Below are 55,370 nucleotides of genomic sequence, written 5' to 3'. Positions count from 1 at the left end.
AGAGCTTTTGGTTGCCGGCTACGTCCGCCCGCAGGATATCTCGCGCAAGAATGAGATTACGTATGACAAGATCGCCTCGGCGCGGGTGTCTTACGGTGGGCGCGGGCAAATCACCGATGTCCAGCAGCCGCGCCTTGGCCAGCAGATCCTCGACTCGATTCTACCGTATTGAGGTGCGCACATGATGAAGCTGTTGCTGCCAGTCGTTTTCCTGTTGGTTGGTCTGGGTGCCGGTATTGGTGCTGCGAAATTCCTGACCCTTGAAAAACCGCCTGAGGTTGCGTCTGATGCGAAGGACGAAAAGAAGACAGAGGCCAAAGAACAAAAGGCCGATAAGAAATCCGACAAAGGGGACAAGGCGGGTGGTTTTGAGTATCTGAAACTGACCAAGCAATTTGTCGTGCCGGTGGTGAAAGATGATCAGATCTCGGCCATGGTGACGATGTCGCTAAGCCTTGAGGCGAACCCTGCCATCACCGAAACCTTCTATGCCATCGAGCCGAAACTGAGGGACGGGTTTTTGCAGGTTCTGTTCGATCACGCCAATACTGGCGGCTTTGACGGTATCTTCACGGAATCGGACACCCTGACCGTCCTGCGCAAGGCGCTGCTGGAAGTGGCACAGAAGGACCTTGGTGCGGATGTATCTCAAGTTCTGATCATGAGCGTGAACCGGCAAGATACCTGAACCCAAGAACCTCCGGCCCGATCCGATTGGGCCCCGGGGGCTACTGTTGATTTGACTGTTTTCTGGCCTGAGCCAGCCGATGTTCTTGTCGAAGCTGGTCGGAGATTGAACGGATCGCCTGTTGCCGTCCGAACGCCGCCCGAAGTTGTTCGATCGCGGCTAGTTTCTGCGCCCGCAGACGGGCGAGGTCGGTGTTCAACTGGCGACGGGTTGCGGATTCCCACCCGTTCCACAGAATATCCGTCCCGGTGACCTGATACCCTTCGGCCGAGGCACTGTCGCGCCGCACCTCTGCAACCTGTGTGTTCAGCGATGCAAGCTGCTGCTGTACGCGGGCTTCGGCCTCGATCACCGGGCGCAGGGTTTGATAGTTTTTCTGATACACGGCATCAGTGGCGCGTTGCAGGTCGGACATTTTTTTTCGGTTCATCTGATCTGACCTTTTGCACGTTTGCGCATCGCCTCGGCAAATCGAATTGCGGCGGCGACCGGGCGGTAGTGCTCTTCGGCGATTTCCTGACCGATCTCGACGGTCGCGTGCAGCGCGCGTGCAGTTGGCGGATCCGAGTGGATCGGGACCCCGCCCTCGCTGGCGGCGGATCGGATGGCCGCCGCCACCTCATCCACGCCCTTGGCAACGCAGACAGGGGCGGCACCTGCGGCGCGGGACCATTTAAGCGCGACCGCGAAATGGGTAGGGTTGACGATCACCACATCCGCCTTGGGCACATCGGACATCATCTGGTTGGTTGCAATGTCCTGCGCACGTTGGCGGCGCTGTTGTTTGACATGCGGATCGCCCTCGGCATCCTTGGTCTCATCCTGGATTTCCTTGCGCGACATGCGGTTCTTGCGCATGTGCTCGGCATATTGCCAAAGGTAATCGATCACACCGATGGCCAGCGCAATGACGATCACGATGAACAGAAAGCGAAACAGCAGGTTCATCATCAACAGAATCGACGATTTTGCAGGTGCTGCGCTGGCCGAAATGATCTCGGTCAGATTGGCCTTCAGGAACAAGGCCAGGCAAGTGCCATAGATCAGCAGCTTGGCAAAACTCTTGGCAAATTCGAACAGGCCGCCGCGTCCGAATTTGTTTTTTGCATTCGACACAAGCGAGATACGCGAGAGCTTGGGTTTCAGCTTGGTGGGTGCAAAGATCAGCGCGCGCTGGGCAATCAGACTGAGCAAAACCGCCGCGGCGGGCAGTGCAAAAAGCATCGAGACCGGCACTAGTGCGCCCCGAAGCAACCCGGCAACCGGCGCAGAAGCAGGCCCGGTCGCGACCAGTTGAGACAACGCATCCGACTGGTCAATCAGCACAACAAACAGCGTGCCCAGATGTTGGGCTGTGTGCTGCCCCGCCGTCAGCAGCGCGATGACCAGACCGGTATATCCCGCGACCACGGACAGATCGCTGGACTTCGCAACCTCACCCTTTTCGCGCGCTTTCTGCAGCTTTTGCGGGGTGGGTTCAAAGGATTTGTCGCTGTCGTCGTCAGGTCCGCTCATGGCCTTTCCCCGGTCGGGTTGAGAAGGAAGGCGTTCAGGGCGTCTGACCAGACGGACAGGATCAGCGGTGCGCCGGCAAACAGCAGGAACAGCCCGGCAAAGGTGATGGCAGGGGCGCCGACGAAGGCCACCATCAGCTGCGGCATGGCACGGTTGATCACCCCAAGGGCCAGATTGTAGATCAGCGAGGCGATCACAAACGGGGTGGCCAGCGCAAAGGCCAGGCTGAAGCTGTGCGCGATCTGTTGCACCCCCCAGTGGGACAGATCCGATGGTGCCGGAAGCATCCCCATCGGGAACATCGCGTAGCTGTGGATCAGAAATTGCGCGGCCCGGATGTGCAGTCCCATGATCACGGCCAGCGTCAGACCGGCCAGCATCAGAAAATACCCCATTGCTGGCATCGGATCGACTGCGGCCCCGCCCAGAAGCTGCGACAGCGAGGTCGATTGTGCTGCAATGGACCCAGCGGTTTGCAGGGCCAGCACAAACAATCGTAACCCAATGCCGAGGGCCATCCCGATCAACACCTCTGTCCCCACCAGCCGGACCATCTGCGGGAAACCGGCGGCCAGCTCAGCTGCGCCAATTGCGGGCGCGATTATCAGGGTGAAGGCCATCGAAAGACCCAGTTTGACGCGCACCGGGATGCTGCGCTCGCCGAACGCGGGCAGCAGCGACACAAAGGCCGAGACACGCAGAAACACGGCAAATAGATGCCAAACGCTGACGCCGATCTGGTTCAGCAGTTCCGGGGGCAGGGCGATCACGCGGGAACCGTTCCGACCAGTGACGGCCGTGCCTCAAGCCCGATCTCTTCGAACGACAGGACCGGGTTGGCGACGCCCCGCGCCTGCATGATCGTGCGCAGCAACCGGCGGCGGCGGGTCGAGGTGACGATGGCCGGGAACAGCCCGCTATCTGCCGATTTCGCCACGCTGGTCACGACGCCATCTGCCAGTTTGTTGAACAGGTTGGGCGGCAGCGCGACATCCAGCCCGGCATTGGGGGCGTCGATCTGGTAGGTGGCGAACGTATCCTCCCATTCCGGGGCAAGTTGGATCAGCGGGATCGATCCGTCCTCTCGTTTCATCTCGGCGACCAGTTGGAAGCCAAGCCTTTGGCGGACGATCTCGCAAATCCCTTCGGGCTGGGTGGTGGTCATCCGCGCCTCGGCCACGCTTTCCAGGATCAGGGCCATGTTTCTGATCGAGACGCGTTCGTCCAGCAGCAGGCGCAGGACGGCGTGCAGCGTGTCGATAGGAACTTTGTCGGGGATCAATTCGTCCAGCAGCTTGCGGTTGGCCTCGGCCCGGACCGGATCGCTAAGGCGGGTCATCTCGGACAGCAGACGGCGCAGGGATTTCAGCGTCAGCAGGCGCGGGAAGTTCTGTTTTATGATCTCCAGCAGATGGGTCGCCAGAATCTCAGGCGGTGAGACGATGGTGGCCCCGCTCAGCGCTGCATCCTCCTGATCTTTGGGCAGAATCCAGCGGGCAGGCGCGCCGTAGACAGGCTCGGTCACGTCGTTGCCGTCGGGCAGCAGGTCAAAGCCGTCCTGCACCAGCGCCAGAACCAGATCGGGGTTCAGGACCCCGCGCGCCTGTTCTACCCCCTGAACCTTGATCACATATGTGCCGGTTGGCAGGTCGGCGCGGTCGGTCAGGCGAATCTCGGGCAGGATCAGACCAAAGGTCGAGGCGACATAGGTCCGCATATTGGCAATCCGCGCATCCAGCCCGGTGCCCTGGTTCAACACCATGCTGACCAGATCGGGCGCAAACTCCAGATGTACGTCGTCCAGATCCAGGATGTCTCCGATGGCCTGAGACACGGGTGCATCCACCTCGGACGATGGGGTTTCGGGTTCCAGCGCGGCGGCTTTTTGGGTGCGGTGGACGTGATAGGCGGCATAGCCCAGAACGCCGGCCCCCAGAATGAAAGGCAAAAACGGCAGGCCCGGCACCAGAGCAAACAGGACCATCAGAACGGCCACGGTTGCCAGCGCGGCGGGGTGTTTACCCAGTTGCGAGAAGATGGCGTTGTCGGTTGCCCCTTGCGTGCCGCCCCGCGCCAATAGCAACGCCGAGGCAATCGAAATGATCACGGCTGGAATCTGCGAAACCAGACCATCTCCGACAGTCAGGATGGCATAGGTCTCAAACGCCGAGGCGACCGGCATGCCGTGCACGATCACGCCCATCACCAGACCCATAACAAGGTTCAAAAGCGTGATCAGCAACCCGGCAATCGCGTCACCCTTGACGAATTTGGACGCGCCATCCAGCGAGCCGAAAAAGGTGGTTTCCTGCTGTTCCCGCTCGCGCCGTTCCTTGGCCTGCTGGTGGTCGATGGCCCCGGCGGACATGTCGCTGTCGATGGCCAGCTGCTTGCCGGGCATCCCGTCCAGCGCAAAGCGCGCGCCGACCTCGGCCATGCGGGCAGCGCCTTTGGTGATGACCATGAAGTTCACGATCAGCAGCACGCCGAACACCACCAGCCCCAGAAAGATACTGCCGCCCATGACAAAATTGGCGAACCCTTCGATCACATCCCCGGCGGCATTGGGGCCGGTATGGCCCTGACCGATGATCAGCTTGGTCGAGGATACGTTCAGCGACAGGCGCAACATCAGCGACGCAAGCAGGATCGTCGGGAAGGACGAGAAATCCAGCGGACGCTCGATAAACAGGGTCAGGGTAAAGATCAGAATGGCCAGCGCAAAAGACGCGGCCAGCCCCACATCCAGCACCCAGGCGGGCATCGGCAAGATCATCATCACGATGATGGTCATCAGTGCTAGCGCCAGCAATACGGTGGGCGAGAACAGGGATCGGACGTCGATCTTGGGCACGAAACGCTCCTAATTGAAGGCGATAAAGGCGGTGGCGGACCCGCCGGTAGGCACCAGAGAGCCCAGCGACCCCCGAGGGGTCTGGGTCGGTTGCAGCGGGATCAGCGGGGCGGCGGAACCGGTGAACGGGTCACGCGACACAAAGGCTGTTTGTGTTTCAGGCGCGGTGCCAAGTTGCGCCAGGACGGTCTGGAACCGGCCCTGATAGGCGTTTGCCAGCTCGGGCGTGCGGGAATGATAGGCCCCGGCGGCGGCGGACCATGAGCCGAGCTCGGCGTGCAAATCCTTCAGGAACCGGGCCGCATAGGTGGCGTTTTCATCCGGGTCGAACATTGCGTCGATGGATCGGAACGCCTTGCCATGCCAGCGGTAGTTGATCTGAAAACATCCGACATCAAAGCTGCGTTTGCCCGCTTTGAAAATGTCGAACACGTAAGATTTGGCCTCGATTTCCGAGTTGAACCAGAACCCGTGCCCTTCAACATTGATGGTCCACGGCCAGGGGATGAAATGCCCGCCCTGCGTGCGCCCGGTTTCAACGCGCGTTATGGCGCGCAATACGTCCAGCGGCACATCTTCGGACTGCGCGGCGCGGCGGGCGGCCTGATCGCAGACATCGCCGGTGCGGGCGTCCGACATGGCAAACGCCGCCTGTGCCAACCACACCTGCGTCAGGGAAATGAAAAACGCGACTATACGAAAGGGCATTCTGCCGGTCCGGGATTCTGATCTGTCCCGGTCACGCTAGCCGCGCATTGGTTTACAGCGCGTTATCGCCTGTTCATTTTCGGTCGATCCGCCGACCGAACACGACGCTGGTATTGGTGCGCAGCACGCCGGGGATTTTGGCCAGATCATCGACCAGAATATCCAGATCCTCGATCCTTGGGGCCTCGGCTGACAGCAGCAGGTCGAACTCGCCATTGATCGACAGGCAGCGTTTTACCTCGGGGTAGGTTTCCAGCCGTTTGATGATGCGGGTGGTTTCCTTCTGCTGCACTTCGAGCAGCACAACAACCTGCACACGAGGCGCATCCTCGGGCGCGTTCAGAATGACCGAATAGCCCGCGATCACGCCGCGGTCTTCCATGCGTTTGATCCGCTCGTGCACGGTGGTGCGCGCCACGCCCAGCTTGGCGGCGATATTCGTGGTCGACTCACGCGCGTTATGTTGCAGGGCGGCGATGATATGGCGATCAAGCTGATCCATAGGGTCTCCGGCAGGCGGTCGCTCAGGTGTAGAGCAAATCGATGGCGACGCTCAAGGTTTATGCGTCGCGGGCGCGGTGCCGGACCGGGGCCAGATCATCAGTGCAGTCGTCAGGCCCAGCACGGCAGCGCAAGTCATGCCCGTCAAAGCGGTGGTCGCGCCGTACCGGGTCATCAGCCAGCCCGCCAGCGGGTACAATACCAGCCAGCACGCGTGCGACAGGGTGAATTGTGCGGCAAAGAGGGCGGGTCGATCCTCGGGGCCGGCGGACCGGGTCAATAAGCGGCCCGAGGGGGTCAGGGTCATCGAATATCCAAAGCCCGCGATGGCCCAGAGCGTGGTCAGGGCAGCCAAAGACAAAAGGTCCGACATCGAAACAAAGGCTGCCGCTGCCATGGTCGATGTTGCGATGGTCGAGCCGCTTAGCATGACGCGGCGATCCGGAAACCGGTCCAACAGCGGGGGCAAGGCAAACGCGGCCAGCATGGACCCGCCGCCAAAGCCAGCCAGCGCAATGGCCACTGCGCTTTCGGACCGTCCCAGATCGGACCGCACCAGCACCACGGTGTTCACAATAACCATCGAACTGAGCGCGGCGGCGCACCAGCTGATCGCCAGTAGGCCGCGCAAGCGTGTCGTGGACAGGTACAGACGAATGCCCCGCGTGGTTCGGTCGTAGATGCCGGTGCGCCCGGACGGTTTGGGCGAAGGCAATATGACTGACACCACCAGAAGGGCCGAGGCGACAAACCCAAGGCCGGTGCCCAGAAACAGGGTGTCAAAGCTGACGAACAGCAGCAGAAGGGCCGCCAGCATCGGGCTGAGCAGGCTTTCCAGATCGTAAGCCAGCCGCGACAGCGACAAAGCGCGGGTATAGTCCCGCTCATCCGTCAGAACATCCGGGATCGTGGCCTGAAACGTGGGTGTGAACCCGGCAGAGGCCGATTGCAGGACGAAAATCAGAACATAGACCTGCCAGATCTCGGAGACGAAGGGCAGGCAGAGGGCAACGGCGGCGCGGACCAGGTCCAGAACCACCAGCATCTTGCGTCGGTCGATCTGTTCGGCAATGGCGGCGGCCAGCGGGGCCACGACAACATAGGCCACCATCTTGATGGTCAGGGCAGTACCCAAAACCAGCCCGGCGGCGTCTCCGGCCAGATCATAAGCCAGCAACCCCAAGGCAATCGTTGCCAGCCCGGTTCCCGTCAGCGCAACAACTTGCGCCGCCAGAAGGTGGCGATAGGTGCGGTTTTGCAGGATACTGAACATGGATCAGAGACGGTTCGTGGTGACCTTGGAACACAGCCACTTTGTTTGGTTTGCCATAAGGGCAGACTATCCAGCAATTCAGGCGGATAACAAGACGTGCAGACCCAGGAAAACGGACGGCGTTGAGTTTGTGGGCCAAACCGCCTATCTCGGGGTCGAGACCGCACAAAGGACATTTCCGTGGCGAACCATCTGTATAAGAACGACCTGCCGGACGGGCTGGATCTGGGGCCTATTGTGGCCATTGATTGTGAAACCATGGGGCTGAACCCGCATCGGGATCGCCTATGCGTGATTCAGATGTCCGGCGGGGATGGAAACAGCCATATCGTTCAGGTCGAAAAAGGCCAGACCGAGGCCCCGAACCTGTGCGCCATGTTGGAAAATCCGGATGTGCTGAAGCTGTTTCATTTCGGGCGTTTCGACATTGCCGCGATGTATCATGCGTTCGGCGCTTTGGCCGCGCCGGTCTATTGCACCAAGATCGCCAGCCGCCTTGTGCGCACTTATACCGACCGGCATGGGCTGAAAAACCTGTGTCAGGAGTTGATCGGCGTCGATATCTCGAAGCAACAGCAGATGAGCGACTGGGGGGCGGAAACGCTGACCGACGCTCAGCTGGAATATGCTGCATCCGATGTTCTGTATCTGCACCAGTTGCGCGAGGCGCTGGATGGGCGACTTGCCCGCGAAGGCCGCACCGAGATGGCGCAGGCCTGTTTTGATTTTCTGCCGATGCGTGCGAAGCTTGACCTCGCTGGCTGGCCCGAAACGGATATTTTTGCACACTCATGACTGACACTGAATCTTTTCTGAAAACCGCCCGTCAGGTTGTCACCGATGAAGCCCGCGCGCTGGACGTGCTGGCCGACAGTTTTGATGAACATTTCGCTGAAGCCGTACAGATGATCCTGCAGGCCACGGGCCGTCTGATCGTCAGCGGGATCGGGAAATCCGGCCATATCGGGCACAAGATCGCGGCAACTCTGGCCAGCACTGGCACGCCCGCCCATTTCGTCCATCCCGCCGAGGCGAGCCATGGCGATCTGGGCATGGTCTCGAAGGGGGATGTGGTTCTGGCGATCTCGAATTCGGGTGAGGCGCCTGAGCTGGCGAACTTGCTTGTTTACACACGTCGGTTCGGCATCCCTCTGATCGGTCTGTCCAGCAAGCCCCAAAGCACGCTGATGAAACAGGCCGATGTGCATCTTCTGATCCCCTCGCTGGGCGAGGCTTGCGGGTTTGGCATGGTACCCTCGATCTCGACCACGCTGACACTGGCGATGGGCGATGCGCTGGCGATTGCGCTGATGAAATATCGCGATTTCAAACCCGAGAACTTCCGTGATTTCCATCCGGGCGGCAAACTGGGTGCGCAACTCAGCAAGGTGCGCGACCTTATGCACACGGATATGCCGGTGGTCTCAGTCGGGACACCGATGGGCGAGGCATTGTTGGTCATGAGCCAGAAAAGCTTTGGTGTCGTTGGTGTCACGGATGACGCGGGCCGCTTGCTGGGCATCGTCACGGATGGTGACTTGCGTCGTAACATGGACGGCTTGCTGGACAAGACCACCGAAGAGGTCATGACCGCAGACCCGATGACCATCGCGCCGGGCTCTCTGGCGGAAGAAGCCGTGGCGATCATGAATGACCGCAAGATCACCTCGCTTTTTGTGGCAGATCCGGACGCAGGTGGTCAGGCGCAAGGCCTGTTGCACATCCACGACTGTCTGCGCGTCGGGCTTGGGTAAGGGAGAGGCTGAGGTGGACCGCTATTCCCGCATGGTGCAGTTCCTGAAGGTTCTGTTGCCGCTTGCGGCCATTATCATGCTGTCTACCGTCTTCCTTTTGTCCCGCAGTATCGAAACCACGGTCTCAGGCCCGTTCAGCCAGCAGGATATCGATGCGCGCCTTGCCGATCAGGTGGTGACCCAACCGGACTATCGCGGCACCACAACCAAGGGCGAGGACGTGCAGATCATCGCCACGAAAGCGACGCAGGGGACCGAAGGCGCGGTTCCAACTGCGACGGAATTCAGCGGTCGCTATGTATTGTTAAGCGGGCGGGTCATCACGTTGGACTCCAATTCAGGCCTGATCCGACCGGACAAGGGCACGGCCACCTTCGTCGGCGATGTGCTGATCACCACCGCTGACGGGATCGAGGTCACGACCGATCTGCTCAATACTTCACTTGATGAAATCCGGGGCGACAGCCCCGGGCAGGTCAACGGAACCGGCCCCATCGGCGATTTTTCGGCGGGTGGTATGACTTTCGGTACTGAAAAAACGGACGGCCCGGTCCATATTCTTTTTACAGATGGCGTGAAGCTGGTGTATGAGCCTCAAAAAGCAGAAAGATAACCTGTGTTCGATTTTCGTTTTGTCCTTTTGTGTTTTGCTCTGGTAACAGGTGCCGTTTCTGCAACCGCGCAAGAAGCGCAGGTGGCCTTTGGCGCGACGCGCGCGGACCCGTCCCTGCCGGTCGAGGTAACCTCGGAAACGCTGAACGTGAATCAAGAGGATGGCTCGGCCGAGTTCATTGGCAACGTGATCGTCATTCAGGGCGAAATGCGGCTGACGGCTGAACGGGTTCTGGTCATCTACAATGATGAACGCTCGGCGATTGAGCGGATGGAGGCGACCGAGAATGTGGTTCTGGTCAGCCCGCCCGACGCAGCCGAAGGGGATTGGGCCGAATACACGATCGACAGCGGTGTGATCGTGATGCGTGGCAATGTGCTGCTGACCCAAGGGCCCAGCGTGATCAGCGGCGATCAGATGAACGCGAACCTGACCACAGGTACAGCGACCATGACGGGTCGGGTCAAGACGATCCTGCAGCAGGGGAACAACTGATGGTGCGTCCCCAATTGTCCGTGGCAGAGGGCAGCTTGGGCCTGCGGATCGAAAAGCTGCGGAAATCCTACCGGAAAAAGACGGTCATTCGCGACGTTTCGATGACGCTGGACCGGTCCGAGGTTGTGGCGTTGCTGGGTCCGAACGGGTCGGGCAAGACGACGACGTTTTATTCCGTGGCCGGTCTGGTCTTTCCCGAAGCCGGAAAGGTGACGATTGACGGGCAGAATGTGACCACCCTGCCGATGTATCGCCGTGCCCGGATGGGGATCGGCTATCTGCCGCAGGAAATGTCGATCTTCCGCGGCATGAGCGTCGAGGACAACATCGCCTCGGTCCTGGACATTACAGTCAAACATGCCCACCGCCGCAAAGAGCGGCTGGAAGAGCTGTTGTCGGATTTCTCGATCGAACACCTGCGCCGCGCACCCGCGCTGGCCCTGTCGGGCGGTGAACGCCGCCGGGTCGAGATTGCGCGCTGTCTGGCGGCGGATCCGAAATATCTGCTGCTGGATGAACCCTTTGCGGGCGTTGACCCGATCAGCGTGGGGGATATTCGGCATCTGGTCGCGGATCTGAAAAAGCGCGGAATCGGGGTTCTGATCACTGATCACAACGTCCGCGAAACGCTGGAGATTGTGGATCGCGCCTATATCCTGCACGACGGTCAGGTTCTGATGTCCGGCACGCCCGACGAGGTTGTCGAAAACGAAAACGTCCGTCGGGTTTATCTGGGCGAAAACTTCAAAATTTCATAGGGTTGCGCGGTTTTGCGCCGGTTGCATGGCGGAAATCGCGTATATACACATCTGTTTTGATTGACTCTTCCCTCGGCTCTTGTCTCAATTGGGGCATGGCATTTATTCGGTTCCAGGCTGGATCTCGATGTCCCTTCAGTGAAGGGCCGGGTCAGCGGCAACCGATCAGAATGTCGATATCCCCCACCCGATAAAAACAAGCATGTTGCGCGACGCAACGTCAGAATGGGTGTGAATTGTGAAGGAGATCACATGCGTTACCAAATCAGCGGAAAACAGATCGACATCGGCGCGGCCCTGCAGACCCATGTGCAGACCGAGCTGGGCGAGGTCGTTGGCAAATATGCCCAGCGCCCGACAGACGCCAACGTCGTCTTTTCCCGTTCAGCGCATGAATATGTATGCGAAACCACTGTGCATCTTTCGACGGGCCTGACCGCCCAAGCCAGGGCCCACGCCACTGAAATCTACGCAGCGTTCGAGGCATGCTGCGACAAGATGGAAACCCAACTGCGCCGCTACAAGCGCCGCCTGAAGGACCATCACAAGGATCGTGCCGAACCTGTTGAACTCTTCGGGGCGTCCTCTTATATCCTCGCCTCTGACGAATCGGGGACGGCAGATGAACCCGAATCGCTGCAGCCCATGATTGTGGCTGAGATGGAAACAAAGATCCCATCGCTCAGCGTCGGTGAAGCCGTCATGCAAATGGAACTTGCTGGTGCTCCGGTGCTGGTGTTCAGGAACGAAAACAAGGATGGATTGAATGTCGTTTATCGTCGGGATGACGGTAATATCGGCTGGATCGATCCTTAACAGGCAAGATTAGAAAGGCGGGCCTTGGCGCAGGTCAGGGCCGCCGTGGAGCATGATCATGGAGCTTTCGAGCATTCTGAAGCCCGAAGCAGTACGTGTACTTTCCGCCGCCTCAAGCAAGAAGCGGCTGTTTCAGGAAATCGGCGACGTCGCGGCCGCGACGCTGGACCTTGAGGCTCAGTCGATTGTCGATTGTCTTCTGGAACGCGAAAGCCTTGGCCCAACTGGCGTGGGCCATGGTGTTGCTTTGCCACATGCGCGCCTGCCCGACATCGCCGAGGTTTCGGGGGTGTTTGTCATGCTGGAAAAGCCGATTGATTTCGGCTCGGTGGACCGTCAGCCGGTCGATATTGCCTTTTCCCTGTTTGCCCCGGAAGAAGCCGGTGTCGAACACCTGAAAGCGCTGGCGCTTGTGTCCCGGACGCTGCGCGACAGCTCGGTCTGTGCCAAGCTGCGGGCCAATCCGGATCCGGTCAAGCTCTATGCCATTTTGACCGAAGCGCAGTCGATGCAAGCTGCGTAAGGTGTTGTAATCACAAAAAAGCCCCCGAAGTTCGGGGGCTTTTTTTGTTTGAAGATCCCGGCAAATTAGCCGCCGGTTCCCATTTCCAGCGTCCACCAGATCTTACCGCCGCTTTCCTGATGCCAGTTAAAGCCCATCTGCGTCGCTTTAGGGTCCATGATGACCGATCTTGGGCCGGATTCCTGCATCCAGGCTGCCAGGGTTTCGGTCTCGGTCTCGTAGGTCTCGGAAATCGCTTCGCCCAGGAATGTGCCGAAATACCCGACCCGTGCGGCCCGATCGATGGGCGAGGATCCGTCAGAGCCGAAATGCCACGGGCGGTTCTGCCGGGCCATATCCTTGGAATGGGTGGCAGCGGCAGCGTTCAATTGTGCGTTCAGTTGCACGGGCTGCAAGCCTTGCGCCTGCCGCAGGGCATTGACTGAATCCAGCATCCGGAATTGCAGCTTTTCCGGGTTGCCACGGATTTTGTAGACCGTGGGCAAGGGGCGGCCATCCGCACCAAAGCTGGTGGGCTGGGTGCTTGTACATGCCGCCAGCGCGACTAGGCACATCAACAGTAAAGAAACGATACGCGTCATGATCGACCTGATTATTGTGTCGATAACGGGCATAACCTGCCAGACGGTGCGGGGCAAACGCACAATAGTCTCACCCCGCGTGATTTTGCCGGTTTGATTTGCGACTGAAGCATTCTGGCAATAGAATACACCGGATTTCAGAACCCGCCCACGCAAAGGACCGTTTGTCATGGTCAAAAAACGTATTCCCTCGTCGACCCGCCGAGGATTTCTTGTCGGTGCGACCGCCACGCTGGCCAGCCCGGCGCTGGCGCAATACATTCCGGGCGACCCGCTGCGCCCCGCGCCCGAACCCGAAGCCCCTGTCCGCCGAAATGTTTCAGGCTTTCGGGCGCAGGACTGGCAGCCTTATTTCTCGAACACGCGGAATGGCGCCATTCTGGTCGATACGGTTTCACGAGCGCTGCATTATTGGTCAGATGATCAATCTGTATACAAACTCTACCCGTCATCGGTGCCTCTGACCGAAGAAATGACGCGCCGTGGACGGACCAGCGTCATTCGCAAGGTCGAAGGCCCAAGCTGGGCGCCGACCCCATCGATGAAAAAGCGCAACCCCGAATGGCCGGATTACATTCCACCCGGACCGGATAACCCATTGGGAACACACGCTTTGTATCTTGGGTGGAAGTATTACCGCATCCACGGCACCCATGACACGCGCAAAATCGGTCGCAAATCGTCCAATGGCTGCATCGGATTGTTCAACGAAGACATCGCCGAGCTGTTTTCAATGGCGAAGGTCGGCACGCAAGTGTTGCTAATTTGACGACATTTTCGCGCACGAAGCCGCTTAACGCTCAAGTTGCAATTGCATTCCAACCGCATTGCTGATTAGAAAAAACCACGAGGTAAGTCTTAGGTGTGCGGTTCCTGGACAGGAATCGCGCAAATTCTGGAGGTTAATATGAAAAAACTCGTTCTCGCCGCTGCACTGACCGCTGCTGCTTCGACCGCATATGCTGGCAACCTGGAAGAGCCGGTTGTTGAAGCACCTGTTGTTGTTGAAGAAACTCAGGGTTCTTCGCAGGGCATCCTGCTGCCGCTGATCCTGCTGGTCGTTGTTGCCGCAGCTGTCGCAGCCGGCTAAGCCGACGAGCGTTATCCAGAGAAAAGGCGGTGGATTTTCCACCGCCTTTTTTCATGTCTGATTGTCAGCTCAGGTTAGTCTAGCCACCCGCTCAGATTATCCTCGATGATCTTGCCCAGCGCGGCGATATGCGAATCATCGTCGTTGAGGCAGGGGATGTAGGTGAACTGTTCACCGCCTGCGTCCTCGAAACTCTCTTTGATCTCTTCGTTGATCTCTTCCAGCGTCTCGATGCAATCGGCCGAGAAGGCGGGCGCGATGACAGCGATGTTCTTTTTGCCCTGCCGCGCCAGATCGGCGACGTGATCCACGGTGTAGGGCTTCAGCCATTCTTCGGGGCCAAAGCGCGACTGGAAGGTCGACACGATCTGGTCGTCTGACCAGCCAAGCCGCTCTTTCAGCAGTCGGGACGTTTTCACACACTGGCAATGGTAGGGATCCCCCTGCTGCAAATACCGCTCGGGCATACCGTGGTACGAGCAGACCAGAATATCGGGTTTGGTCTCCATGGCGGCATAGGCGCGTTCAACGGACTGGGCCAGGGCCTCGATATAGGTCGGTTTGTCGTAATAGGCGGGCACCGTGCGGCTGGCCGGTTGCCAGGGTTCCTCCATCAGGGCGCGGAAGAACTGGTCATTCGCCGTGGCGGTCGTGGCCCCGGCATAGTGCGGATAAAGCGGGAAAAACAGGATACGGTCGCAACCTTCGGCAACCATCTGCCGGACTTTGGATTTGGTCGATGGGTTGCCATATCGCATACAGAAATCGACCAGAACCTGATCGCCAAAGCGGGCCTGCATGGTGTCGCGCAGCTTGGCGGTTTGGTCCTTGGTGATCGTCATCAGCGGGCTTTCGCCTTTGTCGTGATTCCAGATCGACTTATAGGCCTCGCCCGAACTGAAAGGACGTTTGGTCAGGATGATGGCCTGAAGAATCGGCTGCCATTTCCACGCCGGATAGTCGATCACACGCTGGTCCGACAGAAACTCGTTCAGATAGCGCCGCATCGGCCAATAGGTGTAATGATCCGGCGTGCCCAGATTGGCCAGCAGGATGCCCACGCGGCCCATCTTTACCTTTGGGTGATCGGCAGGTGCGTGCGCGGGTCGGGTTGCGTCAAACATTTGGGTCTTCCTGAGTTTACCGGTTCTGGCCTGAGATAAAGGGAAATGCCGGGTCGTCAATCGGGCAGTTTGCCCTCGTCAGTGCTCAAGGCGTCTGCAAGGCGCATCTTGGCGGACCCCGGGCGCAGGGGTTGGGGTTGGCTGGCATCCGGCGACCAGCCGGTCAGGCAGATCAGATCGAAAGTTGCGGGCAGGCGACCCTCGGGCGTGGCAAAGTGATCGGCATAGATCTGTTGCGCGCGGACAAAGACCTGCCGACGCGTGGGGGATTTCAGCCGGTCGGTCAGAACATTGGTCTCGCCCATGGCGCGCAGGTCTTGCATCAAATGGGTCAGATCGCGATATTCCGCCGTCAGCGGAACCGCATCCGCCACAGGCAAAGCAAGCCCGGCCCGTTGCAGTAAAGCGCCCAGATCCCGCAGTTCTGCCATCGGGGCGATGCGGGGGCTGAGGCCGCCGGTCACCTCAATCTCTGCCTGTCCGAGGGCGGCGCGCAGCTGGTGCAGCGTTTCGCCGCCCAGACAGACGGCCAATAGCAGTCCATCGGGGCGCAGGGCACGGTGGCATTGGATCAACTGCCCCACCGGATCATTGGCCCAGTGCAACGCCATGGCGTGGATGACCAGATCATGCGCGCCGGGGGTCAGGGTAAGCGTTTCCTCGTCTGCCACGATGCGCGCGTCGGGCAGTAAGCCCTGCCAGATCCTAGAGAAAGGGGTCACAATTGCAGGGGCCGTAAAGCTTCTGTTAACCATGCTCAGCCGATGCTGCACTTCGTCCACAGCGGCGTGGTGCAGGAACAAGGCGTCCTCCTGCATCCGCGCGCGGCGGCGCATCAGAGTCTGGCGGTCAAACAGCGAGGGCGTATTGGAAGCTGGCAATTTCATACCCCGCACGTATCGCATTTGGCCGCGAGTTCAAACCGCGTTGCACCTGATCTACCCACCCAGATGCCTTAGCTGCGGGGATCTGACCGAATCCGACTTTGGCCTGTGCGGCACCTGCTGGCGCGAGACGCCCTTTATCGGCGGAACCGTTTGCGACAGTTGCGGCATGCCCGTGCCGGGGGATGGTGACGGGCACCGGATCGAGTGTGATGACTGCCTGAAAACCCCGCGCCCTTGGCAGGATGGACGGGCAGCGCTGCTGTATAAAGGCCGGGCGCGGGCATTGGTGCTGGCGCTGAAGCATGGGGATCGGTCCGAACTGGCCCGGCCTGCTGCGCGCTGGATGGCGCAGGCGGGGCGGGAATTGTTCAAACCGGACATGCTGATCGCGCCGGTTCCCTTGCATTGGTCCCGACTGATCAAGCGGCGGTATAACCAGTCCGCCTTGCTGGCGCAGCATCTGGCGCGCGAGACGGGGCTTGAGGCCTGCCCGGACCTGCTGCTGCGAACTGCGCGCACGCCGGTGTTGGACGGTAAAACCGCCGCCCAAAGGGCCGAGACGCTGGACGACGTGATCGCCCCACATCCAAAGCGGCAGATGAAAGGCCGCGACATCCTGCTGGTCGATGATGTGATGACATCGGGGGCGACCTTGGCGGCCTGTACGCGGGCCTGTCGCGACGCGGGGGCAAATCATATTTTCGTGTTGGTTCTGGCACGCGTTGCCAAGGATGCCTAATTCGCTCAAGATCGTGCGAAACCCGAAGGGACGGAATTATGAAACCAGTTGAGATTTACACCTCTCCGCTATGCGGCTTCTGCCACGCGGCCAAACGCCTGCTGAAACAGAAAGGTGTCGAGTTCAAGGAAATCGACGTGCTGTTGCACCCCAAGCGCAAGCCCGAAATGATCAAGCGCGCGGGCGGCAAGCGCACCGTGCCGCAAATCTTCATCGGCCCCGACCATGTGGGCGGCTGTGACGACCTGTACGAGCTGGACCGTCAGGGCAAGCTGGACCGTCTGCTGGCGGCCTGATGAAAACCGCGCTGCTGCAAATCACCTCGTCGGACGACCCGGCTGCGAACCTGGAGATGGTTCGCGCCATGATGGCCGAGGCCGCAGCACAGGGCGCGCAGTTCATCCTGACCCCCGAGGTCACGAATTGCGTGTCCAACAGCACCACCCGGCAGCGCGAGGTGTTGCAGCATGAGGAAGACGACATCACGCTGGCCGGTCTGCGGGGGCAGGCCGCCGCGCTGGGCGTCTGGCTGCTGATCGGGTCGCTGGGGATCAAGACCCACGATCCGGATGGCCGCTTTGCCAACCGCAGTTTCATGATCGACCCTCAGGGGCAGATCGTGGCGCGATATGACAAGATCCACATGTTCGACGTGCAGGTCACGGAAACCGAGACCTTTCGCGAATCGAAAAACTATCGCCCCGGAGAACAGGCGGTTATTGCCGAGACCGATTTCGGCAAGGTTGGCCTGACCATCTGCTATGACATCCGCTTTCCTTACCTGCATGCCGCGTTGGCGCAGGCCGGGGCGCGTATCCTGACCGTCCCGGCCGCGTTTTCACCGGTCACCGGCGCGGCGCATTGGGAATCGCTGCTGCGCGCGCGGGCGATTGAATCCGGCTGTTGGGTCCTTGCCCCCGCCCAGACCGGCGCGCATCCAAAAACCCGAGGCAAAACCCGCCACACCCATGGCCACAGCATGGTTGTCGCCCCTTGGGGAGAGGTGCTGATCGACGCAGGCACCGATCCGGGCATTCACTTTTTCGATTTGGATGATAGTTCTGTGACAGAGGCGCGCCGGCGCGTGCCCTCATTGACTCACGTGCGGCCCTTCGAGGGGCCCTGACCCAGATCGGACCATGACGGACGAACACAATGCCCTTGCGGTCACGCTGTTCAGCGAAATTCTGACGGCAGACCAACTGTTGCGCAACCGGCTGAGCCGGGTGCTGCCCAAGGGCATGGAAATCTCGCATTTCTCGGTTTTGAACCATCTGGTGTTCGTCGGGGATGAGCGCAGCCCGGCGCAGCTGGCCAACACGTTCCACGTGACCCGAGGGGCGATGACCAACACTTTGGCCAAGCTGGAATGGGCCGGATACATCCACATCCGCCCCGACTGGGACGACGCCCGCCGCAAAATGGTCGCCATCAGCCCCGCAGGTCGCCGCGCGCGCGATCAGGCGATTTCCTCGATTGCCCCGTTAATCAACCGCGTGGTCGGAGAACTGGGGCTGGAGCGCGTCCGCAGCACCCTACCCGTGCTGCGTGATTTGCGGTTGCAGTTGGAGGGGGAGTAGGCGCGAAATCCGTTGCCCTCTGTGAGACCGAAGACTGGTGCGGTCGGGCGCAGGCAAATGTGATGCTTACATATTTTCCGGTCTTCTTGGGACCCAAAGAGTTGCTGTGCAACTTCTACCCTTGGGTTTGGAATCGATCAAATTTTTCGGAGTCTGATCTGCTTTTAGGCACCGGTTTGTATATTCACCTTACTCCTAAGATCAACGCATCTAGAAGCCGCCGCAAATCATTGGCCTCCATTTTTGGGTTGCCTTGCAAGCCAACTCCAGCCGCCGCCGCTGCGAATAGAAGACAGGATTCTATTCCATCCACGCCCTCGAATTCACCGCCATGGATAAGCCATACCAAATACTCACCTTTTACATCTTCATTAGTAGAACTTATTTTTCCAACGTTGCATCCATCGTTAGAAAGTTCGTGTGAAGCAAATGGTTCTGTCGTCTCCTCCGTCAGTTCTAATTCGACTGGTTTCACAAACTTGCCATCCGAAACTATCTCGGGGTCAATAAAGACAAAAAAATACAACGCCCTTACCAGATCATAGTCGTTCGAGTTCGAACCCAAGTACCGATCTGCTATTTCCTGAGTCGCCTCAGAGACTTTGGGATCGCTAATGTAGCCAAAAAGCGGAACGCCTTCATGTTCGTACACGAACACGCCCGCATTCTCTTCTGCTGTGGCTAGCGTGTTATTTAACAAGGTAGCAGCGGAAATTGCCGCACCAAAAAATATCGCGCGCCACGGCGCGTACCTTAAAGATCGAATCAAAAAACCTACCTCACCCCGGTTTCACACTCGCCGTCACATAATTCACGCTCAGATCCCGGTCCGAGATCGACCAGTTCCACAGGATCGGGTTGAAGACGAACCCCTTGCGGTCCACCGGCTCCATCCCGGCCTGACGCAGCAGGTCGAACAGCTCATCGGGGGTGATGAACTTGTTCCACTCATGCGTGCCGCGCGGCAGCCAGCGCATGACGACTTCGGCACCGAAAATGGCCATGGCATAGGCTTTCGGGTTGCGGTTGATGGTCGAGCAGATCAGTAAGCCACCCGGTTTCAAAAGTTGTTGCGATGCGGTCAGGAAACCCAACGGATCGGCCACGTGTTCGACCACCTCCATATTCAGCACCACGTCGAATTGCTCGCCTGCCGCCGCCATATCCTCGGCGGTGGTGTGGCGATAGTCGATGTCCAGCCCCGATTGCTCGGCATGGATGCGGGCGACGGGCAGGTTGCCCTCGGCGGCATCAGCCCCCACGACCTCGGCCCCCAGACGGGCCATCGGCTCGCTCAGCAGCCCGCCGCCGCAACCGATATCCAGCAGGCGCAGGCCCTGAAACGGGTGAGGAGACTTCAAATCTCTGTCAAATTCCCCGGCGATTTGTTGGGTGATATAATCCAGCCGGCAGGGGTTCAGCATATGCAACGGCTTGAATTTTCCGTTCGGATCCCACCATTCCGCCGCCATCGCCTCGAATTTTGCGATCTCGGATGGGTCTACCGTGTTCGGATGCGCTTGCATTCCTGTCTCCGTGTGCTCTTTTACGCTTAAGGACTATATAGGGCCGTAATGGATAAGTACCCGGACCAAAAGCGCGCAGTGCAATATCTTTACCCGCCGATCGACCCGTTCGATCAGCGGTTGGTCAGCGTGGGCGACGGGCATCAGATTTATATGGAGCAAAGCGGCAATCCCGACGGGCTGCCGGTGGTGGTGCTGCATGGTGGGCCGGGCGGCGGCTGTAGCCCGGCGATGCGGCGCTATTTCGATCCGCGTGTGTACCGGGTGATTCTGTTCGATCAGCGGGGATGCGGGAAGTCGCGGCCCCATGCCTCGGTCGAGAACAACACGACCTGGCATCTGGTGGCGGATATCGAACGGCTGCGGTCATTGCTGGATATCGACGAATGGACGGTGTTTGGCGGCAGCTGGGGGGCCACGCTGGCCTTGGTCTATGCGCAGACGCATCCGGATCGGGTCAGTCGGCTGGTGCTGCGCGGGGTGTTTCTGGCCACGCAGGCCGAGCTGGATTGGTTCTATGGCGGCGGTGCGGGCAAGTTCTGGCCCGAGCCATGGGCCAAGTTCACCTCATTGCTGGCCGAAGATGAGCTGTCGGACGCTATCCGGGCCTATAACAAGCGCCTGTTCTCGGGCGACCGCGCGACCGAGATTCTGTATGCGCGGGCGTGGTCGGCGTGGGAGAACGCGCTGGCATCCATTCATTCCAACGGATCAACCGGGGAAAGCCCCGGTGAATATGCGCGCGCCTTTGCGCGGCTTGAGAATCACTATTTCATCAACCACGCCTTTCTTAAGAAGGACGGGCAGATTCTGGATCAGATGGACAGGATCGCCCATATTCCGGGCCATATCGTGCAGGGCCGCTATGACATGATCTGCCCGCCTGAATCGGCCTGGAAACTGTCGCAGCGCTGGCCCAATGCCGAGCTGAAGATGGTGCGCCATGCGGGCCATGCCTTGTCCGAGCCCGGAATCAGCGCCGAGCTGGTGCGCATTATGGATCGCGTGGCGGAGGGTGTGGCATGACCCGGATGGACCGCCGCGCTCTGTTCGCCTCGGGTGCCGCTGCCGCGTTGTTGGCGGCGACGGGGGCGTCGCTGGCGGATACGCCGAAGGCGGGCGGGACATTGCGACTGGCGGTGCCGAGGGATGACAGTCTGGAACAGGTTGCACGCGGTGCCGTGTTCGATACCCTGACCGAGATCGCGCCGGACGGGACCTTGCGCGCCGAACTGGCAACCGGTTGGCAGACGGACGCAAAGGCGCAGGTCTGGACCTTTGATCTGCGTGAGGGCGTAACTTTTCATGACGGAACCGCACTGGATGTTGCGAATATTCTGCCGGTGCTGGCCGAGTTCGGGCAAACCGAGGCTTTGACGCCAACCGTTGTGCGTCTGGAACTTGCCGCCCCTAATGCCGGATTGCCATTCTTGCTGGCCGACAACCGGTTCGTGATCACCCGCAACGGCGCAGGAGTGACACCCCTGAAACAGGCCAACGGCACAGGTTGCTACCGGGTTGACCGGGCCGAGGATGACAGGAACTTCCTTGGGCGTAAGGTTTCAGATCACTACAAGACGGGCACGGCCGGTTGGGCTGACAAGGTCGAGGTCATCGTGATCCCGGATCCTGCCGTGCGCGCCGAAGCCTTGCGCGATGGCTATGTCGATATCGCTGCCATCCCCGCGCGCGATCACCTGCGCGAAAAGCGGGGCCTGCGGTTCTTTCCCAGTGAAACCGACATGTCGCTGGCCGTTGCGGCCCATGTCGGAATGCCGCGCCAGATCGGGCAACGGACGGGAATGGATGACGGGCGAATCGCCGAAAGGTGGTGGATGGCCTAGCCCGGCTACACCTCTTGCATTTTGAATTTGTGCTTAACTGTGCTATAACCTGCACATATTTTATTTTGTTATTTGTTAAGTTGGGAGTTTTCCCATGACCAAAGAGAGTCAGAAAACGATTACCATAATAGCGTTGGCATTGATCCTGGCGGGGGTCGTTGCCTATGCGATTGTGAACGGAAACAACGTCAATGTCCTGATCAGCAAAGACGGGAAGATGGAGTTCACAGCAAATCGCGGTCAGTCACTGATCGAGCTTTTGCATGAAGGTCTGGATCAGGTTGAACCTGCCGAGGGTGATACCGACGAGGAACTGAACCGAAAAGCATCAGAAAAGATGAAGCTGGCGGGCGCGCTCAGAACGCGGGGGTACTATAATATCCATGACCGGTCCCTTGGTGACGCAATCCGCGACCTGAACAAGGAAGACCCTTTATCAGAAGAGCTTCGCAGCGTGCTGTACAACCTCGAAGGTCCGTTTGCCTTGCCGGGAACGCTGCGCGGGGCTGACTCCCGGATGTGGCTGGCGATCTCGGATTTGTATGACGGGCTGACGGCTGAACCCAGCAATGACAGCCAGTTGTTTGCGACGCTCTATACCAACTTTATCCAGCAAGAGACGATTTTCAGCCCGTTCAAACATGTGGTGGCGGCCACGGCCGAGATGCGCGGCGAGGACGAGACCGGCGTGCCCCAGGTCTATTCCTGCCCGGACAGTTTCCTGACGCCGGGCACAATTGTTCTGGTCCGACCGCTGGGCAATACATCCAACATCATGGAACAATTCACCGTCAGAAAAGACCCGCTCCGTCATCCTTGCACGGCAACGTCGCCGTTCGAGGTTCTGTCCGGCTCGAAATTGAAGCTTGGCTTCAACAAGGCGGCCTTTGATCAGCTGTTTCCGCCGCCCCTGGCGCAGCCCGAACAGTTTCTGGGCGGGGGCAATCTGTCGGTGGTGATCTATCCCCGCAATACACAGCCGACACGGTTTGTCGGGGTAACGCAGTAGGAGATGGGAATGAACAGTTTCTTGCGTGTACTTGCGGTTTTCGCCGCCCTTCAGGCGATGGCCGTGACCAATGCGGTCGGCCAGACAACTCAGTGCATCTTTGATGGCGTTGTGCATGAAGAAGGGGATCGCGTTGGACCCTATACCTGTACCAACGGCAACTGGATTCTTTCAGACTAAGCATGGGCGGTGGATAAGAGGGTGCACCGGGGTTGCATTCTCTTATCTTGGCAGCTATATCGCACTCAACAGCGGCGTGTCGGGCTAGGGTCCGGGGCTCCACCGGAAAAGATCGACGGGCCGCGCGCCCGTTTTTTTGTGCCCGATTGAAGGGTAGAGAACCTGATGACAAACGACCTGATAGCCAAAGCTGCCATCGACCGGCGACTGGCCGAGATCATCACCCCCGTGATCGAGGATCTGGGGTATGAACTCGTCCGTATCCGACTGATGAGCGGCAAGACCACCACGATGCAGATCATGGCCGACAAGCCTGAGGGCGGTATCGAAGTGGACGACTGCGCCGAGATTTCGAACGCTGTCAGCGCCACGCTGGATGTCGAGGACCCGATTCTGGACGCCTATACGCTTGAGGTGTCCAGCCCCGGCATCGACCGCCCACTGACCCGTCTCAAGGATTTCGAGACGTTCGAGGGGTACGAGGCCAAGATCGAAACCGCCGAACTGATCGACGGCCGCCGCCGGTTCAAGGGCGAATTGGCCGGGATCGAAGGGGATGAAGTTCTGATCAACATCCCCGAGGGCGATGAGACCATCACCATCGGTCTGCAATTCGACTGGCTCAGCGATGCCAAGCTGGTCCTGACCGATGATCTGATCAAGGAAATGCTGCGCCAGCGCAAGGACGCCGGTGCCCTGAACGAAAACGCTTTCGACGAGATTGAGACCGAAGGGTCCGAAGAGGAGACGAACTGATGGCAATCACCTCAGCCAACCAGCTGGAGCTGCTGCAGACCGCCGAGGCCGTGGCCCGCGAAAAGATGATCGACCCCGGTCTGGTCGTCGAAGCGATGGAGGAATCGCTCGCCCGTGCCGCCAAGAGCCGCTACGGCGCGGAAATGGACATCCGCGTATCCATCGACCGCAAGACCGGCAAGGCGACCTTCACCCGCGTCCGCACCGTGGTCGAGGATGAAGAGCTTGAGAACTATCAGGCCGAGATGACCGTCGAACAGGCCAAGCAATACATGGAAGCGCCCGAAGTTGGTGACGTTTTCGTCGAAGAAGTTCCGCCGGTTGAAATGGGCCGTATCGCTGCCCAGTCCGCCAAGCAGGTGATTCTGCAGAAGGTCCGCGAAGCGGAACGCGACCGTCAGTACGAAGAATTCAAGGATCGTGCAGGCACCATCATCAACGGTGCGGTCAAGCGCGAGGAATTCGGCAATGTCATCGTCGATCTGGGCGGGGCCGAGGCCGTTCTGCGCCGCAATGACAAGATCGGCCGCGAAAGCTATCGCCCGAATGACCGCGTGCGCGCCTACATCAAAGAGGTGCGCCGCGAAGTGCGTGGCCACCAGATCTTCCTGTCGCGCACCGCGCCGGAATTCATGGCCGAACTGTTCAAGATGGAAGTGCCCGAAATCTATGACGGTATCATCGAGGTCAAGGCCGTGGCCCGTGACCCCGGTTCGCGCGCCAAGATTGCCGTGATTTCCTATGATGGGTCCATCGATCCCGTCGGTGCCTGCGTTGGTATGCGCGGCAGCCGTGTGCAAGCCGTTGTGAACGAGCTGCAGGGCGAAAAGATCGACATCATCCCGTGGAACGAAGATCAACCGACCTTCCTGGTGAACGCGCTGCAACCTGCCGAGGTCTCCAAGGTGGTTCTGGATGAAGAAGCCGGTAAGATCGAAGTAGTTGTCCCCGAGGAACAGCTGTCCCTCGCCATCGGTCGCCGCGGTCAGAACGTGCGTCTGGCCAGCCAGCTGACCAATCTGGACATCGACATCATGACCGAGGCCGAGGAATCGGCGCGTCGTCAGAAAGAGTTCGAAGCCCGCACCCAGCTGTTCATGGAAAGCCTGGATCTGGACGAATTCTTCGCGCAACTGCTGGTCTCGGAAGGGTTCACCAACCTTGAAGAGGTTGCCTATGTCGAGATCGACGAGCTGTTGGTGATCGACGGTGTCGACGAAGGCACCGCGCAGGAACTGCAAGCCCGCGCGCGTGACTTCCTTGAGGCGCAGGCCAAGGCCGCTCTGGACGCCGCGCGTGCGCTGGGTGCCGAGGACAGCCTTATTGAATTCGAAGGCCTGACACCCCAGATGGTAGAGGCGCTGGCCAAGGATGATGTGAAGACGCTGGAAGACTTTGCAACCTGCGCCGACTGGGAACTGGCCGGTGGCTGGACCACAGTCGATGGTGAGCGCATCAAGGATGATGGCGTGCTGGAGCCTTTCGGTGTGACACTGGAAGAGGCTCAGGATCTGGTCATGACAGCGCGCATCATGCTGGGCTGGGTTGATCCGGCTGAACTGGAACAGGCCGAAGAAGATGGCGACGTTGCAGAGGAGGAGGCCGAGGCCTGATCTCAGGGCCTCGGGTGGCTGACATGGGTCGCGGTGGCGTCCATAAGGATCGGTCCGAAGGGCCTGAGCGCAAGTGCATTGCCACGGGCGAGGTGCAGCCAAAATTCGGGCTGATCCGCTTTGTCACTGGCCCGGACGGTCAGGTCTATCCGGATGTCGCGGCGAAACTGCCGGGGCGCGGGGTCTATGTGGCGGCGGATCGTGCCGCTTTGGACAAGGCCGTTGGCAAGAAACTGTTTTCCCGCGGGTTCAAGGCGCAGGTCACTGTGCCCGCCGACCTGACCGCCGAGGTGGAAAAGCAGGTTGCGCGCCGGGTGATCGAGCTGTTGAGTATGGCCCGCAAATCCGGTGATGCGGTTGCGGGCTATGAAAAGGTCAAGACGTGGCTGGACCGGGAAGAGGCCCAGGTGCTGATTCAGGCCTCTGATGGATCGGGGCGCGGCAAGTCGAAACTCAGCACGCCGCACTTTGGAAAATACATCGGTTGGCTGACTGCGGATGAATTAGGGCAGGCATTTGGGCGCCAAACCGTGATTCATGCGGCCTTGGCCTCTGGCGGACTCGCCAAACGTGTTGTAGAGGAAGCGCAGCGCCTGCGTGGCTTGCGCGAAACGGATGACGGCGGCAGGGGCCGCACGGAAGGGTAAGAAGCTTTATGAGCGATAATGACGGCAAAAAGACATTGGGTCTTCGTGGCGGGGCACGCCCCGGAAATGTGAAACAGAGTTTCAGCCACGGACGCACCAAGAATGTCGTGGTGGAAACCAAACGCAAACGCGTGGTGGTCCCCAAGCCGGGTGCCAGCAAGCCGAGTGGCGGTGCAACGCCTTCGGGTGATCCGTCGCGTCGTCCGGCAGGAATCTCGGATGCCGAAATGGCGCGCCGGATGAAGGCATTGCAAGCCGCAAAGGCGCGTGAGGTCGAAGAGGCTGCCGCCCGCGAGGCTGCTGAAAAGGCGCGGGAAGAAGAACGCGCCCGCCGCCGTGCCGAGCAAGAGGCCAAGGAGCGCGAACAGCGCGAGGCCGAAGAACGCGCCCGCGCCAAGGCCGAGGAAGAAGACCGCAAGCGCAAAGAGGCCGAAGAGGCCGCCAAACGAGCGGCGGCTGCCCCGGCGCCGGAAGAACCCAAAGCGGCCCGGGCTCCGGCAAGCAAACCGGCCCCCGCAGCGACCCCGCGCAAGCAGGATCGCGAGCGTGAACAGCGCGGTCGCGGCAAGGGCCGTGACGACAACCGCCGTTCGGGCAAGCTGACTCTGGGTCAGGCCACGGGTGGCGAAGGCAACCGCCAGCGTTCGATGGCGGCGATGAAGCGCAAGCAGGAGCGTGCGCGTCAGAAAGCCATGGGTGGCACGGTCGAGCGCGAAAAGGTAATCCGCGACGTGCAGCTGCCCGAGGCGATCATGGTCTCGGAACTGGCCAACCGTATGGCTGAACGTGTGGCTGACGTTGTCAAATCGCTGATGCAGATGGGCATGATGGTCACGCAGAACCAGACCATCGACGCCGACACCGCAGAACTGATCATCGAAGAGTTTGGCCACAAGGTCACCCGCGTCTCGGATTCGGACGTTGAAGACGTCATCAAAGAGGTCGAAGACAGCGACGAAGATCTGAAACCGCGCCCGCCGGTCATTACCATCATGGGTCACGTTGACCACGGCAAAACCTCGCTGCTGGATGCGATCCGCGATGCGCGGGTTGTGGCAGGCGAAGCCGGGGGCATCACCCAGCATATCGGCGCTTATCAGGTGAAAACCGATGGCGGCACCACGCTGACCTTCTTGGATACACCGGGCCACGCGGCGTTTACGTCGATGCGTTCGCGCGGTGCTCAGGTCACGGATATTGTGGTCCTGGTTGTAGCCGCTGACGATGCGGTGATGCCGCAGACGATTGAGGCGATCAACCACGCCAAGGCGGCCGAAGTGCCGATGATCGTAGCGATCAACAAGGTCGACAAGCCAGATGCCAACCCGGACAAGGTGCGCACCGATCTGCTGCAGCACGAAGTCATCGTCGAGAAAATGTCGGGTGAGGTTCAGGACGTCGAGGTTTCTGCCATCACCGGTCAGGGTCTTGACGAGTTGCTGGAAGCCATCGCGCTGCAGGCCGAGATTCTGGAACTGAAAGCCAACCCCGACCGCGCCGCCCAAGGTGCCGTGATCGAGGCGCAGCTGGATGTGGGTCGCGGCCCCGTGGCCACGGTTCTGGTTCAGAACGGCACGCTGCGTCAGGGCGATATCTTCGTTGTGGGTGAGCAATACGGTAAGGTCCGTGCGCTGATCAACGACAAGGGCGACCGCGTCAAAGAAGCTGGCCCCTCGGTTCCGGTCGAGGTTCTGGGTCTGAACGGTACACCCGAAGCGGGCGACGTTCTGAACGTGACCGAGACCGAAGCGCAGGCCCGTGAGATTGCCGCCTATCGTGAGCAAGCCGCCAAGGACAAACGCGCCGCTGCCGGTGCCGCGACCACCCTTGAGCAGCTGATGCAGAAGGCCAAGGAAGACGAAAACGTCACCGAGCTGCCGATTCTGATGAAAGCGGACGTGCAGGGTTCTGCCGAAGCTATCGTTCAGGCGATGGAGAAGATTGGCAACGACGAAGTGCGCGTGCGCGTTCTGCACTCGGGCGTTGGTGCGATCACCGAAACGGATGTCGGTCTTGCCGAAGCCTCGGGCGCTCCGATCTTTGGCTTCAACGTGCGTGCCAATGCTTCGGCCCGCAACACCGCAAACCAGAAGGGTGTCGAGATTCGCTATTACTCGGTAATCTATGACCTCGTGGACGACGTGAAAGCAGCCGCATCCGGCCTGCTGAGCGCCGAGATCCGCGAGAAGTTCATCGGTTACGCCGAGATCCGCGAAGTCTTCAAGGTCACAGGCGTTGGCAAGGTTGCTGGCTGTCTGGTCACCGAAGGTGTTGCGCGTCGTTCCGCAGGCGTTCGCCTGCTGCGCGACAACGTGGTGATCCACGAAGGCACGCTGAAGACCTTGAAACGCTTCAAGGACGAAGTGGCCGAGGTTCAGTCGGGTCAGGAATGCGGTATGGCATTCGAGAACTACGACGACATCCGCGCAGGCGACGTGATCGAAATCTTCGAACGCGAAGAGGTCACCCGCACGCTGGATTGATCCGGTCTTGCATAAAAACCAAAAACAGCGGCCCGTTTGGGCCGCTGTTTTTGTGGAGCGCTGAGACCCTTTAGTGTTGATCTTGCGTGAGGTGCTTGGTCATGGAGACGGTGTTGGTGCTGCGGGACACCTCAACCCATCCCAGATGCTCGTACAGCCCAACGTTTTCGGGCATATCGACATGGGTGTTCAAACGCATCTCATCAAACCCCTGCCGTCTGGCCTCGGCTTCCGCAAGTTCGATCAGCTTCCGTCCCAATCCCTGCCCACCATGGTCGGGATGGACCGCCAGATTTGCCAGCTTGATGAAGCTGTCACTGGCAACAAGAACGATGCCGGCGATGACCTCATCGCCTTGCTCGGCGACCCAGACCTGATTATCCACAATGTCCTCGGCGCAGCCCTCGGAAACTTTGGGCAAGTCGGAGATCCTGTCGGCGTATTTGGCATAGGCCGCGTCAATGCAGGCTGCCAATCCAAGGGCATCCTTCGCTTGTGCGGGCCGTATGGTGGGGGGGTGAAGTTTCAATTCGTTGCGTTGGAGTTGTTTCAGTTGTCTGATGTCATAGCCTGAAAAGCGGGGATTTTGAAGCTGACCGTAGTTGTATCAAAAGATGTTGGAATGGGCTTTCCGCAGAGGATCCGCATTCGCCAATAAGAAACACACGCCAGCTTTGCGAACAAAGCTGCCGATCACACTTTAAATGTCCCAACGCCTTCGAACTGTCTCACTTCTTGGGGCGACCATAGTACAGATTACGTACCTTCATTGTCAGACCATCCTTTGGCCAGGGTCGAAAAGGCGACTTTTTTCCGCTCTGCTTATAGGCAGTCCCGTAACCATTCAGCTTTGGACCCACTTGCCACTGTATCGGAGGACGCAAGTCCATTTTGTCTAAATGGCATTGTTGTTTCGCTTTGGTTCCACAGGCGGGAGGAATTGCATTCTGACCGTTCAGTGCAAAGATGCGTTTCCCTTCACAAAACACTTCCATGAAGCCGTCATTATTTTTTGACCATTTGACACGCATTTTAAATGACACCCATCGTCCGAAGCGGGACGGTGGAAAACACGTTCTGTCTTCGAATTTAGCGCCACCCGAGGAGTCAAGATGCAAGACGTAGATGTGGTTTTTTATCGTGTTAATCCGCTGCCATTCCATCAGCGTAAGTTTGCTTCTGGGAACGTTGCCTTTGCTATATCGAAACCCCGGCTCTATCCAAAAATCTAAACTGTATTCCACCGTTTGGCCGAGTTTTGCATACTTTTTTGCGTTAATTTGCGATCGGATGTTTCCATTTTTGCAATCGCTTTCTCCTCGACCATCGCCGTAGTTCTTTGAGCTACATTGACCTGGCAAAAGCGTGAAAATAACTTCGTTACCATTCAGTTTTGGGCTGCTTCCTTGAAACGTTGCTTCCTTAAATCCCTTTGGCGTGTCAGCTGACACTGGAACCGTGAAATACAGAGGTAGTAACACCAACATGGTCAGCAATTTTTGCATTTGATACCCCCCTTCAACTCACTAAACTCGATCAATGTAGCGACGAGAACAAATGCAGGCAACGGACTACCGCCTGTCACTCGTTCTTGAAACTACAGAGCGAGCCCTTTGTGTTCGAACCGGGAATACCCAGTTTCACAAGTCATGTGGGGTTCAAAGTGGTTGCTTTGGTCTGTGGCGCAAGGACCAAATCCGTCTGCCGTCCAACACCTGTGACTATCGAGACACGGGCAAAAACGTCCCCGGATGCATGATGATATCGAAATGCTGCATCCCCTTCTTCAAATCAAAGCCAACCGAATGCCCGGCCTTGCGCAGTAACTCAGCGTAATTGCGGCTTTGGCGGATGAACTCGGGTGTATCCCGCTCGGCCACGGTCACGTGGTAGCGTGGGCCAGGGCGGGGCAGGTGGCGGATCGGGGACAGGTCGTTGACCTCGACCGGTGTCAGTTGCAGCGGGTCGTTTACCGGGGTCAGGCTGATCGGCTCCAGATCGTAGACCCCGCTGATCAGGATCACATCGCGTACCCGCAGCCCGGCGCGGGCCAGATCGTTGGCGGAACCCGCCATGACCATGCTGACCAGCTGGGCCCCGGCGCTGTGCCCTGACAAGGTGATCCGCGAGGGGTCAAACCCAAGTGTTTCGGCCTGTGCGGCCAGCCACAGCAACGCGTCGCGGCATTCTTCAACCATCTCGCCGATCCGAGCATCCGGGGCGAGCGTGTAATTCAACGTCGCAAAGGAGTGTTCGGCCTCGACCAGTGCCGGGGCCATTATCGCCGACTCGCGCTGGCTGAGTGCCTGCCAATAGCCGCCGTGAATGAACACATGCAGCGGTGCCCCGGCACCCTTTGCTGGAAAGAAATCCAGAACCTGCGTGGGGCTGTCGCCATAGGCGAGGTTTTCCCGCACCTCCATCTGCGCCCGATACTGCGCGCTCAGCGCCGCGTAGCTGTCCAGATAGGGCGTCAGGTCGCCGCCGATCATCGACCGGGGGGAATATTCCTGATCCAACTCGGTCTGAGTGAAACCCCGATACAGCATCTCTTACTCCTGATCCTTGTACATCAATTCGGTGCGCACATCGTAGAGATCATGGAAAAAGCGCAAATCCAAGGCCTTGCGCAGGAAAGAGACACCGCTGGACCCTCCGGTGCCGGGCTGGTTGCCGATCACCCGCTCGACCGCTGTGACGTGATCGAAGCGCCAGCGCTGGAACAGGGATTCCACATCCATCAGCTTTTCGGCCAACGCATACAGGTCCCAATACCGGTCCGTGTCGCGGAACACCTGCACCCAGATTTTCACCACACGGCTGTCGCCCGAATAGGGATGCGCAAAGTCGCGGTCCAGCAGGTCTTGCGGCACGTCGAACCCCTGACGGGCCAGCATGAACAGAACCTCATCGTACAGCGACGGCTTGGACAGGGCGGCATTCAGCACCTGCATGACCTTTTCGTCATGGGCGTGAACCTTCAGGGTCGAGGCATCCTTGTTGCCCAGAATGAACTCGATCTGGCGATAGCCATAGCTTTGAAAGCCTGACGAACTGCCAAGCGCCTGCCGAAAGGTCATGTAATCGGCCGGGGTCATGGTCAGCAGCGTCTCCCACGCGGCGATCAGTTGCCGTTGGATCGCCTTGACACGGTCGAGGTTCTTCATCGCCGGGCCAAACGCGTCCTGTTGCAGAAAGCCGCGCACCTCGACCAGTTGGTGATGCATCAGTTTCAGCCACAACTCGCTGACCTGATGGATGATGATGAACAGCATCTCATCCGGCTGCGCAGGGTCCTGAAAGGTCTTTTGCAGGTTCAGCAGGGTCTTGAGCTGCAGGAAATCACCGTAACTCTTGCGGTGGGTCTGCGCGAAATCGGTGACCAGAGTCTCTTCGATCCCGCGTTCCAGATACCTGTCCTTGTCGCTCATATGCGTCTCCCAACACCTGCGTTTCCCTATGTTTAGGGTCTGAATTGGCATGAGGCCAGAGCGTCAGGTCCAGTCCAGCACCACCTTGCCCGATTGGCCGGATTTCATTGCGGCAAAGCCTTCGGCAAAATCATCGACCTTCATCTGGTGCGTGATGACGCGGCTGACATCCAGACCGTTCTGCAACATGGCGATCATCTTGTACCAGGTCTCGAACATCTCGCGCCCGTAGACGCCCTTGATGGTGATGGCCTTGAACACGATCCGGGACCAGTCCACGGGGGATTTGCCGGGCGGGATGCCCAGCAGGGCGATCTTGCCGCCCATCACCAGCGCCTCGACCATCTGGTCCAGCGCGGCTTGCGAGCCGGACATTTCAAGACCCACGTCAAACCCCTGCGCCATGCCAAGCTCCGTGATGACGTCCTCCAGATCCTCCTTGGAAACATCGACGGGGCGCACGGTTGGCACCACATGCTCGGCCAGTTTCAGGCGGTCGGGGTTGATGTCAGTAATTACCACGTGCCGCGCGCCCGCATGGCGGGCAACGGCGGCGGCCATGATGCCGATGGGGCCTGCGCCAGTAATCAGCACATCCTCGCCCAGCAGATCGAAGCTGAGCGCGGTGTGTACGGCGTTGCCGAGCGGGTCGAGGATCGCCCCGATCTCGTCCGGTACATCGTCGGGCAGGGGGACCACGTTGAAGGCGGGCAGTTTCAGGTACTGCGCAAAGGCCCCCTGTTCGTTCACCCCAATGCCCCGCGTGCCGGGGTCGAGGTGGAACTTGCCCGCGCGGCTTTGGCGGCTGTCGGTGGTGATCAGGTGCCCTTCGCCCGAGCAGCGCTGACCGATCTCAAGCCCGGTCACGTTGCCGCCCATCTCGACGATCTCACCGGCAAATTCGTGGCCGGTGATCATCGGGATCGGCACCGTGGCGGCGGCCCAGTCGTCCCAGTTCCAGATATGGATATCGGTGCCGCAGATGCCGGTCTTGTTGACGCGGATCAGAACCTCGTCGGGGCCAATCTCAGGCACCGGGGCCTGCACCATCCACAACCCTTCCCCGGGTTTGGACTTTTCCAGTGCTTTCATTGTGTTGGGGCGCATCAAATCACCCCCAGTTCTTTGCCGACCTTGCCGAAGGCGGCCAAGGCGCGATCCAGATCGCCCTTGGTTAGAGCCGCATTCATCTGCGTCCTGATCCGCGCCTGCCCACGCGGGACAACGGGGAAAAAGAAGCCCGAGACATAGACGCCCTGGTCAAACAGGCGCGATGCCATCTCTTGCGCCAGCGTTGCCTCACCCAGCATCACCGGGATGATCGGGTGTTCGCCGGGCAGCAGATCGAAACCCAGTTTCTCCAGCCCCGCGCGCCAGTATTTCGCGTTGCCGAACAATTGCTTGCGCAGCATGTCGCCCTGTTCGACCAGACGGATCGCCTCGAGCCCGGCGGCGACGATCGAGGGCGGCAGCGAGTTCGAGAACAGATAGGGCCGCGCCCGCTGCCGCAGCAGGTCGATCACCGGCTGCGGCCCAGCGATGTAACCGCCGATTGCCCCCCCAAGTGCCTTGCCCAAAGTTCCCGTCAGAATATCCACATCAACGCCGAAATGATCAGGCGTGCCTGCGCCGCTTGGCCCCATAAAGCCGGTTGCGTGGCAGTCATCGACCATGACAATGGCGTCGTATTTGTCGGCCAGTTCACGGATCTTCGGCAGGTTGGCCAGATAGCCATCCATCGAAAACACACCGTCGGTGGCGATCATGATATGCCGCGCCCCGTCCGCGCGCGCCTGTTTCAGCCAGGCTTCAAGGTCGTTCATGTCATTGTTCAGGTAGCGATAGCGTTTCGCCTTGCACAGGCGCACCCCGTCGATAATCGAGGCGTGGTTCAGGCTGTCTGAAATAATCGCGTCTTCAGGCCCTAACAAAGGCTCAAACAGCCCTCCGTTCGCGTCAAAGCAGGCCGCGAACAGGATCGCATCGTCCTTGTTGAGGAACTGCGCCAGCTTCTGTTCCAGCTCGCGGTGAATGTCCTGCGTACCGCAGATGAACCGGACCGAGGCCATGCCGAACCCTTTCGGCCCCATCGCGCCCTGGGCGGCCTCGATCAGCGCGGGGTGATCGGCCAGACCCAGATAATTGTTGGCGCACAGGTTGATGACCTGTTTGTCGCCCACAGTAATCTCACCGCCCTGAGGCGAGGTGATCATGCGCTCGCGCTTATACAGGCCTTCCGCTTCGATCTGCGCGAGGGTGTCCGTGATATGGGACAGGAATGCATCTGCCATGGCGGCCTCCGTTCAACCTGAGTCGCATATCTAACATAACGGAGGAATTTCCCAAATAGGGGAATTACAGTATGAAGGAAAAATATCCGTGAAGGCGGAAATTTGCCGGTTTCAAGCGTTCTTTACGATCAGGAAGACCCGGGCCGGTGCGCTGGCCGAGATGGAATGGGCGATATCTGCCGCATAGCGGGCAGTGTCGCCCTGTCTCAGCTCGGTTACGGCGCTGCCCGAGGTGACTTTGACCGCGCCGTCCAGCACGGTCAGTTGTTCACGCGCGCCGCGTGCGTGGGGCTGGCTGTTCAGCGCGCCGCCTGCGTCGAACTGAATGTCATAGACCTCGTGCCCGCCGGCCTCTTCTGGCGGGGACAGGATGCGGATACGGCAGTTCTGGCCCATATTGTCGATGCTGGGCACCTCGGATTTCCTGAGCACTTCGATCTGGTCGGCGGTCTTGGTCCCCTCCAAAAGACCGGCGAAATCCACCTGCAGCGCGCGGGTCAGATTCCACAGGGTCGAGATCGTGGGGCTGCTTTCGCCCCGTTCGATTTGGCTGACCATGGATCGCGAGACGCCGCTGAGATTGGCGACCGCTTCCAGCGACAGGCCCTTGGCCCGGCGCGCCTCTTTCAACCGCGCGGGCAGCAGGTTCAGGATATCGTCTGTGTTTTCCGTCATGACGGAATCCTTGCGGGTTGAGCGGACAGATGTCAATTCCGGCCGTGACGGGACGTCCTGCGCGACAGTATCTTTCTGCATGTGCATACTGCAGCCAAAATTCAGCAGGAGAGATCCATGACCGATATCGTAATCCTTGATGGTGCCCGCACCGCAATTGGCACCTTTGGCGGCGCCCTGGCCTCGACCGCGCCGATCGATCTGGCGACCGTGGCGACCGAGGCCGCGCTGGAGCGTTCGGGCGTCGAGGGTGCCCAGATCGGCAACGTAGTGTTTGGTCATGTGATCAACACCGAGCCGCGGGATATGTACCTGTCGCGCGTCGCAGCGATGCAGGCCGGTATTCCGAATGGCACACCTGCGATGAACGTGAACCGTCTGTGCGGGTCCGGCGCGCAGGCGATTGTTTCGGCGGTTCAGTCGCTGATGCTGGGCGATGCCGAATTTGCCGTCGCGGGCGGGGCCGAAAGCATGTCGCGCAGCCCGTATATCGTGCCGCAGGCGCGCTGGGGCGCGAAGATGGGCGACATTTCCTCGCAAGACATGATGCTGGGCGCGCTGAACTGCCCGTTTGGCACCGGCCATATGGGTGTGACGGCCGAGAACGTGGCTGACGAACATCAGATCAGCCGCGAGCAGATGGATGAGTTCGCCATGGCCAGCCAAACCCGCGCGGCAGCGGCGATTGAGGCCGGTCTGTTCGACAGCCAGATCGCCCCGGTGCAGGTGAAGGTCAAGCGCGACATGGTTGACTTCAAGGTGGACGAGCACCCCAAGGCGACCTCGCTTGAGGTGCTGGCCGGGCTGCGTCCGGTGTTCAAGAAGGATGGACGGGTGACGGCGGGCAACGCCTCGGGCATCAATGACGGTGCGGCGGCGATGGTGCTGGCGACGGCGGATGCGGCTGAAAAGGCCGGTCTGAAGCCCAAAGCCCGCGTGTTGGGTTACGCCCATGCTGGCGTTCGCCCCGAAGTGATGGGCATCGGTCCGGTTCCGGCGGTTCAGAACCTGCTGAAAAAAACCGGTCTGTCGGCAGAGGATTTCGACGTCATCGAAAGCAACGAGGCGTTTGCTTCGCAGGCGCTGGCCGTCAATCAGGAGCTTGGGCTGGACGCGTCGAAGGTGAACCCCAATGGCGGCGCAATTGCGCTGGGTCACCCGGTGGGTGCAACCGGTGCGATTATCACTCTGAAGGCGCTTTATGAGCTGGAGCGCACTGGTGGTTCCAAAGGTCTGATCACCATGTGCATTGGTGGTGGTCAGGGGATCGCCATCGCCATCAAGCGGCTTTGATCTGAAGCCGGGCAGGGGGGGCTGTCTGCCCCCCATCGCGCCCTGGCGCGATTCCCCCCGAGGATATTTCTGGCCAGATGAAGCGGGCGGGTTGGGTTTAGCTGAGCGCGTTGAGCAGTAAGACAAGCGCCACGCCTGCTGCAGCGCCAATGGTGGCGGGCAGGGCGGCGGACCAAAGCGGCGATTTTTGGGGTTCGTCTTTTTGCGTCTGGGCGATCAGGGCGTTTTCGACCAGTGATGGCAGGCGCGGGCCGAACCGGGCCAGCACCATTGCCGTCTTGCCGAAATCGCGCAAGGCGGCGCGGGGGCCGATGGATTGCTTGATGTAATCCTCGACCACGGGACGGGCGGTTTCCCAGATGTTCATATGCGGGTCCAGTGAGCGGGCCACGCCCTCAACGACGACCATGGTGCGCTGCAGCAAGATCAGTTCGGTCCGGGTTTCCATGCCGAAGCGCTCGGTGACTTCGAACAGGTAGTTCAGCAGGCGGCCCATTGATATGTGCGAGGCGTCCATGCCGAAGATCGGTTCACCCACCGCGCGCAGGGCGCGGGCGAATTCATCGACATCCCGGTCGGCGGGGACGTATCCGGCCTCGAAATGGACCTCGGCCACGCGTTTATAGTCGCGGCGGATGAAGCCAAAGAGGATCTCGGCATAGACCCGGCGGGTATATTCGTCGATATGGCCCATGATGCCGTAGTCATAGGCGATGATGTCCCCGTTTGCGGCGACCTTCAGGTTGCCCTGATGCATATCGGCATGGAAAAACCCGTCGCGCAGGGCGTGCAGCAGGAACATGCGCAACACACGTTCCGCCAAATCGCGGCGGTTGTGGCCTGCGGCGTCGAGCGCGTCATTGTCGCCTAGCGGGATGCCATCCGCCCAGCTAAGTGTCATCACCCGCCGCGCCGACAGCGACCATACCACGGGGGGCAGCCAGAAGCCTGCGTCGTCTTTGGTGTTGGCCGCGTATTCCGAGGCGGCGGCGCTTTCCAGACGAAGGTCCAGTTCGCCGCGCACCACGCCGTCGAAATGTTCGATGACCTCCATGGGCCGCAGGCGGCGCGCGCCAGGAGCGAACAATTGCACGATGCGGGCGGCGAAATAGAAGGCGTCCACATCCTTGCGGAAGGCGCGCTCGATCCCTGGGCGCAGGACTTTGACGGCGACGTCTTCGCCGGTGCTGACCAGCTTGGCCTTGTGGACCTGCGCGATGGAGGCGGCAGCGATCGGCTCGCTGAAATCGCTGAAAATCTCGGCCACGGGTTGGCCCAGTTCCTTTTCAACCTCGGCCAAAGCCTCGGATTTGGAAAAGGGCGGCAGCTTGTCCTGAAGAACGCGCAACTGAGCGGCCAATTCATTGCCCACAACATCGGGTCGGGTGGACAAGACCTGCCCGAACTTGATGTAGGCCGGACCCAAGGCGGTAAGCGCGCGGGTTGCGGGCGGCATGTCCGGGTCGCCCTTGTAGCCCAGCCACTGGAAGGGTTTGCCCAAAGCATGGGCGACGAAACGCAGCGATTTGGGCGCCTCGAACGCATCCAGCACCACGTTCATGGCACCTGTACGCTCGAGCGTGGCGCCTGTACGGATCAGGCGGATGATGTTGTGAGGGCCGCGCATCTAGATCTTCCAGCCGGAATGCAGCGCGGCGATGCCCATGCTGAGGTTGCGGTATTTGGCGTTTTCGAACCCTGCGGTGCGGACCATGTTCAGGAAGGTGTCCTGATCGGGGAATTTGCGGATCGATTCCACCAGATACTGATAGCTGTCATAGTCATTGGCGATCAGCTTCCCCATGCGTGGGATGACGTTGAAACTGTAGAGGTCATACAGCTTCTGCAGCCCGTCATTGGGCAACTGGCTGAACTCCAGCACCATCAGGCGGCCACCGGGCTTGAGGACGCGGAACGCCTCGTTCAGGGCCTCTTGCGGGCGGGTGACGTTTCGGATGCCGAATGAGATGGTGTAGACGTCAAAGGTGTTGTCTTCGAACGGCAGGGCCATAGCATCGCCCACCACCCAGTTCAGACTGTCTGACATCTGATCGGCCTCGGCACGTTGGCGGCCTTCGACCAGCATCGGCTCGGTCAGGTCCAGAACGGTCGCGTGGCCGTGGCCCGCGCGTTTCAGGAACCGGAAGGAAATATCGCCGGTGCCGCCCGCCACATCCAGCAGCCGCTGACCGGGGCGCGGGGCCAGCCAATCCATCATCGCGTCTTTCCAGACCCGGTGAATGCCCATCGACATGACATCGTTCATCACGTCATATTTCGAGGCGACCGAGTTGAACACGCCCTGCACGCGCCCGGCCTTGTCAGCCTCGCGCACGGTTTCGAACCCGAAATGAGTGGTCTTGTCGTTGGTGTCGGACATTTGCCTTGCCGTTCGTCGAATTTCGCCTCTGTTATAGGGCCATAAGAAGCGGGCACAATGCGGCCCTTTGGAATAGGAGCCATCTAATGCCCGAATTGCCCGAGGTCGAGACAGTAAGACGCGGCCTAAGCCCGGCAATGGAAGGGGTGGTGATCGAGCGCGCGGATGTGAACCGACCCGATCTGCGCTGGCCTTTCCCGGATCGGATGGCCGAAAGGCTGACCGGGCAGAGGGTAGAGCGGTTGCGGCGGCGGTCGAAATACATTCTGGCCGATCTCAGCAGCGGTGAGACGTTGCTTATTCACTTGGGCATGTCCGGGCGGATGACGGTTTCGGGCGATCCGCTGGGGCAGTTTGTGCATGACCATCCTGCGGCGCAAAAACACGACCATGTTGTATTTCACATGGCCAACGGTGCGCGCGTCACCTTCAACGACCCGCGCCGGTTCGGGGCAATGGACCTGCTGCCGACGGCCACCGCCGAGGCACATAAGCTGTTGGCGGTTCTGGGGCCGGAACCGTTGGGCAATGACTTTCACGAACAGCACCTGATCGACGCGTTCAGGGGCAAGAACACACCTGTGAAATCCGCCCTGCTGGATCAGGGAATCGTTGCCGGGTTGGGGAATATTTACGTCTGCGAGGCTTTGTATCGCGGAAAGGTGTCGCCACGTCGCAAAGCGGGGCAAATTTCTTCGGCACGTGTCTTGGGTCTTGTGCCGATCATCCGGCAGGTGTTGCAGGACGCCATAGACGCAGGCGGATCCTCGCTGCGCGATTTCCGCCAAGCCGATGGAGAACTTGGATATTTCCAGCACAGCTTTGATGTCTACGGGCGCGAAGGCGAACCCTGCCGGACCGAAGGGTGTAGCGCCCGGATCAAGAGAATCACCCAGTCCGGTCGCTCAACTTTCTATTGCGCGCAATGCCAAAGATAACTTGATCCAGCTTTTGCGCGTGATAATGACTCGTATCTGAACGGAACAACCGGAAGCTTTCACCTCATGGCTTTTGAGACGATCATCGTCGAAATCGAAGACCACGTCGCCCTTATCAAGCTCAACCGACCGGACGCGATGAACGCGCTGAACACTCAGTTGCTGGGTGAGTTGTGCGATGCGCTGGAAGACGCTGACTGCAACGACAAGGTGCGCTGCATCGTGATCACCGGCTCGGACAAAGCCTTTGCCGCCGGTGCGGACATCAAGGAAATGTCCGAGATGAGCTTTGTCGATGTGTTCAACACCAATCTGTTTGCTGACGCCAACGACCGCGTCACAGCCATCCGCAAGCCAATCATCGCCGCCGTTGCGGGATATGCGCTGGGCGGGGGCTGCGAACTGGCGATGATGTGTGACTTCATCATTGCCGCCGATACCGCTAAATTCGGACAGCCCGAGATCAATCTGGGTGTCATCGCAGGCTTGGGGGGCACGCAGCGTCTGACACGCTTTGTGGGCAAGTCGAAAGCGATGGACATGAACCTGACCGGCCGCTTCATGGACGCCGAAGAGGCCGAGCGCGCAGGTCTTGTCAGCCGCGTGGTCCAGGCCAAGAAGCTGATTGAAGAGGCGATGGGGGCAGCCCAGAAGATTGCCGAGAAATCCCAGCTGACCGCGATCGCCGCCAAGGAGGCCGTGAACCGCAGCTATGAATTGCCGCTGAACGAAGGGATGCTGTTCGAGCGTCGCGTCTTCCATTCGATGTTTGCGACCGAAGACCAGAAAGAGGGTATGGCCGCCTTCCTGGAAAAACGCGCAGCCCAGTTCCGCGACAAGTAAACCAGCGGAGCATTCGAAACAGGCGGGCCCGACCCGCCTTTTTTCATGGCCGCTATGCGCCGGTAAAGAATCGGCTTGGCAAAGACCGCAAACTTGGATAACTAGCGCCGCTATACATGCGCGTGCGGCCCGCTTGGCCCGACTCACACTCGTGATTTCTGATCCGGTGCGGATATATCCGTGGCGCGCAACCCAAGATAACCGTACCGAACAAAGGTCAAGAAACACATGGCTAACTCGCCCCAGGCAAAGAAGCGCGCACGTCAGAACGAAAAGCGTTTCGCCGTTAACAAAGCGCGTCGTTCGCGCATCCGCACCTACCTGCGCAAAGTTGAAGAAGCGATCGCATCCGGCGACAAGGACGCGGCCACCGCAGCCCTACGCGCCGCTCAGCCCGAGCTGATGCGCGGTGTCACCAAAGGCGTCTTCCACAAGAACACCGCAGCCCGCAAAATGTCGCGCCTGTCGGCCCGCGTCAAAGCACTGGGTTAAGCTTTTTGGGTGACCTAGGGTCATGTCAGAAAGGCTGAACTAAATTGAAAGGCGTCGCGGGCAGCGGCGCCTTTTTCACGTGTTGCCGGAATACCGCGCCCTCACGAAACCGAGAGATTCTTTCGGCCAAAGAGCCGAGTCAATATCAGAGTTTCGTTGCCGCGACCCATTTCATCTTGCTACCACTGTTACAGCGATTCACTCGCTTGGGGGGACAGGCTGTTTCCTCGGTCAGACTGACGGGCATCAGGATGATTGAGGAGCTAGCGTCGTTGACCGGCCTTGGCCGGGCTGCCGATCTGCCATGGATCTCGGGATAACCGCTGATCCGGGCCCTGTCTAAAAAATGTGTTTGCGATGTGCCACCCGGTTTGCCGGACGCTGTTGTTTTGTTTGGCGTCTGAACCTGGCAGTACTGACATTCGGGCGAATAACCCGCCGGACTACTCGGTCCGGCGCACCGTATCCCTGTGCGTGTGTTTTCGTAATCCGGGTTACCGGATCCGTATGAATAAGGCCGACAGGCCAATAAAGAATGGGATGCGTGAGGCGCTTGATGACACAAGAGAAATGGGGACTACTGCGTAATAAATTGCTTAAGGTGATTGGCCGGAACAACTACACGACCTGGATCGAACCGCTGGAGTTCGAAGAGCTGCAGGACGGTGTGGCGGTGTTTTCCGTGCCGACAAACTTTATGGGCAATTACGTAAGCCAAAACTTTGCCGACCTCATTTTGTATGAACTGAACACGTCGGGCGAATCCGTGCAGCGCCTGGATTTCCGTGTTGCCGCAAATACGCCGGCGCGCCCCAATCCCGTTGCGCGCCCTCAGGCCGATCCCGAGCCTGTGGCAGAAGCGCCTGCTGCCAGATCAGATGTTGCGCAGGAGGCCTTGGATTCCCTTCAGGCCGCACCGCTGGATGCGCGCTTTACTTTTGACAGCTTTGTCGTCGGCAAGCCGAACGAATTGGCCCATGCCGCTGCGCGCCGCGTCTCGGAGGGCGGGCCGGTGACGTTCAACCCGCTGGTCCTGTATGGGGGTGTCGGTCTGGGTAAGACGCACCTGATGCACGCCATTGCGTGGGAGTTGAAAACCAAGCATCCCGAACTGAATGTGCTGTACCTGTCGGCGGAACAGTTCATGTACCGCTTTGTTCAGGCCCTGCGCGAGCGTCGGATGATGGATTTCAAACATCTGTTCCGTTCGGTCGATGTGCTGATGGTCGATGACGTGCAGTTCATCGCCGGGAAGGATTCGACGCAGGAGGAATTCTTCCACACATTCAACGCGCTGGTCGATCAGAACAAGCAGATCATCATCTCGGCCGACCGCGCCCCCGGTGAAATCAAGGATCTGGAAGAGCGCGTGAAGTCGCGCCTGCAATGTGGTCTGGTCGTTGATCTGCACCCGACCGATTATGAACTGCGTCTGGGCATCCTGCAGAACAAGGTGCAGCAGCATATCAGCACCTATCCGGATCTGGTTATCGCGGATGGCGTGCTTGAATTCCTCGCCCATCGCATCTCGACCAATGTTCGGGTGCTGGAAGGCGCGTTGACGCGTCTCTTTGCCTTCGCCTCGCTGGTCGGGCGTGAGATCGATATGGAATTGACGCAGGATTGTCTGGCCGATGTGCTGCGCGCATCGGAGCGCAAGATCACCGTCGAAGAGATTCAGCGCAAAGTCTCGGATTATTACAACATTCGTCTGTCCGACATCATCGGTCCGAAACGCCTGCGGTCTTACGCGCGTCCGCGTCAGGTGGCGATGTATCTGTGCAAGCAGCTGACCAGCCGGTCCCTGCCCGAGATCGGGCGCCGCTTTGGCGGGCGCGACCACACCACGGTCATGCATGGTGTCAAACGCATCGAAGAGCTGAAAGTGACGGATGGCCAGATCGCGGAAGACGTGGAAATGCTGCGTCGCGCGCTGGAAGCCTGAGGTTTACCCCTAAAACCACTCAGAGACGCCTCGGGACTTGGGTTCCGGGGCGTTTTCTTGTGCGCAATTGTCCACGGTCGCGGATGAACTGTGTCCACAGCACAACGCGCCCCTTGACCGAATGGGTTTTCCAACCCAGAAATCCGTAAAAAATCCTTGTGCCTCAGGGCTGAACCGCTAACGTGCCAGTCCCGCCCATTTCGGCACTTAAGTCAGAGGAATTGAGGGTATGAAGATCAGCATCGAACGCGGCACCCTTCTCAAGGCCGTTTCGCAGGCCCAATCGGTTGTCGAACGTCGCAACACAATTCCGATCCTGGCCAATGTGCTGATCGAGGCCGAAGGCGATCAGGTTCAGTTCCGCGCCACCGATCTGGATATCGAAGTGGTCGACAAGGCTCCGGCGCAGGTCGAGAAGGCCGGGGCGACCACAGTGGCGGCCACAACGCTGCATGAGATTGTGCGCAAACTGCCTGACGGGGCGCTGGTGACACTGACGGCGGACAGCGCTGCGGGCCGTTTGACGGTTGAGGCGGGTCGCTCGAATTTCTCGCTGGCGACATTGCCGAAAGAGGATTTCCCGGTGATGGCGTCCTCGGAATATCAATCGAACTTTACGGCCTCGGCGGCGCTGCTGCGGCGGCTGTTCGACAAATCTAAATTTGCGATCTCGACGGAAGAGACGCGCTATTACCTGAACGGCGTTTACATGCATGTCACGGATGGCTCCGACGGCAGCAAGGTGTTGCGCTGCGTGGCTACCGATGGTCACCGACTGGCGCGGATCGACGCGGATTGTCCGGATGGGGCGGCGGACATGCCCGGCGTGATCGTGCCGCGCAAGACCGTGGGTGAGTTGCGCAAACTGCTGGACGATGACGAGATGGACATCGCCGTGTCGGTCAGCGAAACCAAGGTGCGTTTTGCGACGCCCGACATCACGTTGACCTCAAAGGTCATTGACGGCACCTTCCCCGACTACACCCGCGTTATTCCGCAGGGCAATACTCGCAAATTGGAAGTGGACGCGGTTGAATTCGCTCAGGCCGTGGATCGGGTGGCAACGGTTTCATCCGAACGCTCGCGCGCGGTGAAGCTGCAATTGGACGGTGACAAACTGGTGCTGTCGGTCAATGCCCCGGACAGCGGCGCGGCCGAAGAAGAACTGGCCGTGGCCTATGGCGATGAGCGGTTGGAGATCGGATTCAACGCGAAATATCTGTTGGAGATTGCGTCTCAGGTCGATCGTGAAAATGCAGTGTTCCTGTTCAATTCTGCCGGTGATCCGACCCTGATGCGTGAAGGCAATGATCAAAGCGCGGTTTACGTTGTCATGCCGATGCGCGTCTGATCGCGCTGGCGCGCGATGCCTCCGGCGGAGGTATTTTTGAACAGAAGAAGGGAGGGGTCATGGGATTGGCCCTGACCGAGCTTACGGTCTCGCATTTTCGGTCTCACAAGCTGGCGCGGTTGTCTTTGGATGGGCGGCCTGTGGCGATTCATGGGCCGAACGGGGCCGGGAAGACCAACATTCTGGAAGCGGTGTCCCTGTTTTCGCCTGGGCGCGGGATGCGGCGGGCGAGCGCGGCCGAGATGACGCGGCGGCCCGAGGCGCTGGGCTGGAAGCTGTCCGGGCTGTTGCAGGCGCAGGGGCAACGCTACGAGATCGAGACCTGGTCCGAGGGTGGCGCGGCGCGGCAGGTTCGGATTGATGGCAAGGCGGCGAGTCAGATTGATCTGAGCAAGCTGGCGCGGGTTGTCTGGCTGATCCCCTCGATGGATCGGCTGTGGATCGAGGGGGCCGAGGGGCGGCGGCGGTTTCTGGACCGGATCGCGCTGAGTTTTGATCCCTCGCATGCTGAGGCATCCCTGACTTATGAAAAATCCATGCGGGAACGGAATCGCCTGCTGAAAGAGCAGGTGCGCGATGCCCATTGGTACGCCGCGCTGGAAGGACAGATGGCCGAAACCGGGTATCGCATTCACGCAGCGCGGTTGGCGGCGCTGGATCATCTGCGCGTGGCGCAGGACCAGGCAGAGACGGCGTTTCCGTCGGCTGATCTGGAATTGGTGCAGACCGAAGGTGCGATGCCAGATACAGCAGACGACCTGCGAGAGGCGCTCAACGAAAGCCGGTTTCGCGATCTGGCGGCGGGGCGGACTTTGGTGGGGCCTCACCGGTCTGATCTGTACGGAGTGTTTGCGGCCAAGGGCGTGCCGGCCAAGGATTGCTCGACTGGTGAACAGAAGGCGTTGCTTGTCTCGCTGATCCTGTCGAATGCGCGGGCGCTGGCCGGGATGGTCGGGGCCCCGCCCATTGTGTTGCTGGATGAGGTGGCCGCGCATCTGGACGCGGATCGACGGGCGGCGCTGTATGATGAGATTTGCGCGCTGGGGGCTCAGGCCTGGATGACGGGCACCGGGCCTGAACTGTTTGCGGAATTGGGGGACCGGGCCCAGACGCTGGTTGTCACCGAAGGCGACGCGGGCTCGGTCGTCGTTTAGGCGGGTTCGCTGACTTTACGTTCCCACAGGAAGCCGCGCATCACTTCGTCGACCGGTGTTTGTGCCATGTGGTTGACGTAGTTCGACATGGTTTTCTGCGCCAGACCCAGAACCACGTCCAGAACCGCGCGGTGCGAGTAACCTGCGTCAAAGAATGCCTGCATCTGTGCGTTGGTGACGTTGCCGCGGGTTTCCATCATCTGCAGGGTGAAGCTGCGCAGCGCCTCAAGCTTGGCCGATGGCAGCGGGGTTTCGTTGCGCAGCGCCTCGGTGATCTCATCCGAGACCTTCATCATCTTGGCAATGCCTGTATGGGCCGGGACGCAGTAATGGCACTCGTTCTCCACATTGATGGTCTGCCAGACCACGGTTTTCTCGTCATTGTCGAAATCGGTCTGCATGAACAGGTGATGCAGAACCTGATAGCCTTCCAGATGTTGCGGGCTTTCAGACATCACCTTGTGCAGGCCCGGCAGACGACCAAAGGCAGCCTGCGACTTTTCCAGCAGTGGTTTGGACCCTTCCGGGGCGGTTTCGAGGTCATGAGAGGGGAAGTTTGCCATGTCAAAACTCCTGTTTCTGGCGCGATAAGGCAGAAATAGGGTTTCTTGAGCAATCACTCAAGTATATATTTGAGCAATCGTTCAAGAAATGGTGAAGAGAATGCCAAGAAAACCCGGATATGACCGAGACGCGCTGATCGCGCAGGCCAGGGATATGTTCTGGCGTCAGGGATGGGCGGGGACCTCGCTGAAAGATCTTGAGCGTGAATTGAAGCTGAAACCCGGCAGTTTCTATGCAGCCTTTGGGTCGAAAGACGCGCTGTATGCGCTGGCATTGAAGCGCTACACGCAGGACGGCATCGCGCGGCTTGAGGTGCTGGCTGAGGAGCTTGGGCCAAAAGGCGCGCTGAAGGCGCAGCCGTTTCGGGTGATCGAGGCGGCGGATATGCCAGCCAAAGCCTGCATGCTGGCCAAAACCTATGCCGAGTTGCAGGCGAAGGATCACGATTTGGCGGATCGGGCAGGTGCCTATATGGCCGAGATGAAAGCATGTTTTGCCGCCCTGTTTCGGCGCGCGCAAATGGACGAGGAGATCGGGCCCGAGCATGATCCCGAACGGTTGGCCGCGCGCTACCAATCCGACCTTTTGGGGCTGCGTCTGTCAGCTGAGCGCAGAGACGTGGACGCCGCTGCTATCGCCACGGATATCGCGGCTGATCTGGACAGGCTTTGACCTTTCGCGATCGGCAGCGAATGGCACAAAATGTGGGGGTAGCGCGTGACAATCCCCACCAGAAAACGTATAAGTTATCAAAATAATATAGGTACTGACTGAATGTCCGAAGACGCACAGGCACCACAGGAATACGGCGCGGATTCCATCAAGGTTCTCAAAGGGTTAGAAGCTGTTCGCAAGCGTCCCGGTATGTATATCGGGGACACGGATGATGGCTCGGGTCTGCACCACATGGTGTATGAGGTTGTCGACAATGGGATCGATGAGGCTCTGGCCGGTCATGCCGACCATGTGACGGTGAAAATCCACGCCGATTCCAGCGTCTCGGTCAGTGACAACGGGCGCGGAATTCCGGTGGATATTCACCCCGAGGAAGGCGTGTCCGCTGCCGAGGTCATCATGACCCAACTGCACGCGGGTGGTAAGTTTGACAGCAACTCGTACAAGGTGTCGGGCGGGTTGCACGGCGTTGGCGTTTCGGTGGTGAACGCGCTGTCCGACTGGCTGGAACTGCGCGTCTGGCGGAACGGCAAGGAACACGTTGCCCGGTTTGAAGGCGGCGAGACGGCCGAGCATCTGAAGGTGGTCGAGGAATGCGGCGACCGCACCGGGACCGAGGTGCGGTTCCTGGCCTCGACCGACACGTTCTCGAACCTGGAATACTCGTTTGAGACGCTGGAAAAGCGCCTGCGCGAACTGGCCTTCCTGAACTCGGGCGTGCGCATCATCCTGATCGATGAACGCCCGGCGGAACGGCTGGAAACCGAGCTGTTCTATGAGGGCGGCGTCAAGGAGTTTGTCAAATATCTGGACCGCTCCAAGACGGCGGCGATGCCTGAGCCGATCTATATCAAGGGTGAGCGCGACGATATCGGCGTGGAAATCGCCATGTGGTGGAATGACAGCTACCACGAGACGGTGCTGCCCTTCACCAACAACATCCCTCAGCGGGATGGCGGCACCCATGTGGCAGGCTTCCGCGGTGCGCTGACGCGGACCATCAACAACTATGCGCAGTCCAGTGGGATCGCGAAGAAGGAAAAGGTCAGCTTTACCGGTGACGACGCGCGCGAGGGCCTGACCTGTGTGCTGTCGGTCAAGGTGCCCGACCCGAAATTCTCATCCCAGACCAAGGACAAGCTGGTCAGCTCCGAGGTGCGCCCGGCGGTCGAAGGTCTGATGAACGAGAAACTGGCCGAGTGGTTTGAGGAAAACCCGAACGAGGCCAAGACCATCGTCGGCAAGATCATCGAGGCCGCGCTGGCCCGTGAGGCGGCGCGCAAGGCTCGCGAACTGACCCGCCGCAAGACGGCGATGGACGTGAACTATCTGGCTGGCAAGCTGAAGGACTGCTCCGAAAAAGACCCGTCCAAGACCGAAGTCTTCCTCGTCGAGGGGGACTCGGCCGGTGGATCGGCGCAAACGGGCCGGGACCGGCTGACGCAGGCGGTTCTGCCCCTGCGCGGGAAGATCCTGAACGTCGAACGGGCGCGGTTTGACCGGATGCTGTCCTCGCAGGAAATCGGCAATCTGGTGATGGCGCTGGGCACCGGCATTGGCCGGGATGAGTTCAACATCGAAAAGCTGCGCTACCACAAGATCGTCATCATGACCGATGCGGATGTGGACGGTGCGCATATTCGGACGCTGCTGCTGACGTTCTTCTACCGGCAAATGCCGGAACTGATCGAAGGCGGGTATCTCTATATCGCGCAGCCACCGCTCTATAAGGTGTCGCGCGGTAAATCAGAGGTTTACCTGAAAGATCAGGCGGCGCTGGATGATTACCTGATCAATCAGGGGGTTGAGGGCGCGGTGCTGAAACTGGGTTCAGGCGAAGAGATCATCGGTCAGGACCTGACCCGTGTGGTCGACGAGGCGCGACAGTTGAAACGTGTGCTGGACGCCTTCCCGACACATTATCCGCGCCACATTCTGGAACAAGCCGCCGTTGCCGGGGCCTTTGTGCCGGGCGCGGTGGATGCCGATCTGCAGGGCGTGGCCGACAAGGTCGCCGCCCGCCTCGATCTGATCGCGCTGGAATACGAGCGCGGCTGGCAGGGCCGGATCACACAGGATCACGGCATCCGTCTGGCCCGCATCCTGCGCGGCGTCGAAGAGGTCCGCACGCTGGACGGCCCCATGCTGCGCTCGGGCGAGGCGCGCAAGACCGGCAGCTTCACCCAAAGCCTGCAAGAGGTCTACAACACCCCAGCCACCCTGATCCGCCGCGACCGGATGCAAGCCATCCACGGGCCCCTGGACCTGCTGCGCGCGATTCTGGAAGAGGGCGAAAAGGGCCTGTCGCTGCAACGCTACAAAGGTCTGGGCGAAATGAACCCCGACCAGCTATGGGAAACCACACTGGATCCGGATGCACGTACCCTGCTGCAAGTGCGCGTGGACGACATGGTCGAGGCAGACGACCTGTTCACCAAGCTGATGGGCGACGTGGTCGAACCCCGCCGAGAGTTCATCCAGCAAAACGCGCTGAGCGTTGAGAATTTGGATTTCTGAGGCGTTGTTGGACCAATCGCAGCCCTGACGTTCAAGGCCGCTGTCGATGACCCTGCGCGCTTCAAACGATCCCGAACAGTGGCCGCCCACTTTGGGCTGACACCCCGACGGTTCCAATCCGGTGAGCATGACAACCCCGGACGTATATCCAAAGCCGGGGATCGAGATGTCCGTGCAACCCTCTATGCTGCTGCCAATGCCTTGCTCATGCGAACCATGGCCGGATCGCAGATCAAGTCATGGGGTATGCGCCTGATGCGCACTAAAGGGCGTCGACGCGCCGTTGTGGCTGTTGCTCGCAAATTGGCTGTCATGCTTCACCGAATGTGGGCGGATGGAACCGAGTTCCGTTCGGAAAAGATGGAGGGCATGGCATGATCTAAACGCCCTACATCAATCTGAACGGGGTCGTCCTCACCGGACGAGGTTCGTGGATGAAGCCGAAAATGTCTGCTGCGCCAACAAAAGCGCGTCTCAAAGCGAGGCTCTCCACAACCAATCCGACACATGCGTGCAGCGATGCCACGCGCGGCGTCAATCAGACTGCGAAGAGAAGCGTGACCCGGATGAGCGAAAAAGATCCCAAACAACGAAGAAATACGAGCTTGACCCAAACGCCCAATTAGAGAAGCGGACATCGAAATTGCTCAAACTAACGGTCTCTCACCAGTGAACAGCCTGGTCCAATATAGATCACCGAATTCCACATCTCTTCTGTAACTTTGTAGTTGCCGGTTCCTCTTTCTTGGTCGTCTGTTGGGCTGAGTCCTGCTGAGGCGGATCTGGCTCACCCAAATGCCTTCTTCCATACAGTACTTCTGCCCGGCGCAGCGACATTCCTGCTCCTCTTTGACCAGTACGTCGTTCCGGATTCACGTGTATTCTAGGCCGTTGAGACAATAACCTCTGCTTCGATTTCAATTGGGAAGTTGATTGGTAGACCTGCCACCCCGACCGCCGTACGTGAATGGCGGCCAATCTCTTCTCCAAAGACGTCAATGATCAAATCCGTGAAACCGTTGAGAACCGCAGGCGTATCGCTAAAGCCAGATTTGCAATTGATCATCCCATGGACTCGGCACCACCCCGTTATTCGGTTTAGACTGCCAAGTTCGCGCTTTAGACTGCCGAGAATAGAAAGCCCGACTTTGCGTGCTGAGGCGTAGCCCTCTTCAACAGACACGTTTTCCCCGACTGCTCCAAATGGCCCGGCCGGAGTACCGTCTATTTCTTGTGGTCCATGACCAGATACGAACGCTCGGTCGCCCCGAACATTAATCCACGGAAATGGCAACACCATACCAACAGGCAATTTCAGCGGCGCAGGTAAAATGATGTTGTGGTGTATCAATCGCTGTTCGGCGTCGATCATGGTACTCTCCCTCGCTGACATGCAAGGACCTTACCATAAACCATGCCCAAAGTTGGCCTCGACCACCAAACTTTGCAATGTCCGCTTCTCTAATCGGGCTTTTGGGTCAAGTTCATTTCATTGTTTGGTTTCCGACTTTTGGGATCACTGTCCTTCATCCGGGTCACGCTTCTCTTCGCAGTCATTGTTGGTCCGGTTCGGTTGGACCGCTGCATGCATGTGTCGGATTGGACGTAGAGCGCCCCGCTTCGTCTCGCGCTCAGATCGTCGCAGCAGACATATTCGGCGTCATCTACAGACCTCGTCCGGTGAGGGACGATCCCGTCGCTTGTCTTTGGGAGGCTGTCAGGTCATAGCGCCCTCCAAAGGTCTGTGACGGAACTCGGTGTTATCCGCCCACATGCGGTGCATGATGACGGCCAGTTTGCGAGCGACGGCCACGACAGCCCGGCGGCGGCCCTTGCGGCGCATGAGGCGCAGACCCCAGCTCTTGATCTCGGAACTCGCGACCGATCTCATCATCATTGCGTTGGCTGCTGCGTAAAGCGTGGCACGGACATCACGGTCACCAGCCTTGGAGATGCGGCCGGGATTGTCGGTTTCTCCAGATTGATATCGTCGGGGCGTCAATCCAAAGTGCGCCGCAACTGTACGAGAACTGGTGAACCGTGTCGGATCATCGACCGCAGCCCGGAAGGTGAGTGTAGCGATTGGCCCGACGCCGGGTATCGCCATGAAGCGCAGGCAGATCGCGTCGTGACTAGCGGCTTGCTTCACGCGCCTGTCCAACTCGCGGTAGGTCTTATAGAGCATCGCTCGCGCGTCCAAGAGTGGCAGCAGGGCGCGAGACAGATCCGGATCGGCTTCGATCAACGGCCTGACCCGCTCATCGAACGACCCCTGATCAACGCGGGACGGCAAGCGGAGACCGAAGACTCGGAACAGCCCCCGAACCTCATTTGCCAGATCGATGCATTTCTTTTGGACAGCCTTTCGGCTGCTCAGCAAGGCGCGATAGGCGTGCGCCTCCCGGCTCTTGATGAAGACCTTGCTATACCACCCGGACCGCAGAACCTGCGCGATCCCACGAGCGTCCGTTTTATCGGTCTTGTTCCGCATCGCGGACAGCGCCGCATTTACCTGGCGCGCTTCCATGCACACAACATCAAAGCCAGCACTTTGAAGGCCGAAATAGAGATGCTGGCTCATCGCGCCAGACTCAAAGCCGATCCGGCACTGGCCCTGCGGCACATCGCGTAGGCAGGCCGCAATATCTTCAATCTCGCAAGCAACAGCGCGTTCAAAGACGTGCTTGCCACTGGCGTCAATCACGCAGACGGCCACAGACCGCAGCGATACGTCCAAACCCACAAAGTAATCCATTTCGTTCTCCTCAGATTGCAGCAACTGCTGCAACTCTATCGAGAACCTGACCCATCCATCAGGCCAGCCCGATTACCCATGCTTCGTCCGCCAAGCGGCCGTTCAAAATCAGTGAAAAGATGTCTGCTTTTGTGGGTCAGTGATCTCGACCACAAAGGTCATGGTCTGCAAGCGAAGCCAGGACGTAACAGTCTTCTGCCACACCCCGTCCGTCACATCCCTGTGCGATGCGCTTCAATTCATATTCGAGAGCTTTGAGGCGTTTGATCTTTGCGCGTACTTCGGACAACTGACCTTCTGCGATTTCGGTGGCCGCTTCGCACGACCGATCCGGATGGTTCTGTAACTCAATCAAAGAAGAAATTGCTTCGATGGAGAAGCCGAGATCACGCGCGTGCCGTATAAAGCTCAGGCGCTCCAAACCCTCATTTGTGTAGCGCCGCTGGTTGCCTGCCGTCCGTTCCGGTGCGGCCAGTAGACCCATTTCTTCGTAATAGCGGATGGTGGGCACTTTGACCTTCGTCCGCTTCGAAAGCTCGCCAATCGAGAACATGTGAAAACCCTCTTGAACCTCTAGTCACTAGAGACACTACATTGGATCTGACGCGATTCTGAAGAGGTTTTGAGATGGCAGGGTGCTGCGGCAACGAGGTGAAATTCGACGGAATGTCGAACGAATACAAACGTCGGCTTTGGATCGTCATCGCGTTGAATGCGACGATGTTCGTGGTCGAGATGACCGCGGGACACTACGCGAAGTCTCAGGCACTTCAGGCCGACGCGCTCGACTTCCTTGGTGACGCACTGACCTACGGCATTTCCCTCGCTGTGATCGGCGCGTCTATCCGCGCTCGAACGAATGCCGCCTTGGCAAAGGGGATCAGCCTCTTTTTTATGGGTGCGTGGGTGTTTGGGTCTACCGTCTACCGTGTTTTTTACGTGGGCGTTCCAGAGGCCGAAATTATGGGCATCATCGGCGCGTTGGCTCTCGCAACAAACCTTGCGAGCGTATTCTTGCTTGTTAGCTACAAGGATGGAGACGCCAACGTGCGATCAGTCTGGCTATGCTCGCGGAACGACGCCATCGGTAACGTAGCTGTGATGATTGCCGCGTTAGGCGTCTGGGGCACGGCAACAGGTTGGCCTGACCTAATAGTTGCTGCGATCATGGCAAGCCTCTTCTTGTCATCTTCGTACCAGATCATTCGTCAGGCTCTTGAGGAACGGCACGAGGAAGCAGCGCATGAGCATAGAACAGCTCGGACAAGCTAACATTCGCTGCGGAGGGCAAACTACACAGGTATGGGCTCCACGCGGTCATTCGCAATATCGCGATGCATGTCCGCTTTCCGGACATTCGCCGCGACTGAGCGAACGACGACACCGAGCCTAAACCGGACCTGGTTAAATTGCGTCCCAGATTTGATGAAACCAGTGGAAGACCATCATGGTCAGCTATTGAGAGCAACTTTTCTTTGGTGCAGTAGGCGTCACCAATCTACCAAAGCCTCATGTAAATCGTACCGATAGCTCGGTGTCCATCACGCCACCAAAACCAGCTGACCATTCTTCACCCGGAGACACTGGCCATGCGTCTGTCAAAGTACCGGTTGTAACCAGCTCGCCTCCCTGAAGCTGGTCGGCTTCGGAGAGCAGAGACACAAGATGAGCCAAGACTTCAATTGGGCCGCCGAGCGCGTTTTCACCCTTGCCGGACTCGATAGCCTCGGTGCCCTTGAACAATGCTAGTGGCACTTCGGCCAAGCCGGTTAAGACATCATGCGTCGCCTCGATTTTGTCGCCAAGAACAAGGCAGCCGTGCAATCCTTGTGCTGCGATTGAGTCTTCGACCGAGAATTTCCAGTTGGGATAAATCGATTGAACAATTTCAAATCCCGGGGCAACCCAATCCACGCAACCTGCCAACTGCTCATTGTTCATTTCAGCCGTCGGCGCATCGCCGAGGCCAAGTACGATTTCTGGCTCGATTCTCGGTTCTGAATACCTTGCCAAGTTTACCGGCTGATCAGTCGAAAACAGCCCATCTGAGTGAACCTCTCCCCAAATGGGTTGATCTACACCATAAACAGGCCAAATCGCGCGGTTCGTGAAGCCGACTTTTCTACCAACTCTCTTTTTGCCCTGAAGCTTTCGGACGCGTCTTGCAATCGAATAAGCGTCATCCAGCGTTAGCTGTTCTGCCTCTGAAGACAGATTAGATATCTGCTGGGCAGAGGTCAGGGCATCAGCGATTTTCTGAGCGTTTGCTTCAACATCTCTTGTCATATTCGCATTATACGGACCAAGGGCTGGATTACGATGCAATCCAGATTTTGAAGGTCTATAATCGAAAACTCAAAGGTTAGCACTGAAAGTGTCGATACCTTCTGCATCAAATGGGCAAGTCCAAGGCGTTCTGGCGACAAAAAACTCCACCCGTTGCTGCACCCTAAAAATTATGCACCCCAACTGGTACTAACAGTTCAATTGCAACTTAGAGCGACGAGATGGAATTGATCACTGCTTCTCTGCTCTGAACAGCGCCGGTTTGTAGATACTCCATAGCTTTGAGAGCAGCTTCATGGGCTTGGAAAGATGACCCGCCAACGCAATCTTCTACAACGCGGCAGAAGTAGTCTGATTGGTGGCCATCGACGAATGTGTAGTGCACACAAACATCTGTCAGCCCGCCGCACAACAAAAGTGTGTCCACCTTTAAACCGCGCAGCAGGATTTCGAAATCGGTTCCAAAAAACGCAGAATACCGTCGCTTCGAGACGATGTAGTCACCTTTGCGATATCCCATCTCATCTTTTGCAACTTCCGTACGTGGATCACCTTCGAGACAGTGTATGTCTTCGTCACCATCCAGTTCCCTGCCGAAGTCGATCTGATCGGGACGATGGACTTCCTGAACGAAGATGACGGGCACATTGTTGTCATGCGCAGCGTCAACCAAATCGCGCGCAGCGATCATGCGCTCTTTGTAGCCCGGCATGTTATCGATGGAGCGTACTTCGCTGTCATCAATAAACGTGCTCTTTTGAATGTCGATTACGATCAGGGCAGGTCTACCTTCGATCAGTTTCCTGGCTTGTTTGGTTTTAGTTGTCATGTTCGACCTCTAATTTGCCAGGTCGTCCTGAAAAAACGCCCTTGCTTGGCCGGGCCGTCCCAGCGGGCAGATCAATTTTGACTAAATGTGCAACTAAGTATGGTCAAGGCTGTGCTGCGTTGTTTTGGAATGAAAACTGTATACTCGCGCCCAGGGCAACATTGCCCGCAAATTGCCGTTAGGGTTTAAGTGTAGAGATGGTCTGTACCCAGCCCAGAATGGGCAGCTAAATACGGAATATAGCAATTCAGAAAAATTGTGACTTCCAACCAGCGGCTACTCAATTGCAGTGCGAAATGTTGAGGTAAGCCGTTTGTTCAAACCGTGATGAGGTTCGGCTGAAGAACCGTAGTGCAACTCCGCCAAAGCAGCGATGTCATTGAAAATGACTACA

The 55,370-nt window shown here is 59.0% G+C and carries 60 protein-coding genes and 1 pseudogene (1 of these 61 running past the window's edge); 34 read left to right on the top strand and 27 right to left on the bottom strand.

Going from position 1 to position 55,370, the window contains the following annotated elements:
* On the top strand, positions 1–172 hold the 3' portion of the coding sequence (flgH, locus tag ACR0AC_RS17820) for a flagellar basal body L-ring protein FlgH (RefSeq protein WP_170455820.1). It extends 560 nt beyond the left edge of the window; 172 of the gene's 732 nt are visible here — the last part of the coding sequence; the start codon falls outside the window, past its left edge; the stop codon is at positions 170–172.
* Positions 173–181: 9 nt separating this feature from the next.
* Positions 182–688 (top strand): flagellar basal body-associated protein FliL, encoded by a 507-nt coding sequence (locus tag ACR0AC_RS17815; protein WP_480875198.1) that lies wholly within the window; start codon positions 182–184, stop codon positions 686–688.
* A 40-nt stretch (positions 689–728) separates the two neighbouring features.
* Here ACR0AC_RS17815 and ACR0AC_RS17810 read toward each other — a convergent pair whose 3' ends face one another.
* The 7 genes from ACR0AC_RS17810 to ACR0AC_RS17780 form a co-directional block, all read right to left on the bottom strand.
* Positions 729–1,118, bottom strand: coding sequence for a hypothetical protein (locus ACR0AC_RS17810; RefSeq protein WP_480781876.1), 390 nt, complete (start codon positions 1,116–1,118; stop codon positions 729–731).
* Positions 1,115–2,203: a flagellar type III secretion system protein FlhB gene (flhB, locus tag ACR0AC_RS17805; RefSeq protein ID WP_170455814.1), complete on the bottom strand. Its 1,089-nt coding sequence runs from the start codon at positions 2,201–2,203 to the stop codon at positions 1,115–1,117. Before flhB ends, ACR0AC_RS17810 begins: the two co-directional genes overlap by 4 nt.
* Positions 2,200–2,973 carry a flagellar biosynthetic protein FliR gene (locus ACR0AC_RS17800; protein WP_170455812.1) on the bottom strand — a complete coding sequence of 258 codons (774 nt, stop codon included), beginning with the start codon at positions 2,971–2,973 and terminating at the stop codon, positions 2,200–2,202. Before ACR0AC_RS17800 ends, flhB begins: the two co-directional genes overlap by 4 nt.
* The gene (gene flhA, locus ACR0AC_RS17795; protein WP_170455810.1) at positions 2,970–5,057 is read right to left on the bottom strand and encodes a flagellar biosynthesis protein FlhA; all 2,088 of its coding nucleotides are present in this window, start codon (positions 5,055–5,057) and stop codon (positions 2,970–2,972) included. The genes ACR0AC_RS17800 and flhA overlap by 4 nt, the downstream gene beginning before the upstream one ends.
* Positions 5,058–5,066: 9 nt before the next feature.
* Positions 5,067–5,765: a transglycosylase SLT domain-containing protein gene (locus tag ACR0AC_RS17790; protein ID WP_480627185.1), complete on the bottom strand. Its 699-nt coding sequence runs from the start codon at positions 5,763–5,765 to the stop codon at positions 5,067–5,069.
* Positions 5,766–5,838: 73 nt separating this feature from the next.
* A complete protein-coding gene (locus tag ACR0AC_RS17785; protein WP_170455808.1) occupies positions 5,839–6,267 on the bottom strand; it encodes an Lrp/AsnC family transcriptional regulator in 429 nt (142 codons plus the stop codon).
* Positions 6,268–6,318: 51 nt separating this feature from the next.
* The gene (locus tag ACR0AC_RS17780; RefSeq protein ID WP_480875191.1) at positions 6,319–7,539 is read right to left on the bottom strand and encodes an MFS transporter; all 1,221 of its coding nucleotides are present in this window, start codon (positions 7,537–7,539) and stop codon (positions 6,319–6,321) included.
* Between the two features lie 180 nt (positions 7,540–7,719).
* Here ACR0AC_RS17780 and ACR0AC_RS17775 point away from each other — a divergent pair, with 180 nt between their 5' ends.
* The 7 genes from ACR0AC_RS17775 (at position 7,720) to ACR0AC_RS17745 (ending at position 12,498) form a co-directional block, all read left to right on the top strand.
* Entirely contained in the window at positions 7,720–8,334 is a 615-nt protein-coding gene (locus ACR0AC_RS17775) for a ribonuclease D (protein WP_170455804.1), read from the top strand.
* Positions 8,331–9,293, top strand: coding sequence for a KpsF/GutQ family sugar-phosphate isomerase (locus ACR0AC_RS17770; protein WP_170455802.1), 963 nt, complete (start codon positions 8,331–8,333; stop codon positions 9,291–9,293). Before ACR0AC_RS17775 ends, ACR0AC_RS17770 begins: the two co-directional genes overlap by 4 nt.
* Before the next feature lie 13 nt (positions 9,294–9,306).
* Positions 9,307–9,906, top strand: coding sequence for an LPS export ABC transporter periplasmic protein LptC (locus ACR0AC_RS17765; protein WP_480627188.1), 600 nt, complete (start codon positions 9,307–9,309; stop codon positions 9,904–9,906).
* Between the two features lie 3 nt (positions 9,907–9,909).
* Positions 9,910–10,401 carry an LptA/OstA family protein gene (locus tag ACR0AC_RS17760; protein ID WP_170455798.1) on the top strand — a complete coding sequence of 164 codons (492 nt, stop codon included), beginning with the start codon at positions 9,910–9,912 and terminating at the stop codon, positions 10,399–10,401.
* A complete protein-coding gene (lptB, locus tag ACR0AC_RS17755; RefSeq protein ID WP_170455796.1) occupies positions 10,401–11,159 on the top strand; it encodes an LPS export ABC transporter ATP-binding protein in 759 nt (252 codons plus the stop codon). The genes ACR0AC_RS17760 and lptB overlap by 1 nt, the downstream gene beginning before the upstream one ends.
* Before the next feature lie 252 nt (positions 11,160–11,411).
* Positions 11,412–11,975 carry a ribosome hibernation-promoting factor, HPF/YfiA family gene (hpf, locus tag ACR0AC_RS17750; RefSeq protein WP_170455794.1) on the top strand — a complete coding sequence of 188 codons (564 nt, stop codon included), beginning with the start codon at positions 11,412–11,414 and terminating at the stop codon, positions 11,973–11,975.
* Between the two features lie 58 nt (positions 11,976–12,033).
* The gene (locus ACR0AC_RS17745) at positions 12,034–12,498 is read left to right on the top strand and encodes a PTS sugar transporter subunit IIA (protein ID WP_170455792.1); all 465 of its coding nucleotides are present in this window, start codon (positions 12,034–12,036) and stop codon (positions 12,496–12,498) included.
* Positions 12,499–12,563: 65 nt separating this feature from the next.
* Here ACR0AC_RS17745 and dalA read toward each other — a convergent pair whose 3' ends face one another.
* The gene (gene dalA / locus ACR0AC_RS17740; RefSeq protein WP_170455790.1) at positions 12,564–13,079 is read right to left on the bottom strand and encodes a divisome-associated lipoprotein DalA; all 516 of its coding nucleotides are present in this window, start codon (positions 13,077–13,079) and stop codon (positions 12,564–12,566) included.
* A gap of 169 nt (positions 13,080–13,248) precedes the next feature.
* Here dalA and ACR0AC_RS17735 point away from each other — a divergent pair, with 169 nt between their 5' ends.
* Positions 13,249–13,848, top strand: coding sequence for a L,D-transpeptidase (locus ACR0AC_RS17735; RefSeq protein WP_170455788.1), 600 nt, complete (start codon positions 13,249–13,251; stop codon positions 13,846–13,848).
* A gap of 138 nt (positions 13,849–13,986) precedes the next feature.
* The gene (locus tag ACR0AC_RS17730) at positions 13,987–14,169 is read left to right on the top strand and encodes a hypothetical protein (RefSeq protein WP_170455786.1); all 183 of its coding nucleotides are present in this window, start codon (positions 13,987–13,989) and stop codon (positions 14,167–14,169) included.
* A 74-nt stretch (positions 14,170–14,243) separates the two neighbouring features.
* Here ACR0AC_RS17730 and hemH read toward each other — a convergent pair whose 3' ends face one another.
* Complete coding sequence (hemH, locus tag ACR0AC_RS17725) at positions 14,244–15,293, bottom strand: ferrochelatase (RefSeq protein WP_480875182.1); 1,050 nt, start codon at positions 15,291–15,293, stop codon at positions 14,244–14,246.
* Between the two features lie 56 nt (positions 15,294–15,349).
* The gene (locus tag ACR0AC_RS17720; protein ID WP_480875179.1) at positions 15,350–16,180 is read right to left on the bottom strand and encodes a class I SAM-dependent methyltransferase; all 831 of its coding nucleotides are present in this window, start codon (positions 16,178–16,180) and stop codon (positions 15,350–15,352) included.
* A 40-nt stretch (positions 16,181–16,220) separates the two neighbouring features.
* Between ACR0AC_RS17720 and ACR0AC_RS17715 the strand changes: the two genes are divergently transcribed.
* Genes ACR0AC_RS17715 through ACR0AC_RS17700 form a run of 4 tightly spaced genes read left to right on the top strand, consistent with a single transcriptional unit; the run spans position 16,221 to position 18,499 of the window.
* Positions 16,221–16,919: a double zinc ribbon domain-containing protein gene (locus ACR0AC_RS17715; protein WP_480627193.1), complete on the top strand. Its 699-nt coding sequence runs from the start codon at positions 16,221–16,223 to the stop codon at positions 16,917–16,919.
* Positions 16,920–16,957: 38 nt separating this feature from the next.
* Positions 16,958–17,215, top strand: a complete 258-nt coding sequence (gene grxC / locus ACR0AC_RS17710) for a glutaredoxin 3 (protein WP_170455778.1) — start codon at positions 16,958–16,960, stop codon at positions 17,213–17,215.
* Entirely contained in the window at positions 17,215–18,045 is an 831-nt protein-coding gene (locus ACR0AC_RS17705) for a carbon-nitrogen hydrolase family protein (RefSeq protein WP_480875175.1), read from the top strand. The genes grxC and ACR0AC_RS17705 overlap by 1 nt, the downstream gene beginning before the upstream one ends.
* Positions 18,046–18,058: 13 nt before the next feature.
* Positions 18,059–18,499: a MarR family winged helix-turn-helix transcriptional regulator gene (locus ACR0AC_RS17700; RefSeq protein WP_037313149.1), complete on the top strand. Its 441-nt coding sequence runs from the start codon at positions 18,059–18,061 to the stop codon at positions 18,497–18,499.
* Between the two features lie 184 nt (positions 18,500–18,683).
* Here the strand turns inward: ACR0AC_RS17700 and ACR0AC_RS17695 are convergent, their stop codons facing one another.
* Together ACR0AC_RS17695 and ubiG are read right to left on the bottom strand one after the other, a co-directional pair.
* The gene (locus ACR0AC_RS17695; protein ID WP_480875172.1) at positions 18,684–19,268 is read right to left on the bottom strand and encodes a hypothetical protein; all 585 of its coding nucleotides are present in this window, start codon (positions 19,266–19,268) and stop codon (positions 18,684–18,686) included.
* Positions 19,269–19,278: 10 nt separating this feature from the next.
* Positions 19,279–20,025 carry a bifunctional 2-polyprenyl-6-hydroxyphenol methylase/3-demethylubiquinol 3-O-methyltransferase UbiG gene (gene ubiG, locus ACR0AC_RS17690; protein WP_480875169.1) on the bottom strand — a complete coding sequence of 249 codons (747 nt, stop codon included), beginning with the start codon at positions 20,023–20,025 and terminating at the stop codon, positions 19,279–19,281.
* A 48-nt stretch (positions 20,026–20,073) separates the two neighbouring features.
* Here ubiG and pip point away from each other — a divergent pair, with 48 nt between their 5' ends.
* The 8 genes from pip (at position 20,074) to infB (ending at position 28,557) form a co-directional block, all read left to right on the top strand.
* Complete coding sequence (pip, locus tag ACR0AC_RS17685; RefSeq protein WP_170738096.1) at positions 20,074–21,051, top strand: prolyl aminopeptidase; 978 nt, start codon at positions 20,074–20,076, stop codon at positions 21,049–21,051.
* Complete coding sequence (locus ACR0AC_RS17680; protein ID WP_480875165.1) at positions 21,048–21,869, top strand: ABC transporter substrate-binding protein; 822 nt, start codon at positions 21,048–21,050, stop codon at positions 21,867–21,869. The genes pip and ACR0AC_RS17680 overlap by 4 nt, the downstream gene beginning before the upstream one ends.
* Before the next feature lie 94 nt (positions 21,870–21,963).
* Positions 21,964–22,878, top strand: coding sequence for a hypothetical protein (locus tag ACR0AC_RS17675; protein ID WP_170455766.1), 915 nt, complete (start codon positions 21,964–21,966; stop codon positions 22,876–22,878).
* A 9-nt stretch (positions 22,879–22,887) separates the two neighbouring features.
* Positions 22,888–23,058: a hypothetical protein gene (locus ACR0AC_RS17670; RefSeq protein WP_170455764.1), complete on the top strand. Its 171-nt coding sequence runs from the start codon at positions 22,888–22,890 to the stop codon at positions 23,056–23,058.
* 165 nt (positions 23,059–23,223) lie between these two features.
* A complete protein-coding gene (rimP, locus tag ACR0AC_RS17665; protein WP_170455762.1) occupies positions 23,224–23,814 on the top strand; it encodes a ribosome maturation factor RimP in 591 nt (196 codons plus the stop codon).
* Positions 23,814–25,427, top strand: a complete 1,614-nt coding sequence (gene nusA / locus ACR0AC_RS17660) for a transcription termination factor NusA (RefSeq protein ID WP_170738099.1) — start codon at positions 23,814–23,816, stop codon at positions 25,425–25,427. The genes rimP and nusA overlap by 1 nt, the downstream gene beginning before the upstream one ends.
* Before the next feature lie 23 nt (positions 25,428–25,450).
* The gene (locus ACR0AC_RS17655; RefSeq protein WP_480875160.1) at positions 25,451–26,074 is read left to right on the top strand and encodes an RNA-binding protein; all 624 of its coding nucleotides are present in this window, start codon (positions 25,451–25,453) and stop codon (positions 26,072–26,074) included.
* A gap of 8 nt (positions 26,075–26,082) precedes the next feature.
* The gene (gene infB / locus ACR0AC_RS17650) at positions 26,083–28,557 is read left to right on the top strand and encodes a translation initiation factor IF-2 (protein WP_170455755.1); all 2,475 of its coding nucleotides are present in this window, start codon (positions 26,083–26,085) and stop codon (positions 28,555–28,557) included.
* A gap of 70 nt (positions 28,558–28,627) precedes the next feature.
* Here infB and ACR0AC_RS17645 read toward each other — a convergent pair whose 3' ends face one another.
* From ACR0AC_RS17645 to ACR0AC_RS17615, 7 genes are all read right to left on the bottom strand, one after another.
* Positions 28,628–29,032, bottom strand: coding sequence for a GNAT family N-acetyltransferase (locus ACR0AC_RS17645; RefSeq protein WP_480875156.1), 405 nt, complete (start codon positions 29,030–29,032; stop codon positions 28,628–28,630).
* Between the two features lie 253 nt (positions 29,033–29,285).
* Positions 29,286–30,062: a polysaccharide lyase family protein gene (locus tag ACR0AC_RS17640; protein ID WP_170524342.1), complete on the bottom strand. Its 777-nt coding sequence runs from the start codon at positions 30,060–30,062 to the stop codon at positions 29,286–29,288.
* A gap of 216 nt (positions 30,063–30,278) precedes the next feature.
* Positions 30,279–31,106, bottom strand: coding sequence for an alpha/beta hydrolase (locus ACR0AC_RS17635; protein WP_480875153.1), 828 nt, complete (start codon positions 31,104–31,106; stop codon positions 30,279–30,281).
* 3 nt (positions 31,107–31,109) lie between these two features.
* Positions 31,110–31,988, bottom strand: coding sequence for a tryptophan 2,3-dioxygenase (locus ACR0AC_RS17630; protein WP_170455747.1), 879 nt, complete (start codon positions 31,986–31,988; stop codon positions 31,110–31,112).
* A 63-nt stretch (positions 31,989–32,051) separates the two neighbouring features.
* On the bottom strand, positions 32,052–33,080 hold the full coding sequence (tdh, locus tag ACR0AC_RS17625) for an L-threonine 3-dehydrogenase (protein WP_480586118.1): 1,029 nt from the start codon (positions 33,078–33,080) through the stop codon (positions 32,052–32,054).
* Between the two features lie 14 nt (positions 33,081–33,094).
* Complete coding sequence (locus tag ACR0AC_RS17620; protein WP_480875150.1) at positions 33,095–34,279, bottom strand: glycine C-acetyltransferase; 1,185 nt, start codon at positions 34,277–34,279, stop codon at positions 33,095–33,097.
* Positions 34,280–34,390: 111 nt separating this feature from the next.
* Positions 34,391–34,954 (bottom strand): XRE family transcriptional regulator, encoded by a 564-nt coding sequence (locus tag ACR0AC_RS17615; protein ID WP_170634446.1) that lies wholly within the window; start codon positions 34,952–34,954, stop codon positions 34,391–34,393.
* Between the two features lie 117 nt (positions 34,955–35,071).
* Here ACR0AC_RS17615 and ACR0AC_RS17610 point away from each other — a divergent pair, with 117 nt between their 5' ends.
* Positions 35,072–36,247, top strand: a complete 1,176-nt coding sequence (locus ACR0AC_RS17610) for an acetyl-CoA C-acyltransferase family protein (protein ID WP_170455739.1) — start codon at positions 35,072–35,074, stop codon at positions 36,245–36,247.
* Between the two features lie 97 nt (positions 36,248–36,344).
* Here ACR0AC_RS17610 and ubiB read toward each other — a convergent pair whose 3' ends face one another.
* Together ubiB and ubiE are read right to left on the bottom strand one after the other, a co-directional pair.
* Entirely contained in the window at positions 36,345–37,874 is a 1,530-nt protein-coding gene (ubiB, locus tag ACR0AC_RS17605) for a 2-polyprenylphenol 6-hydroxylase (RefSeq protein WP_170455737.1), read from the bottom strand.
* Positions 37,875–38,627 carry a bifunctional demethylmenaquinone methyltransferase/2-methoxy-6-polyprenyl-1,4-benzoquinol methylase UbiE gene (ubiE, locus tag ACR0AC_RS17600; RefSeq protein ID WP_480875145.1) on the bottom strand — a complete coding sequence of 251 codons (753 nt, stop codon included), beginning with the start codon at positions 38,625–38,627 and terminating at the stop codon, positions 37,875–37,877.
* Between the two features lie 86 nt (positions 38,628–38,713).
* On the opposite strand from ubiE, the gene mutM reads away from it, so the two are divergent.
* From mutM to recF, 6 genes are all read left to right on the top strand, one after another.
* Positions 38,714–39,565: a bifunctional DNA-formamidopyrimidine glycosylase/DNA-(apurinic or apyrimidinic site) lyase gene (gene mutM, locus ACR0AC_RS17595; protein WP_480875143.1), complete on the top strand. Its 852-nt coding sequence runs from the start codon at positions 38,714–38,716 to the stop codon at positions 39,563–39,565.
* 66 nt (positions 39,566–39,631) lie between these two features.
* Positions 39,632–40,408 (top strand): enoyl-CoA hydratase, encoded by a 777-nt coding sequence (locus tag ACR0AC_RS17590; RefSeq protein ID WP_480875140.1) that lies wholly within the window; start codon positions 39,632–39,634, stop codon positions 40,406–40,408.
* 228 nt (positions 40,409–40,636) lie between these two features.
* Entirely contained in the window at positions 40,637–40,900 is a 264-nt protein-coding gene (rpsT, locus tag ACR0AC_RS17585; RefSeq protein WP_039541017.1) for a 30S ribosomal protein S20, read from the top strand.
* 556 nt (positions 40,901–41,456) lie between these two features.
* On the top strand, positions 41,457–42,845 hold the full coding sequence (gene dnaA / locus ACR0AC_RS17580) for a chromosomal replication initiator protein DnaA (protein ID WP_170634440.1): 1,389 nt from the start codon (positions 41,457–41,459) through the stop codon (positions 42,843–42,845).
* A gap of 229 nt (positions 42,846–43,074) precedes the next feature.
* Complete coding sequence (gene dnaN / locus ACR0AC_RS17575; protein WP_480875137.1) at positions 43,075–44,196, top strand: DNA polymerase III subunit beta; 1,122 nt, start codon at positions 43,075–43,077, stop codon at positions 44,194–44,196.
* A 59-nt stretch (positions 44,197–44,255) separates the two neighbouring features.
* A complete protein-coding gene (gene recF / locus ACR0AC_RS17570) occupies positions 44,256–45,350 on the top strand; it encodes a DNA replication/repair protein RecF (RefSeq protein WP_170624737.1) in 1,095 nt (364 codons plus the stop codon).
* Here the strand turns inward: recF and ACR0AC_RS17565 are convergent.
* A complete protein-coding gene (locus ACR0AC_RS17565) occupies positions 45,347–45,913 on the bottom strand; it encodes a carboxymuconolactone decarboxylase family protein (protein WP_480875134.1) in 567 nt (188 codons plus the stop codon). The genes recF and ACR0AC_RS17565 overlap by 4 nt on opposite strands.
* A gap of 100 nt (positions 45,914–46,013) precedes the next feature.
* Here ACR0AC_RS17565 and ACR0AC_RS17560 point away from each other — a divergent pair, with 100 nt between their 5' ends.
* From ACR0AC_RS17560 to ACR0AC_RS17550, 3 genes and pseudogenes are all read left to right on the top strand, one after another.
* The gene (locus ACR0AC_RS17560; RefSeq protein WP_480875131.1) at positions 46,014–46,586 is read left to right on the top strand and encodes a TetR/AcrR family transcriptional regulator; all 573 of its coding nucleotides are present in this window, start codon (positions 46,014–46,016) and stop codon (positions 46,584–46,586) included.
* A gap of 102 nt (positions 46,587–46,688) precedes the next feature.
* Positions 46,689–49,106: a DNA topoisomerase (ATP-hydrolyzing) subunit B gene (gyrB, locus tag ACR0AC_RS17555; RefSeq protein ID WP_170524376.1), complete on the top strand. Its 2,418-nt coding sequence runs from the start codon at positions 46,689–46,691 to the stop codon at positions 49,104–49,106.
* Positions 49,107–49,112: 6 nt separating this feature from the next.
* Positions 49,113–49,484, top strand: a pseudogene (locus tag ACR0AC_RS17550) (transposase); the annotation flags it as partial.
* A 505-nt stretch (positions 49,485–49,989) separates the two neighbouring features.
* Here the strand turns inward: ACR0AC_RS17550 and ACR0AC_RS17545 are convergent.
* The 3 genes from ACR0AC_RS17545 to ACR0AC_RS17535 form a co-directional block, all read right to left on the bottom strand.
* Entirely contained in the window at positions 49,990–50,478 is a 489-nt protein-coding gene (locus ACR0AC_RS17545; protein WP_170520075.1) for a RidA family protein, read from the bottom strand.
* Positions 50,479–50,823: 345 nt separating this feature from the next.
* Positions 50,824–51,861 carry an IS110 family RNA-guided transposase gene (locus ACR0AC_RS17540; protein WP_480781909.1) on the bottom strand — a complete coding sequence of 346 codons (1,038 nt, stop codon included), beginning with the start codon at positions 51,859–51,861 and terminating at the stop codon, positions 50,824–50,826.
* A 136-nt stretch (positions 51,862–51,997) separates the two neighbouring features.
* Complete coding sequence (locus ACR0AC_RS17535; protein WP_170520077.1) at positions 51,998–52,414, bottom strand: MerR family transcriptional regulator; 417 nt, start codon at positions 52,412–52,414, stop codon at positions 51,998–52,000.
* Between the two features lie 74 nt (positions 52,415–52,488).
* Here ACR0AC_RS17535 and ACR0AC_RS17530 point away from each other — a divergent pair, with 74 nt between their 5' ends.
* Positions 52,489–53,133, top strand: coding sequence for a cation efflux transmembrane domain-containing protein (locus tag ACR0AC_RS17530; RefSeq protein WP_170734126.1), 645 nt, complete (start codon positions 52,489–52,491; stop codon positions 53,131–53,133).
* 237 nt (positions 53,134–53,370) lie between these two features.
* Here ACR0AC_RS17530 and ACR0AC_RS17525 read toward each other — a convergent pair whose 3' ends face one another.
* Together ACR0AC_RS17525 and ACR0AC_RS17520 are read right to left on the bottom strand one after the other, a co-directional pair.
* Entirely contained in the window at positions 53,371–54,147 is a 777-nt protein-coding gene (locus ACR0AC_RS17525) for a 2-keto-4-pentenoate hydratase (protein ID WP_480781835.1), read from the bottom strand.
* Positions 54,148–54,355: 208 nt separating this feature from the next.
* Entirely contained in the window at positions 54,356–54,976 is a 621-nt protein-coding gene (locus ACR0AC_RS17520) for a cysteine hydrolase family protein (RefSeq protein WP_171106045.1), read from the bottom strand.
* Positions 54,977–55,370 lie beyond the last annotated feature (394 nt).

The organism is Ruegeria sp. H7 (assembly GCF_056532945.1).
Note: the sequence above shows the minus strand (reverse complement) of the source record. Positions and strands in the feature narration are given on the sequence as shown.

Excerpts from the sequence above, each read along its gene's own strand:
- ACR0AC_RS17815 (WP_480875198.1), top strand. The coding sequence starts at position 182 with ATGATGAAGCTGTTGCTGCCAGTCGTTTTCCTGTTGGTTGGTCTGGGT.
- ACR0AC_RS17810 (WP_480781876.1), bottom strand. The coding sequence starts at position 1,118 with ATGAACCGAAAAAAAATGTCCGACCTGCAACGCGCCACTGATGCCGTG.
- flhB (WP_170455814.1), bottom strand. The coding sequence starts at position 2,203 with ATGAGCGGACCTGACGACGACAGCGACAAATCCTTTGAACCCACCCCG.
- ACR0AC_RS17790 (WP_480627185.1), bottom strand. The coding sequence starts at position 5,765 with ATGCCCTTTCGTATAGTCGCGTTTTTCATTTCCCTGACGCAGGTGTGG.
- ACR0AC_RS17785 (WP_170455808.1), bottom strand. The coding sequence starts at position 6,267 with ATGGATCAGCTTGATCGCCATATCATCGCCGCCCTGCAACATAACGCG.
- ACR0AC_RS17780 (WP_480875191.1), bottom strand. The coding sequence starts at position 7,539 with ATGTTCAGTATCCTGCAAAACCGCACCTATCGCCACCTTCTGGCGGCG.
- ACR0AC_RS17770 (WP_170455802.1), top strand. The coding sequence starts at position 8,331 with ATGACTGACACTGAATCTTTTCTGAAAACCGCCCGTCAGGTTGTCACC.
- lptB (WP_170455796.1), top strand. The coding sequence starts at position 10,401 with ATGGTGCGTCCCCAATTGTCCGTGGCAGAGGGCAGCTTGGGCCTGCGG.
- hpf (WP_170455794.1), top strand. The coding sequence starts at position 11,412 with ATGCGTTACCAAATCAGCGGAAAACAGATCGACATCGGCGCGGCCCTG.
- ACR0AC_RS17745 (WP_170455792.1), top strand. The coding sequence starts at position 12,034 with ATGGAGCTTTCGAGCATTCTGAAGCCCGAAGCAGTACGTGTACTTTCC.
- dalA (WP_170455790.1), bottom strand. The coding sequence starts at position 13,079 with ATGACGCGTATCGTTTCTTTACTGTTGATGTGCCTAGTCGCGCTGGCG.
- ACR0AC_RS17735 (WP_170455788.1), top strand. The coding sequence starts at position 13,249 with ATGGTCAAAAAACGTATTCCCTCGTCGACCCGCCGAGGATTTCTTGTC.
- ACR0AC_RS17730 (WP_170455786.1), top strand. The coding sequence starts at position 13,987 with ATGAAAAAACTCGTTCTCGCCGCTGCACTGACCGCTGCTGCTTCGACC.
- hemH (WP_480875182.1), bottom strand. The coding sequence starts at position 15,293 with ATGTTTGACGCAACCCGACCCGCGCACGCACCTGCCGATCACCCAAAG.
- ACR0AC_RS17720 (WP_480875179.1), bottom strand. The coding sequence starts at position 16,180 with ATGAAATTGCCAGCTTCCAATACGCCCTCGCTGTTTGACCGCCAGACT.
- grxC (WP_170455778.1), top strand. The coding sequence starts at position 16,958 with ATGAAACCAGTTGAGATTTACACCTCTCCGCTATGCGGCTTCTGCCAC.
- ACR0AC_RS17705 (WP_480875175.1), top strand. The coding sequence starts at position 17,215 with ATGAAAACCGCGCTGCTGCAAATCACCTCGTCGGACGACCCGGCTGCG.
- ACR0AC_RS17700 (WP_037313149.1), top strand. The coding sequence starts at position 18,059 with ATGACGGACGAACACAATGCCCTTGCGGTCACGCTGTTCAGCGAAATT.
- ubiG (WP_480875169.1), bottom strand. The coding sequence starts at position 20,025 with ATGCAAGCGCATCCGAACACGGTAGACCCATCCGAGATCGCAAAATTC.
- pip (WP_170738096.1), top strand. The coding sequence starts at position 20,074 with ATGGATAAGTACCCGGACCAAAAGCGCGCAGTGCAATATCTTTACCCG.
- ACR0AC_RS17680 (WP_480875165.1), top strand. The coding sequence starts at position 21,048 with ATGACCCGGATGGACCGCCGCGCTCTGTTCGCCTCGGGTGCCGCTGCC.
- ACR0AC_RS17675 (WP_170455766.1), top strand. The coding sequence starts at position 21,964 with ATGACCAAAGAGAGTCAGAAAACGATTACCATAATAGCGTTGGCATTG.
- ACR0AC_RS17670 (WP_170455764.1), top strand. The coding sequence starts at position 22,888 with ATGAACAGTTTCTTGCGTGTACTTGCGGTTTTCGCCGCCCTTCAGGCG.
- rimP (WP_170455762.1), top strand. The coding sequence starts at position 23,224 with ATGACAAACGACCTGATAGCCAAAGCTGCCATCGACCGGCGACTGGCC.
- nusA (WP_170738099.1), top strand. The coding sequence starts at position 23,814 with ATGGCAATCACCTCAGCCAACCAGCTGGAGCTGCTGCAGACCGCCGAG.
- ACR0AC_RS17655 (WP_480875160.1), top strand. The coding sequence starts at position 25,451 with ATGGGTCGCGGTGGCGTCCATAAGGATCGGTCCGAAGGGCCTGAGCGC.
- infB (WP_170455755.1), top strand. The coding sequence starts at position 26,083 with ATGAGCGATAATGACGGCAAAAAGACATTGGGTCTTCGTGGCGGGGCA.
- ACR0AC_RS17640 (WP_170524342.1), bottom strand. The coding sequence starts at position 30,062 with ATGCAAAAATTGCTGACCATGTTGGTGTTACTACCTCTGTATTTCACG.
- ACR0AC_RS17635 (WP_480875153.1), bottom strand. The coding sequence starts at position 31,106 with ATGCTGTATCGGGGTTTCACTCAGACCGAGTTGGATCAGGAATATTCC.
- ACR0AC_RS17630 (WP_170455747.1), bottom strand. The coding sequence starts at position 31,988 with ATGAGCGACAAGGACAGGTATCTGGAACGCGGGATCGAAGAGACTCTG.
- tdh (WP_480586118.1), bottom strand. The coding sequence starts at position 33,080 with ATGAAAGCACTGGAAAAGTCCAAACCCGGGGAAGGGTTGTGGATGGTG.
- ACR0AC_RS17620 (WP_480875150.1), bottom strand. The coding sequence starts at position 34,279 with ATGGCAGATGCATTCCTGTCCCATATCACGGACACCCTCGCGCAGATC.
- ACR0AC_RS17615 (WP_170634446.1), bottom strand. The coding sequence starts at position 34,954 with ATGACGGAAAACACAGACGATATCCTGAACCTGCTGCCCGCGCGGTTG.
- ACR0AC_RS17610 (WP_170455739.1), top strand. The coding sequence starts at position 35,072 with ATGACCGATATCGTAATCCTTGATGGTGCCCGCACCGCAATTGGCACC.
- ubiB (WP_170455737.1), bottom strand. The coding sequence starts at position 37,874 with ATGCGCGGCCCTCACAACATCATCCGCCTGATCCGTACAGGCGCCACG.
- ubiE (WP_480875145.1), bottom strand. The coding sequence starts at position 38,627 with ATGTCCGACACCAACGACAAGACCACTCATTTCGGGTTCGAAACCGTG.
- mutM (WP_480875143.1), top strand. The coding sequence starts at position 38,714 with ATGCCCGAATTGCCCGAGGTCGAGACAGTAAGACGCGGCCTAAGCCCG.
- ACR0AC_RS17590 (WP_480875140.1), top strand. The coding sequence starts at position 39,632 with ATGGCTTTTGAGACGATCATCGTCGAAATCGAAGACCACGTCGCCCTT.
- rpsT (WP_039541017.1), top strand. The coding sequence starts at position 40,637 with ATGGCTAACTCGCCCCAGGCAAAGAAGCGCGCACGTCAGAACGAAAAG.
- dnaA (WP_170634440.1), top strand. The coding sequence starts at position 41,457 with ATGACACAAGAGAAATGGGGACTACTGCGTAATAAATTGCTTAAGGTG.
- dnaN (WP_480875137.1), top strand. The coding sequence starts at position 43,075 with ATGAAGATCAGCATCGAACGCGGCACCCTTCTCAAGGCCGTTTCGCAG.
- recF (WP_170624737.1), top strand. The coding sequence starts at position 44,256 with ATGGGATTGGCCCTGACCGAGCTTACGGTCTCGCATTTTCGGTCTCAC.
- ACR0AC_RS17565 (WP_480875134.1), bottom strand. The coding sequence starts at position 45,913 with ATGGCAAACTTCCCCTCTCATGACCTCGAAACCGCCCCGGAAGGGTCC.
- ACR0AC_RS17560 (WP_480875131.1), top strand. The coding sequence starts at position 46,014 with ATGCCAAGAAAACCCGGATATGACCGAGACGCGCTGATCGCGCAGGCC.
- gyrB (WP_170524376.1), top strand. The coding sequence starts at position 46,689 with ATGTCCGAAGACGCACAGGCACCACAGGAATACGGCGCGGATTCCATC.
- ACR0AC_RS17545 (WP_170520075.1), bottom strand. The coding sequence starts at position 50,478 with ATGATCGACGCCGAACAGCGATTGATACACCACAACATCATTTTACCT.
- ACR0AC_RS17540 (WP_480781909.1), bottom strand. The coding sequence starts at position 51,861 with ATGGATTACTTTGTGGGTTTGGACGTATCGCTGCGGTCTGTGGCCGTC.
- ACR0AC_RS17535 (WP_170520077.1), bottom strand. The coding sequence starts at position 52,414 with ATGTTCTCGATTGGCGAGCTTTCGAAGCGGACGAAGGTCAAAGTGCCC.
- ACR0AC_RS17530 (WP_170734126.1), top strand. The coding sequence starts at position 52,489 with ATGGCAGGGTGCTGCGGCAACGAGGTGAAATTCGACGGAATGTCGAAC.
- ACR0AC_RS17525 (WP_480781835.1), bottom strand. The coding sequence starts at position 54,147 with ATGACAAGAGATGTTGAAGCAAACGCTCAGAAAATCGCTGATGCCCTG.
- ACR0AC_RS17520 (WP_171106045.1), bottom strand. The coding sequence starts at position 54,976 with ATGACAACTAAAACCAAACAAGCCAGGAAACTGATCGAAGGTAGACCT.